Genomic DNA, 57,671 nt, shown 5'->3' on the forward strand with positions numbered 1-57,671 from the left:
CTTACCAACCCTTTGCAAACTCCGAATACCACTAAGTACTATCCGGGAGACACACGGCGGGTGCTAACGTCCGTCGTGGAAAGGGAAACAACCCAGACCGTCAGCTAAGGTCCCAAAGTCATAGCTAAGTGGGAAACGATGTGGGAAGGCTTAGACAGCCAGGATGTTGGCTTAGAAGCAGCCATCATTTAAAGAAAGCGTAATAGCTCACTGGTCGAGTCGGCCTGCGCGGAAGATGTAACGGGGCTAAGCTATGCACCGAAGCTACGGGTACTTAACTTTGTTAAGTGCGGTAGAGGAGCGTTCTGTAAGCCGTTGAAGGTGATTCGTAAGGGTTGCTGGAGGTATCAGAAGTGCGAATGTTGACATGAGTAACGATAAAGGGGGTGAAAAGCCCCCTCGCCGAAAGACCAAGGTTTCCTGTTCAATGTTAATCAGAGCAGGGTGAGTCGGCCCCTAAGGCGAGACTGAAAAGTGTAGTCGATGGGAAACAGGTTAATATTCCTGTACTTCGTATAATTGCGATGGGAGGACGGAGAAGGCTAGGCCAGCATGGTGATGGTTATCCATGTTTAAGGTTGTAGGCTGGACACTTAGGAAAATCCGGGTGTCTAAGGCTGAGAATTGATGACGAGTGTCTACGGACATGAAGTGGTTGATGCCCTGCTTCCAGGAAAAGTCTCTAAGCTTCAGATTATACGAAACCGTACCCCAAACCGACACAGGTGGTTGGGTAGAGAATACCAAGGCGCTTGAGAGAACTCGGGTGAAGGAACTAGGCAAAATGGTACCGTAACTTCGGGAGAAGGTACGCTCCCGACGGTGATGAGACTTGCTCTCTAAGCTGTTGGGAGTCGCAGATACCAGTTGGCTGCAACTGTTTATTAAAAACACAGCACTGTGCTAAATCGAAAGATGACGTATACGGTGTGACGCCTGCCCGGTGCCGGAAGGTTAATTGATGTGGTTAGCGCAAGCGAAGCTATTGATCGAAGCCCCGGTAAACGGCGGCCGTAACTATAACGGTCCTAAGGTAGCGAAATTCCTTGTCGGGTAAGTTCCGACCTGCACGAATGGCGTAATGATGGCCAAGCTGTCTCCACCCGAGACTCAGTGAAATTGAAATTGCCGTGAAGATGCGGTGTACCCGCGGCTAGACGGAAAGACCCCGTGAACCTTTACTACAGCTTGACACTGAACATTGACCCTACATGTGTAGGATAGGTGGGAGGCTTTGAAGCGTTGTCGCTAGATGATGTGGAGCCGACCTTGAAATACCACCCTTGTAGTGTTGATGTTCTAACGTTGGTCCCTTATCGGGATTGCGGACAGTGTCTGGTGGGTAGTTTGACTGGGGCGGTCTCCTCCCAAAGAGTAACGGAGGAGCACGAAGGTTGGCTAAGTACGGTCGGACATCGTACGGTTAGTGCAATGGCATAAGCCAGCTTAACTGCGAGACAGACACGTCGAGCAGGTACGAAAGTAGGTCATAGTGATCCGGTGGTTCTGTATGGAAGGGCCATCGCTCAACGGATAAAAGGTACTCCGGGGATAACAGGCTGATACCGCCCAAGAGTTCATATCGACGGCGGTGTTTGGCACCTCGATGTCGGCTCATCACATCCTGGGGCTGAAGTCGGTCCCAAGGGTATGGCTGTTCGCCATTTAAAGTGGTACGCGAGCTGGGTTTAGAACGTCGTGAGACAGTTCGGTCCCTATCTGCCGTGGGCGTTTGAGAATTGAAAGGAGCTGCTCCTAGTACGAGAGGACCGGAGTGGACGAACCGCTGGTGTTTGGGTTGTTATGCCAATAGCATTGCCCAGTAGCTACGTTCGGAACTGATAACCGCTGAAAGCATCTAAGCGGGAAGCAGGCCTTGAGATTAATTCTCACTAGGACTTTAAGTCCTCTGAAGGGCCGTTGGAGACTACAACGTTGATAGGCAAGGTGTGTAAGTGCTGTGAGGCATTGAGCTAACTTGTACTAATTACCCGTGAGGCTTAACCATACAACACCCAAGTGGTGTTGCTTATAGATACCTTATTTTTTATGACCAAGAGTACTTGTTATACTCGTGGGATATTGTCAGTTTTTTCGAATGTTAAAGACAACAAGTTTTTGCCCTGGTGGCAATAGCGTTGTGGACCCACCTGAACCCATGCCGAACTCAGAAGTGAAACGCAACTGCGCCGATGATAGTGTGGGGTCTCCCCATGTGAAAGTAGGTCACTGCCAGGCGCCTATTTAGAGAAAGCCTATCCTAACGGATAGGCTTTTTTTATGCCTGATATTTAGTCAGAGGACACCATGCTGAGCTGATAGCCATAGATAGTCGTGGGTAAGCATGCTTTTTCAGGCTGAAGTGAAAGCCGCTATGCTGCGCACCTATTTAGAGAAGGCCTATCCTAAGGGATAGGCTTTTTTTATGCCCGATATTTAGTCACAGGCTACCACGCTGAGCTGATAGCCATAGATAGCCATGGGTAAGCATGTGAACGTCAACAGATACCGCCAGGCACCTATTTAGAGAAGGCCTATCCTAAGGGATAGGCCTTTTTATGCTTGAGGTATCAGAATCAGCCAATGTGGGTTGGCGACCAGAGCGTATTAACTGTGGGTCTAAGGCGCTTTCAACAATTGTTTGATGTCTTGCATTTGCGCTGTAGTCAATGGGCCAAAGGCCATCGCTTCTGCGTTACTGATTACCTGTTCGCTAGTGCGAAACCCTGGGATTGGTAAGGTATGTTCACCTAGACCCCAAATCCAAGCTAGTGCACCTTGTGCAAGGCTTCGGCCTTCACTGCATAGTATTGATTGAATGGCCTCTAGTTTGTTTAATAGCTCTGGACAGGCTTTACCGTTAATAAAGTATTTGAGCCACTCCGGATTTACTCGGCGTATGTCATCTTGGTCTAATACCTTATTTTTCTGATACTTTCCTGACAATAGCCCCATTGCTAAAGGGCCTCTATTTATTGCTGTTTGTTTATGCGTCGCGCAAAAGTCCAACATGTCTGAGTTGCTATCTAGAACATTATTTTGAAATTGAAATGCTATACAGTGTTCAGCCAGACTAAATGTTTGAGCTCGATTTAAGTAATCTGTACTCCAACCGTAGCTGCGTATTTTTCCCGCTTCAACTAGTAGGTTTAAACTCGTGATCACTGGGGCAATGTTTTCAGCCGGAAAATCATTAAGGTGCAGTTGATATAAATCGATATAGTCGGTGTTTAAACGCTTAAGGCTGGCTTCACAATGTTTGAATATAGCAGCCTGATCATGAAATTCGCCGCAGATGGTTTTGCTAATGGGGTCGAAGTCTACACCGAACTTAGTCGCTATGATAAGGTCTTGGCGTTTACCTTTTAAGGCGCGTCCTAGTACCTTCTCACTATGCCCAGCCCCATATACGGCGGCAGTATCAAAAAAGTTAATACCCACATCAAGCCCCGCGTGGATCGCTTTAATTGACTCATTATCATCGACGACTCCCCAACCACAGGGTTTGTGGTCAGGGTCATAAAACGGTCCGCCAATTGCCCAGCAACCTAGACCCATTGGACTGACTGCCCAAGGCCCTAATTGTCTCTTATTCATAAGTGGCTCCTCATTAGGCTTATCGGTTACCTCGTACCCAAGGGCTGACTTGCTGCTGATAGAAATCAGCCAGACGGTCATGAAAAACCCGTGGGAGTGGAGGGTGGCCGGCATAGGCTGCATTTTTCTGAATTTGTTGCGGCTTGCTGGCCCCGGTAATCACACTGGTGATTTGTGGCTGATCTAACAACCAGCGAATAGCACACTCGGCCAAAGCTAAGTTATTCGGCAAAAACGGAGTAAGTTGCTCAACTAAACATAAGGCTTTTTCAAGAGGTAGCCCGGCAAAGGTCTCTCCAACATGAAATGCTGCGCCATCACGGTTGTAATTACGGTGGTCTGTTTCAGCAAATTGGCGTTGGGCGGTAACGGCCCCACTTAATAAACCGCTGGCGTAGGGAAGGCGAGCAATGATGCCTACCTGATTTATGGCGGCTAGCGGTAATACTTCTGCTAAGGCCTCTTGCCTAAACAGATTAATAATTAACTGTAAGCTGGTTAGTTGAGGATCGTTTAAACAAAGCTTAGCTTCACCCATCGATTCTACACTTGCACCATAATGCTCTATCAGCCCTTGCTGCTTAAAGTCTTGCAGCCATGTAAATATCTCACCATCTTGCATCACTTCAAAAGGGATGCAGTGTAACTGAATTAATGTAACCGAGTCACAGCCTAAGCGTTGTAAGCTGGCTTCTATTCCTTGTTGTAGGCCTTTCTTGGTATAGCTGTTTGGATATAGGCTGCCATCTCTGCCGATCTTCGTGGCTATTGTGATGTCTTGGTGTTGTTGATAAAACTTACCCAATACTGATTCACTTAAACCCGCGCCGTAAACGTCAGCCGTATCGTAGAAGCGCACACCACTTTGGTAGGCTTGTTCAAGGATCGCTAGTGAGTCTTGTTCACTAATTGGTCCAAAGTCACCGCCTAATTGCCAACAACCTAAACCGATCTCGGATAAGGCTAGGCCGCTTTTACCTAATATTCTGCTTTGCATGCTTACATTCCAGTTTTTTGTTGTCATTAGTTTAGTGTACGCGTTTCAAGCCGTTTTATAATTCGCTATTATTAAGAATGATTGTTCAGAAAATTGGATTAATATGTTTAGTGGCGTGGTCGATTTTGTCACCGTGGTTGAAATGGGCAGTTTTACCGCTGCGGCTGACAAGCTACTCAGCTCAAAAGCCAGTGTTAGTCAAAGAGTCAGTGATTTAGAAACTCGCCTAGGCGTACAATTGTTATATCGCTCGACCAGAAAGCTGCGTTTAACTGAGGCCGGAGAAAGTTATTATCAAAGTTGTCGCCAAGGCCTTGAACACCTAGAGCATGGTGCTTTAGCCGCCCAACAGCTTCAACATCATTTACAAGGTAAAGTGACAATCAATTCGCTGGGGGGGATATTTGCCGAGCAATGGTTAGCTCCTGCATTATTGGCCTTTCGCCAAGAGCACCCGAATATTGAAATCGATGTCGATTTATCTTCTCAGCGAGAGGATTTATTGGCGTCTTCTTTCGATATCGTATTTCGTATGGGGGCGTTACCTGATTCAAGTTTGCAGGTACGGGTGCTTACGCAGTTAAATACCCATGTGGTAGCCAGCCCTGCCTATTTGGCTACTCACGGGCGACCTTTGCACCCCGAAGAGCTTAAACAGCACCAATGTGTATGTGGCACCGTTTCACAATGGCCTTTTTATAAAGGTAATCAAAAGATCTTGATTCCAGTCAATGGATCGTTTTCTTGCCCTAACGGGCATATTTTGATGCAAGCCGCATTACGGGGTGTAGGTTTAATCCGTACTCATGATATGTATTTACGTGAAGCATTGAGTGATGGTCGCCTAGAAGCAGTGCTTGAAGACTGGCAAGTGGTGAGCCAGCCCTTATGGATGGTATTCCCGCCAGCGAAATTTCGCGCTAGGCGAGTAACGATGTTGGCCGATTGGTTAGCAAATTATACCAAACAACACCCGATTTAATGTTTTGCCATTAAGCCATGCTGCTAGGCTATTATAGTGGATAGAATGAAATTGGTCGTTCGGCTAGTAAAACATACACAGGAAATAAGATGGCAGAATCAGCCTTAAACGAAAGTGATTACCAGCAACATACTCAACAATGGGTAAAAGACTTCGTGGTGGAATACAATATTTGTCCTTTCGCTAAGCGTGAGTTAGAACGCGGCACGATTCGTTACCATGTAGCCACTAGTGATGATGTGGAGGTATTACTGCAGCAGCTGATCAGTGAGTGTCAGTTACTTGATGACCAAGCCGATATTGAAACAACACTATTTATTGTGCCCGCTTTAAAAGATTTTCATGATTATCTGGATATGTTGTATTGGGCTGAAAAGTTAGTCAGTAAACAGGGGTACGATGGCATTTATCAATTAGCGAGCTTTCATCCAGACTATTGTTTTGGTGGGGCCGAGCAAGATGATCCTAGCAACTATACTAACCGTTCGCCTTACCCAACCTTGCACTTAATTCGCGAGCAAACTATTAGTCGCTTGGCAAAACTACATCCCGATCCCGAAGGGATCCCTGAGCGAAATATTCAGCTGACTGAAGAAATGGGCAACACATCACTAAAACAGTTATTGGCGAGCTGTAAAGTGTAGTCTAGATTTAAAAAAGTAATTTATCCTTTTGAAATTAATAGAAAAATTAACTATTCTGTGCGACCAATCTTACAGGAGGTGATATGTCTTTAACAATAACTGCGGCCGAGAAGGCAATTTTAGAGGATTTAAGCATTCCTCCGCGGCCTCAGGTGTTATTAACTATCACTCAAGAAACAAAGAAAGCGGAACCCGATGTATCGGTGATTGCAGAGGCCATTGCGAGTGATGTAGGGATTTCTGGGGCGGTACTGCAAATTGTAAATTCTGCCGCATTTCGCCGTTTAAATGAAATTAAATCGATTCATCAAGCGGTCATGACCTTGGGCATTAACCGGGTGTTTCCTATTGTGAAAGCTGTCGCTTTGAAGGGGGCTATGCCGGCGTCCAAAACGCTAGATGCATTTTGGCTGGAGGCCAATTTACTCGCCAGTTGTGCTGCCGCTACTGCAGAAGAGTTGGGCTTTGAGTCGGCTAAAGATAACGCCTATATGCTGGGTTTGTTTCATCAGGCTGGGGTTCCCGCGTTGCTGCAATCCTTTCCTGAATATGAAAGTTTACTGGTTGAAGCGAATAGTATCGGCTGGGCTAACTTGGCTGATCAAGAGCGGATCCGTTACGGCACGACTCACGCTACCGTCGCCGCTCTAATTGCTCAGCAATGGAGCCTGCCAAAAGTAATGGTAGAAGCGATTTATTACCAACATGATAGTGATGGTTTATTTAATTCAGAAGAGTTGGCTAAGCCATCTTTGTTGATGTTGGCTATTCTTAAGATTGCCCGAATAGTAGCTTATCGTAAACTTGGCGTAGACAGTGAAGAGCAAGTTTGGCAGGACAGTTACGATAGTCTGTTAAACTTTTTAAATATAGAAGACCAACAGTTAGAAGATATATTGGCAGGGGTAAATAGTACGTTGTCTGAAGCATAAAAATACGCTACAGCGATTGCTGTAGCGTAGAGTTTTTCGCTTAGAACTTGTAAGCCAAATCTACCCCCCAGTTTCTGCCTGGTTGAGTGTAACGATCTAAACCTTGATAATCTGATTCTTTGCCATCTAAATCGGTATAGCTCCAGTATTTCTGGTCTAAAGCGTTAAACAGTCCGGCCCGTAATACTAAGTCGTTAACTGGCTGATAGTATGCGGTTAAGTCTAATAGCGCATGACCCGGTGAGTGGGCATTATCCTCTGATGACCAGTCTCCTGATTTTTTAGCGGCTACCATTGTTAGGTTAAGAGCGCTTCCCCATAACTGCTCGGCGTGGTCATAACCTAATCCCCAAACCGCCGTCAGCGGAGCCACTGAGTCTAAGGCGCTACCATCTTCTTTGTTTTTACCTTGAGCGTAGGCCACGCTTAATCTGCTGTAGGTGCCTTCTGGCGCACCAATGGCATCGTCTAACCAGTAGTTACCTTTAAACTCCACACCGTAAATTTCAGCTTCACCAATGTTCTCATTAATGGTGATGCCCGCTGGATAGCTAGGGTCGCTGTAATCGGTGATGGATTGAATAAAGTTTGTATAGTCATTGAGAAAACCCACCAATTCCATGCTTGATACTGCAGTATTCGCGCGTAAGCCTAGCTCATAGCTTTGGCTTTCTTCAGGTTTAAGGTTGGGGTTAGACAGCGTTGCGTAACCGTGACCACTATTGTCGAAGGCGTAATACAATTCCTCAAGGGTAGGGGCGCGGAAGCCTTCACTATATTGAGCAAAAGTACTGAATTGTTGATTCCAGTGATAAACCGCTCCTAAACGTTTGGTAAAGGCGTCACTGTTGTGTTCTTGAAAACCACTACTCGCATCTGGCGTGGCTTTGTAGTCATCGTAGCGCAGGCCGGCGGTGACCACTAAACGTTCATCAAGTAAGTACATGTGGTCTTGAATGAATATACCGCGCTTTTCTGCTTCAGCTTTAGGCACTTCTGGGGCACCAGGGTCCACGGTGCCGCTGTCGTAGTAGTGAGTGCGGTAGTCTAGTTCAAAGTCGCTATTAATCGCGGTTAAGCCGTAACTGATTTCGTGACTACTGTGATCAAATTCAAGTAGTTTATTGAATTGAGCATCAAACTGCAGCGAGCTGTCTTTCCCATTACGCTCGCGGTTACGGTTACCGTATAAATCGGTTGTATCATAATTGTTATGCTCTGATTGACTTTGTTGATGGCTAAGTTGCCAGAACAAGTCATCGAATGCAGTATTATTGGCTTGCCAAGCGTGGTTAATACCAACACGGCTACGCGTGTCTTTGTCTTCGCCAGTCACGTTTGTGTAAGTAAAGCCTGGAAATATACTGTAGCCTTCGTTGCTTAGTATATTTGAGTGAGTTTCACGCTGGAATAACTCGGCAACTAAGCCGAAGGCATGCTCAGCATTTAGGGCATAGTTGGTTTTAAGTAGTAGGTTATGAGAATCAAAGTCATAGGGGTTTGCCTGGCCGCGATCTCGACCATTTATGTCGGCGCCAGAAGAGTGCGCCGTTGTTTCGCTGCCATCACGATACGTATAAATCGCCAAGCCTTCCCATTTTTGATAGCGCTTGGCTAGCTCAATGGTGGCTTTGTAAGCTTCATTTGCGCTGGCGTAGCCAGTTTTTAGTGCAACATGATGGCTGTCGCCTTCTTCTAATAGATCTTCTGGGTTTTTGGTTCGCAGCAATACTGCACCGCCTAAGGCATCACTTCCGTAAAGGCTAGATGCAGGCCCTTTATTAATTTCAATGGCGCTTAAGGTGTCAATTTCGTATGAGTTTGGCCCCTTATTCATTACGTCGCCACCAGGGTTATAGGCTGTGGGTTGTTCAATACCATCCACCATCAACTTAATACGATTACCATCTAAGCCGCGAATATTAAAGCCGCTAGTGCCAAAGCGCCCTTGCCCAGTAGTGCTTACGCCGGGTTCATAGCGGACCGCGTCTTCTAAGCTTGTGGCCATTTGTTGCTCTAGTTGTTCGGCGCTTACTGCGGTGACGCTCGAGGATACATCCTTGATGCTTTGTTCGGTACGAGTAGCCGATACAACGACTTCATCAAACATGGTGCTAGTGGTTTCAGCATAAGCCGATGGGCTTAAGCTAAGAATTACGGCGTTGGCGATGAGTGTGCGATTGAGTGTTTTCATGGTGATCAGGCTTTGTCCTTATCCTGTTAAGATTAACAAAGCCGCATTATACATAATGCAAATGAGAATCAAACTCATTTGCATTAAATATTTCAATTTTTATTTAAATCAGTCGTTAATTCACTGTTAATACTGTGCCAATAGCTACCACTTTTAGGCGCAAGGGCTTGGAGGGCTGCTTCGGTATCAAAGGCGACTGGCTAGCCTCGCGCTTACATGCCAGCCTGTCGGAGGATTAGTGGATTAATAGGTGTCACTAAATTCTTATACAACTTCATACTCAGCCGACAAACAGCCCTTGTGGTTATTTTCTTCGCGTTGCTCTGATTCGGCTCAAGCCTAGCAACACAAGGCCTAAACCAATTAACCACCATGTTTTAGGCTCTGGCACGCTAGCAGGCGCTAAAGAACGACCGGTGATGGCCTCGCGCTGAATGCTGACAGTGTGGTTATCGGTTTCAAAGTTTCGACCAAAAAAGCTAATAGAGGTGATTTTATCTGCTTCTGATTCAGCAAATAGGTTTACATAACCATAGGGTTCTCGTTTATTGCCTTTAACGCTCGTTGGGCTACCGTAGTGTTCTGGCTCGAGTACCGCCGCGTCTAAAATTTGATTGGTCACAAATTGCAAGTTTTCAGATTGGGTCGTAATGCTCAGTTGATTGCCACTATCACCGGCACTCCACCAGAAGCCAAAGTATCCTACTGCAAGATCAAAACTTAGGGTAACAGCGCTGTTATTAGGGATGAATAGGTACTTACCTTCGCCAAACGCACCACCATATACGCCAAATTTTCTGATGCTGGCACTGCCTTTATTGACCGTGTATTTACCAAAATAAGTCTGGTAACCATTGTGTAAATCGCGGGTGGCTAGGCTGTCGAAATTTTCAGTTTGGCTTAGACCGTTAACTTGAGAGCTTTGGATAGCTGGCTTTTCTATCGTATAGATAATACCCGCTTGGCTGGTGAAGGATATCAGTACGCTAGCCAGTAACATAGGGTAAATGATGGTGGTTAACCTGTTTCTAATTATTGGTTTTAGCATAATGAATCCTGGTACTGGATGATGCCTTAATCGGCCTTAATACTGATCCTTATCTATTTTTATGCCAATGTTTTTATCTTATTAAAATTCAGCAAGATACATCCTATTTTTCTGGCTTGAGTCAAAAATATTGCCTCAGTTAGAGGCTCTTTCGCATATTGCAACGCGTCGGTTTTTTCATCAGCGAAGTAGTCTATTAGTGCGTGGCTATTTGTTGAGGATTCGATCCTTCAAAGCTGATTGTCACAATTTTTCAATCCCCCTTAATATCTCTCCCAACAGCGCGACATAACAATTGTTCTTATGTCATTCGCTTTAGGTACAGCTTTAAATTTTTGCTCAAGGCAAATTTAATTCAGCTTAACGGCAGAGTTTAGATGGAGTTAGCTAGGTTACGTTTTGTTGGTTTTCACTAATTATTTTAAATGTAGAGACAACATGAAAACTTATAACGCTTATACAATAACTCAAATATTTCATAAAGTTGCGTGGGCAGCGTTGATCATCGCTGCACCGATAGTGGTTGCACCGGTAATGGCTAACGATAGTGAACACACCGAGTTAGCGGAAACTAACCAGCAGCGCGATGTGTTTAAAACGCTGAATATTCCCGAGAAATTACCGGGTTTCGCATTAAGCTCTTTGGGCCAATCAGCTAACTTTATCGAGCACTTGGATAAAACGTATACGGTGGGCGATAAGGTTAAGAAATCAGAAGTGTTCTTAGTCACTAGCGAAGACGTTAAGGGCAATATTAAACTCAGTATCAAATATGACCCTAGCAAACTGGACGGTAGAAAAAAGGTATTAAAAGACCTAGAAGACCTCGCCTTAACTGAATACAAACTGCGTCAGCATGCCAGTATTTATGACCGAGATTCAGTCAAGCATACCGTCAATAAATTAGGCCAAGATGTGGTGAGTTTTAACTACTCAAAATACGCGCTGCCACAAGATATTGCTTACTTTCGTTTTATGAAAGTAGATATGTTTTTACAGCATGGCCAGGTGCAAAAAATGGTTATTTCTAATACTCAAAGCTTTAAGCACCCCTATGGTAAGGTTGAAAAATACCGGCAAGAAATACAGTTTAATCAATTAGATAATGGTCAGTACGTTATAAAAAAGAAAGAAGTGAAGGCAAGTGGTGTGTGTAAAGGTAAGCCTTGTGAACTGAATATGCTTATCACGCCAGTGGCTTTTTATCATGATGATCTAGGCGCCGTAGTTGAACAAGAACAAATGTTCACAGAGCTTAATCATCCTGATATTCGAGAGTCAGAAGTTAAACTGCATCGGGTATTTCCTATTATGGGAGACTTTGTAAAACGTAAAGGCATTGATACTCCGCTACCTTACGGTATCTCTGTGGCTTACCGTAACCAAGATATGAACGTCGACTTCTCTAGCTTTAGCGTATTTAACATACCGCACGAGATATTAGACTCGATTTTTGACCCTGAAAAGTCGCATGCCGAAGTGAGCACTGAAAGCTATACCCTGCGTGGTGATGTCTATATTTTGCCGTTTTGGAATGTGTTTGGTTTAGTCGGTAAGGTGAACGTAGACGCCGATGTTGATGCCCACTTCAATGGTATCGATCAGTGTTTGGGCGTGGTAATTGGCGACAAATGTTTAGGCGAACAGATTAACGTACCAGAGTTCAACTTTACTGTTCCACTGCACCTCGAGTATGACTTGTACGGTGTCGGTACAACCTTAGCGGTGGGTTATAAGGAATTCTTTGCATCATTAACAGGCACTTACACAGTGACTCAATTAGTAGGTGGTTCAGGCGATAGCGGTAGCTTAGTCACCGCTCAACCTATGTTGGGTTACCAATTACAACAATACCGCACCCAGTTTTTTATTGGCGCAGAATACCAAGGTTATTCAAATAGCATGACCGGTACCGTCATGATTGGTGACACTGAAATGGATTATGACGTGGGAGTTGATATTAACCAGTGGGCTTACCTTATTGGCTTCAATAAAGAAATTGGCAAACACTACAATCTAACCGGCATTATTAGTAAAGGTGAAGACCGTACCGCAGCCACCTTAAATTTTAGTTACCGTTTCTAAGTGAAGGCTTAGTAACGCATCAAACAAACCAAAGTGCGTTAGCACTTAGTTACCTCTTCTGTACTGCGACTGTTCATCTTAACGCTAAGCATACTTGTCTAGCGTTAAGCTAAGTCTAGAGCGCAGTAAAAGCCCCTAGCATTTGAGTTTTCGTCGGTTGGCAACGTTATGTATATCTCCACTTCTTGGTTTTTAACGCATTGTTATAGGCACGCGGTATTGCTGTTAATGGTGATTAGCTGTATTGCTTGCTCATCTGCACCACCACCACGGCCAGTCGATTTTGATAAAACTTGGCAGCCACAAACTGTGTTGTCTGAGGTGTATCTATTGCCCACTGCGCCTGAAGCATTGGCACGGCGGATTGAGGCTGTTCGCCAAGCCAAACATTATATTCAACTCGAGTACTTTACCTGGGACCATGATTTAGTGGGAGCATACCTTTACCGTGAATTACTCAATGCAGCAGATCGCGGCGTTAAAGTGCGCTTAGTATTAGATGACTTAATGGAGTTTGAAGATCGCTGGTTAGTTGAGTTGGCCGAGCACAGTAATATACACATACGAATTTTCAACCCTTTCGATAGCCGCAAATTAGGCTGGTTTAGTCGAGCATTTAACTTCCAAGTGGCTAAGCAACGGCTGAATCACCGACTACACGAAAAGTTCTTTAACGTTGATGGTGAAGTGATGATTCTTGGTGGTCGAAATATTGGAGATAGCTATTTTGGATATAGCAAAAAAGCCAATTTTTTTGACTTAGATGTTATGGTGAAAGGTGAAAGTATCAGAGAGTTTGAACGTAATTTTCAGCGTCTATGGTCAAGTGAGCATGTTAGAGATGTTTGGCGGGTCATCAAAGCTACACCGAAAGCCAACCAAGCCACTTTTTTAGCTGACTATCTGTCTATCATAAAAAAGCGTCAGCCTGAATTACAACACATTGAGCAACAAATCAGGCAGTTAACATCCCCTGACTACAGTACAGCGGAAGTCATGCCGCTGTTCGATTCTTTAGATAAGTTAACAGACTCTCAGCCTTATCTTCGTTCGCGGATGCAATCGGTGCTAGATGCTTGTTTAGCCAGTAGTAGCAGTATATTGATCTCTACTCCCTATTTAGTACCCAGTGAAGACAGTTTTTCCAGCTTGAAGGTTTTATCAGATAATGGCGTAGCACTGACTTTACTGACCAATTCTTCAGCGTCTAATGACTCACCTTTTGTTGGTGCCTATTACGCTAAACATCGAGAAGAGTTGGCTGGTCTCGCTCAGCAACTATTTGAATACGCTAAACAGGCTGAACATCCTGATTACTACCATCAAGTAAAGACCTACTACCACAATAAGGCTTTCATTGTTGATCAGCGGCTAAGTTATATAGGCTCATCCAATTTTGACCCTCGTTCAAACTTTTTGAATATGGAGTTGGGATTGTTGATTAATAGCAGAACCTTTGCCCTACAGTTAAAGGCTTATCTATTAAAAAACCAGCAACAAAGATTTTGGCGGGTATCGCTTAATGAACAACAAGCGTTAGTGTGGCAAAAAGACCAGCAACTCACTAACAAAAACCCAGGGAGTAGTGCATTTAAGCGTTTATCAGAGAGGCTTTACCGTCTGCTCAACATCAAATACGACATATAGTTAGACATGCCGGTAAGGAGACCGGCAAAGTTGTCAAAGCGCTTGTCACTTGGCGTTAACCCTCGCTAAGGGACAGCCTTTAGTGAAAGAGTGAGTAAGAAGGTCGCAACGATGTCTTCACCACTAATTGATGGGCAGGTAGCATTAATTGTCACCGCTTGATTCACGCGCTCGCCACTCGCCATGGTTTGTTCTAACATTTGGTCTATTAACAAGCCATCTGTACAAGTGAAAATCACATCAGCTTCAGGGCGTTTTAAAAATTTACCTTCAACCTCCTTGAAGGCTAACGATACTTTTTTGCCATGTTGTTCAGCTTTGGCAATGGCTAAAAAGCCGCCTGCAACATCAGCGCCCACCGCTAAGGTTCCGAAATACATACTATTTAAGTGGTTTTTTGTTCTTCGTTTTAGAGGTATTTTTACCACCACCTTTTGCTCATCCATTTGCAAAATTTTGGGGCGACAATACCAAATCAATGGCACCTTAAACATGCCAAACAAGCTGAGCATTAAGTTGGCTTTGCGAATACTGGGTAGCATAACTGCTCCTATTTAAAGAGGTCTTACCAGTAGAGCTTGTTGTTAACAAAAAGTCAACAATTGGCTTAAGCTTGCTTAAAAATCAGACCAGCCTGCCCCCACAATAAAGTGTAAGGTGGTATCTTCTGGGCCACGGGCAACGTCGATACCAGTGCGAAGATTAAAGCGTCTTGCCATTAAATAGCGAAAGCCAAGGCCTTTAGCATAACGATTGGGTGTATCTCCGAGGTTTTGTTGTGAATTGAAGGCTTGGCCTACACCTCCGAATACCACAGCCGACCAGCGAGCATCAAAGTCGTAACGCAGTTCACCTTGCAGGGTTGCCATACGTTCACCTTGATAGCGCATGGCGGGTATGCCGCGCATATCGATAAAAGGGAGGGCGTAGTAGGGCGTATCACCATGCGCACTAGCGGCGGATAAACGCATCGAGCCTTGAAAACTGTTACCTAAATAGCTAAAGCCAGAGAACTCACCAGAGGTAATGGCGTAGTCGCTATCCCCGCCAAAGTAGTCGGCATGTTTTGCATAACTAACATTGCCGTATAAACCTTGGTTGGGGCTAAAGGAGTTGTCGCGAGTATCGTAGTTCAATAGCAAGCTTAAACCGCCATCTTTCATGCTTAACTGAGGGCTTAAGTAGTCGGGGAGATCGCCGATAGAAAAGGCACTATCACTATCCAAATAGGTATATTTTGCACCGGCAAACCAGGGGCTATCGCCTAAGCGAAAGCGAATTTGCTGCAGCAAGTAAGTGCCTTTTAAGTTTACTCTAATTGGGATATCGCCAATGATTCCATCGCTGGGTAGGCGAAAACTGTCTATGTTGGCATCTATCCCAGCTATAGCACCTATATAGCGAATGCTATCTTGTTTCCATATCCCCATGTGAAAGGCTCCCGCGCTGCGGGTACCGTTCTCGGTGGCCAAGCCTAACAAGCCAGACACACTAGGCGTAAGCTTTAGCGGTGCGTTAGGGTCTTCGTCTATTTGCTCGCTATTTTCTTGCGCTTCATTCTGATGAAAGAACGCTAAGACTAAACCTCCACCATAACCCACTGCAGGGTCGGTAATAATTATAGGCACGGGTAAAAATCCAACGGCGTTATCCATTAACCACTGACTCGCATCCATTCGACCATCAGTTGGGTCAACAAACTGCTCAAAAAAATCAGCCTGAGCATGTCCCATGGAAAGCAGCAGTGGTATTGATGCAAACAGAGAAGAGAGGCGCATATTTCATTCCTTGAAATCGTGGGCATGGGAAGAACCAATGGTGTTAGGTAGTTTAGCTAGCTGAGCCGTATAGCGATAGCGTAAAGTTATTTTAGTTCTGAAACGAAAAAAGCCTGCATAAATGCAGGCTTTTTAAAGGTGGTGCCCGGAGGCGGAATCGAACCACCGACACGAGGATTTTCAATCCTCTGCTCTACCGACTGAGCTATCCGGGCGACGGGCGCTATTAAACGAATTTTGGCGGTTTAAGTCAACCGAAAATGCTAAAAAAAATGAAATAATCGAGCATCGGCTAATTGCTATACAACAACTGCTAAAAGAATAAACAAAAAGGTGACCTAGGCCACCTTTAGTTAGTTTGGATACATGAGCAATGGGTTATTGCTTTGCTCTTAGTCGACACGGGGTAAATGCCCTTAAGAGTGGAGCTAAGCGTCTTGGTGAGAGCATTAGCGGCAAACAAGAGGATAATCCTGCTGCTGTTCCTGTGTATTTTTCACTAAACATAGTGTATTTAAATATAGAGGGTGAGTGTTTGCTAAAATTGTGCTTTATTATCTTTTATTGGCAATAATTGTTGATGATAGTTTGTTAATGAGGTGAAATAAGCTACGGGTGATGAAAATTTTAAAAAGGTAGTGCAATAATGCGTTTAGATCGAACAGACAAAAAGATATTAGACCTAATGCAAAACAACGGCCGGATCAGTAATTTGGAATTGGCCGAGCAGATTGGTTTGTCTCCTTCACCATGTTCACGACGAGTAAAGGCATTAGAAGATGCCGGCCTTATAGCCAAGCACGTTACCTTGCTCAACGAGAAGAAACTAAACCTAAACCTGACTGCTTATATTCATATCTCCATGGATAGGCATACACCTGAGCGGTTTGAAAATTTTCAAAAGATCATTAGTGCCTATGAAGAAGTGATGGAATGTGTATTGGTCACTGGAACCGATGCTGATTATCAACTAAAAGTAGTGGTTCCAGATATGGAGCATTACCAAGCTTTTTTATTGGGTAAGCTTACTCGAATAGAAGGGGTGACTGGTGTTCGCTCTAGTTTTGTTTTGCAGCAAGTGTTTAACCACACTGCACTGCCTCTGTCGCATATAAAATAACAGCGCCGAAGGCGCTGTTATTGTGTGCCATCATCGATACCAAAGGCTGGTGAAGCTAACATCGGTAGCGCTGCTTAAAACAGCGAATATTATTGAACTTGTTGGCGCTTTATAAAAGCTTGTTTACAGGCATCGTAATTGGCAATGAGCAAGTCGCTTTCAGCTTTTTCATAAGGCAGTAAGCTGCCTAAAATCATACGCTTTTGTCCGCTGCCAATGGCTTCACCATTCTCACTGATGGTAAATTTAAGCAGGGCGATACCGCGTTTCCCATTTGGAATGAACTCTCCCCCAGCAAACTCCAGGTGGGGAGAACTGCTAGGCAGTCGGTCAAAATGCAAACTCATGTTTTCGTAAATCACTAAGGGGCGTTTGCGGTTAAGCATTAAGCCTTGCTCTTCTAGAAGAGGGACTAAAATATGTGGGAAATTACGCCCTGAAAAATACACATAGTCTTTCACTATGTCGCTAATGATAGCTTGGTCTTTTAGGTTGTCACCGCTGCGGGTTAATTGAAGATACTCTTTACCCTGTTGGTCAATCAACTGGCAGCTATCATCGTGTTGCTGAATACTGACGGGAACACCGTCGGTGACCATACCTGCAAAGGTAAATTGCATCTCTTGGCTAATGCCTAATTCACTCAGCATCACGGAAAACAATAAGTCACCTGGAACACAGAATCGTGATGAATCGGCGTCATGAATGGCGTTAAAGTCGTTAGCTACGCCTTTGGCGAAGTCACAGGCTTGTTGTCTACTAAACACAAACTGATTGTTTTCACGACTAAAATACTGGTTTAAATTGATCATTATTTTCACTTGCTAAACTCTGCGACCGGCGATTTTAGCAAAAATCATGCGATGTGTGGTCTTATCAGTATAAAAGTTTTTATTTATTTCTGATTACGATGATTATTCCGAACGAAAAAACACCATTTTTAGTAAGCGCTTCATTTCATTTAACTAATTTTATTTTTCAGTCTTTTCAATTTAAATTAATTGAGCGTTTTATCAAATAAAGGCTTTTAAAGTGGCTTGTTATCTCCTATCTTTATAACAGTAACCAAGGAAATAGGCTCTATTTGTCATTAGACAACATAGCGCTTCGCGAGTGGACGACTGGTTAGATTAAGCAGGGACGGTAATTGATGGTAAACAAACAAAGTTATCTGAAGTCGACTTTTTTCGGAGCGTTCATTCTGTTCGTTGGAGCTGCTATTGTGTGGGTGGCTTTTTTTGAGAAAAGTGCACCGCCATTTCAACTGAGCTTCATTTTCCAGCGTGTTGATGGAACCACTACCCTGAACCTTGATTGTGAAAACCTCCATTATTCACTACGCCAAACTTCCCAAGGTAGCAACACAGCGAGCGAGTCGGTTCAGCAACTGTCTATGTTGGTTTGTTCAGATTTCTATGCGATGTTGCAACAAGTGCCCAAGCAATTTGCTTCCTCTTACCACGCTGAGCAAGGCGCAGGTAAAGCAATTACTTGGACGCTAGGCGAGGAAGTCTGGCAATGGCATTGGCAGAATAAATACGAACCAGCCATGGGGCCTGTGTTTGTTCAGTTAGATGATTTAATTCAACGCATGCCTGATGCTGCACTTGCTGGGGGGACGAATATCAAGTTACGTTAGTGTTTGAACACCCATGGGCAGCTTGATAAACAATCTATTTTAACCTCTCATAATGCTTACATTACTAGTGGCAATGGTATTGCTATTGGGGGCTAGCTCCAATAAATAAGGCAATAGCGCCGCGGTTAATTTCTCTGAGTCGTGCCTTAAAATGGTACTGGTTTCGTCAATAAGATCCGCGTGTATAACTTGATAGCGTTCTTTTAGCTGGGCGATATCGTCTATTTCCACCACTTGGGCGCGTTCGAGGTTGTAGTTTGTGATCATCTCTTGGCTAGGCTCGTGGTTGTTAACCACCACTACATCAAGCGCGCGACCTAAATACTGCTCTAACTCTTCAATAAATTGCTCTAATTGGTAACCATCGGTTTCGCCAAACTTAGTCATGATGTTACTTACATAGACAAGCTTTGCCTGACTATTGATGATAGCTTGCTTAACACCGGGTACCAACAAATTCGGAATGATGCTGGTATACAAGTCACCCGGCCCTAAAATAATGGCTTTGACGCTATCTATGCGCTCGATAACGGGTGGGTAAACCCTTACTTGTTCAGCATGATGAGGAACCAAAAAAACATTGGCTATTTTTTCGCGTTGATCACCGCGTGGCAGGTCAATGGCACTCTCGCCAAAGATCCGCTCGCCACTGGTTAGCTCGGCCACTAACGTGGATTTATCAATGGTGACCGGCAGTATTTCACCTTCAACATCTAACATTTGCGCTAAACCCTGAATGCCTTCTGAAAACGAACCACTGTATTGCGATAGCATCGTTAGTAGCATATTGCCGGCACTATGGCCGGCCAGGCGTTTACCTTTGGTAAAACGTTTTAGTAATAGCTTTCGAGCGAGTTCTCGGTAGGGGGAAAGTGCCAATACACACTTTAAAATATCACCCGGTGGCAAAATACCTAATTCGTCACGTAAACGTCCGGTACTGCCGCCACTGTCGGTCATTGATACAATTGCGCTGATGGTTAGCGCGTCGGCGTCTCTTAAGGCTGATAGCAATACAAAATGGCCGCTTCCGCCACCAATTGTTGCAATAGAAATTGTATTCTTAACCACTATTCTCTCCGTGAGGTTTGCCCAGTGTAGCGGCATTGTTACCAGCCTAAATCAGTGTAGTACACTAAACAAAGTGCGAAGTCTTAGCAATGTTAGCTCTGTCATAGTCTTGCAATCAAACTGTCTCTGTTCGGTAGATAAGTCTTCTTATGAGCGCGTAGTCAAGTAGGTACTGGTATTCGCCAGTAAAAACCATAGCAGTACTAGGATGAGCTAAGCGCATAAGCTCTATAGGTTGGTTGGTATTAATTATTCATCGACGACTAGCATACTGCTTTGTTGTATTTAAGCCATAAAGGATCAAGCAACTGGATATTGAGATGAAGCATGCCATCGCAGCGTTGTTGGCTTATGATTGCAGCGAGCATTATAAAAGCCGCGCTTAAGTTTCAGTGGCTCAAGCGGGCGAATAAAGCAGAGTTTAGTGCTGAAAAAGTAGCTAGCTTGTATATAAAATTAGCACTTAAACAAATTCTACATTTTTTTTTGCCTCTAACGTTGACAAACAAGCCGAAAATCCGTTTAATAGCGCTCGCTCGATACAGCGTATCAGCAGTACCAACAGTGTGCCGATTTAGCTCAGTTGGTAGAGCAACTGACTTGTAATCAGTAGGTCGCCAGTTCGACTCCGGCAATCGGCACCATCCTTTTAAAGCCTCGTCTTATGACGAGGCTTTTTCATTTCTGCTTCCTGATAATAATTATTTCCAGTTGATTTGGCATTTTTCTGCGGCTGGTTTATGCTCGCTTATCTCGATATGTGTAAATAGGAAGGCCAATGCTTAAGGCTCTTAGAGAATTTTTACAAGCAACTGTTGATGGTACCGATAATGATAACGGGCCCAATGTTGAATTAGCCGCTGCCACTTTATTGGTGCAGCTAAGCCAAAGTGATAGCCAGCAAAGCAATGCCGAGAATGCAGTGATCTTGCGTAAAATAAAGCGTCTGTTTGAGCTAAGCGATCAAGAAGCTGAGCATTTGTTTATTCAAGCGCAAGCTGAAGCAAATCAAGCTATCTCAGTATTTGATTTTACGCGCCACGTTAAAGAGCTTGATTACCAGCACCGTTACCAGTTTACCGAAGCCTTATGGAAAGTAGCCTACGCCGACGGTGTTATTGATCCCCAAGAAGAAGCGCTGATTCGCCAAGTGTCTGACCTTATTTATTTAAGCCATAGTGACTTTTTAAAAGCCAAAATGTCTGCGCAAGACTGTTAGCTCCACTTTTGTAAGCCTTAGCTCGTTTACCTAGGCTTCTTGCTGAGCGACGGTTTGATGTAACTGCGCCGCCATATCCTGCAGCTGATTGGCAATGCCGGTTAGCTGCTCGGTATTGTCGAGTAAGGCTGAGCTACTTTGTGAATTATGTTGGCTAAAGTCAGATACCTGAGAGCTCATCCCAATTATGTCAGCCACGGTATTCGCTTGTTGTTGCATCACCTCAGCCATTTGGCCAACACCCTCTGAAATATCCTGCACTAGAGTGATAATGTTATGCAAAATTCGTCCGCTTTGTTCAACCACATGGTGCCCCTGTTGTACGTCGGCTGAACAGGTTTCCAACAAACTACGTATTTGCTGGGTAGATTGACTACTGCGCTGGCTTAGCTCTCTTACTTGGTCTGCCACTACCGAGAAGCCACGACCTTGTTCTCCGGCTCTAGCTGCCTCAATGGCGGCATTTAAGGCCAGTAGGTTGGTTTGATTGGCAATATCACTGATGATCTCGGTAACGCTGTTGATCTGTTGGTTGCTAGTAAGGATTTTTTGCATCGAGTGCTCGGTTTGGCTAATTGCTTGCGCGCTTTGTTCAGCATTTCCGGTGGCTTGTTGGGATAAATCTAGCAATTGCAAAGTGGCTTGATTGGCCCGAGCCAGCACCGAACCCATCTGAGAAAGGTGTTGGTTAATGTGATTTATCGACTGATGTTGGTCAGCTGAACTTTGAGCTATTTGGGCAGCTTTGCTGTTCATTTGCTGCACTGTGCTAGACATATTAGTTGCCGAGCTGACCAATTGAGTAGAGCTATCACTGGCGTGTTCAACCACTTGCTGCAGTTGCTGTTTAGATTGCTCTGAAGCTTGCGCGATATTGTGGTTGGTTAACTGCGCTTGTTTAGCCTGAAGATAGGCCTGATCTTTTAAACGTAGCGCATAGTTTTGGCCTATCCACAGTAATAATAGCGGTAGCATAAAGCCTGAGAATAGCTCTATTGTCATGGCGCGCTCAGGCAGCTGCATTTGTGGAAAGCTAGCACCTTGATAGTCTGCTAGCAGCATCACAAAGCCAATGCTAAACAAAATCCCGGTCCAGATATTTCCCCATAGCCGGTTGGTCGCCAAATAGCTGAGCAGTGACAAGGTGGGTAGCCAATATAAGTGGGGTGAATCAAGCAGGCCACCTGATTGATAAACAATATTCATGGCGTGCAATACCATGCCGCTTAAGGCTAGGTTGCCTACCACTAGATAATGCCAGCCAGAACGCAATAACATACTGGCGAATAAGGTGATTACGATCAGTGCTAATGAGCTGATGATCAGCGCTTGGTGATCATATTTTTGCCATTTAAAGCCACTGTAAATACCTACCAGCAAACCAAAAAATAAATAAAATAGCAGCGTTTTAATCGCTTGTTGCTGGTCTTCTTCAATGATTGCGCGTGGTTTAAAAATATATCCGTATATTTCTACTGGGTTTAACATGTTTAGGCTCGTATTATTGTTAGGGTTTCAGCTACAGGTCTGTCCACTTGAGTGATGTTGTCGCCATTTTAACAAATTAGCAACATGGCGAGCGGGGAAGTGTGCGTTAGTTAAAAAATAAACCGTTGCCAATTTGTTTGATTTTTCAGCGTGAATGCGAGATTTTTAGTCAAATTGCTGGTTCTTTGTTCGCTTAATCAAAAGCGCGATATAAGCGCTTTACCTTTAAACTGGCTTATGTATAATTCGTTTCCGTTGCAGGGGCGTAGTTCCAATGGCAGAACGTCGGATTCCAAATCCGAATGTTGGGAGTTCGAATCTCTCCGCCCCTGCCAAATTTAAAGGCCAGCTTATTAGCTGGCCTTTTTCGTTTCTGGCTTTCTATTTCCGGCTCTCAGGCTACCCTCATCAATTCCTAAACCCTTACTTTGTTAAAGCCTGCGATTCGGTTTATTGTGTAATCAGGTGAAAGTAGTGAAAACCAACACACTTATTCACAGAGCAAACAATGTCTATTGTGTTCACGTAGGGCTTGGTTTTGCTGATGAAGCCTTAGGGAAAGAGGCCGATAGGATTGATATAGTTAAATCAAAAGTGAATTTAATTTAACTCCGCCCCCTTTATTACGCTAAATAAAAACAGAGCATAGAAAATGTGAGCAAGCATACACAACGTAGAGTGCTTACTTTTATTTTATTTTGACTGGCCTATTATGTATTACAATATTGCATAATGGAGACTTAAGGATGATTACAAAACACGTTGTGACAGGTGCTCTACTACTGTCTTTACCTATTGCTACTTTAGCTAACAATGGGGTGTCGTACCCTGTACCTGCAGATAAATTTGATATGCGTAATTGGAAAATTACCATCCCTTCAGACATTAATGAAGACGGCAGAGTGGATGAGATTGAAGGCGTTGCGATGATGAGTTTCTCGCACAATGATTTCTTCTTCTTAGATGCCGATGGCAACATGGTTTTTGAGGTGCATAACAAAGCAATTACCACTAAAAACTCGAAAAATGCGCGTTCTGAACTTCGCCAAATGCCGCGTGGTGCATTGTTTCATATTGATACCGCAGATAAGCTAAATCAATGGGCGCTGACTAGTCACCCTGAAGCAGAAAGCTACAGTGCTGTAGGTGGCACCTTAGAAGCAAGCTTAAAAGTAAATCATGTTTCTTTAAATGCTAAGCATTCAGAAAAAGGGCCTGCTCACTCTGTCGTTGTTGGTCAGATCCACGCCAAGAAGCATAATGAAATCATTAAAGCTAAAACTGGCTTTGGCCATGGTAACGAGCCACTTAAGATCTTCTTTAAAAAACTGCCAGGCCATGAATATGGTTCGGTGTTTTGGAACTACGAGCGTAACTTAGCTAAAAAAGATTCAAACCGTATCGATATCTCACTTCCTGTTTGGGGTAACACTTGGGAAAATCAAAACGACCCTGGTGAAGCTGGTATCGCTCTAGGCGAAGAGTTTAGTTACAAGGTCGTTGTTGAGGGCACTATCATGCACTTAAGCTTTGAAACTGCTCGTCACAAGCCAGTCACTTACGATATTGACCTAAGCAAAGGCTATGATGATAAAGATTTTGCGCGCGGTTATGCTGAAGATGATTTCTACTTCAAAGCAGGCGCTTATGGCCAATGTAGTGTACAAGACTCTCATCCAGTATGGGGAACCGGTTGTGCGGGTACTGGCGATTTCGCAGTTGATAAGAAAAACGGCGACTACAATAGTGTTACATTCTCTAAACTTAAGCTAAACGGTCATTAAAAGGGCTTTGAGCTCGAGGCCCCCAGAACTTATTCAGCCTCATTGTAATGGGGCTGGAAAGCGAGTGTCGTGTCTCTAAAGCTTGCCGCCACCGCTCTTTTATAGACGAATCCCTCCGACCTAGGCAAATTTTAAAGGCCAGCTATTTAGCTGACCTTTTTCGTTTCTGGCTTTCTCTACAAAAATCTTTAGCTTCGCGCAAGGTAAGCGGCTTGAATTTCTCATCGCCATCATCAGTGCTTACATTCTATTTTTTATTTAAGCCCTGGTGTGCCCCTATCATCATTTACGCGCTAGGGCTTACCTAAATGCCAAGAGCAAGGGTGCCTCTGCTTAAAGCACCTCAGAGCAGTATGAGGAATACTTATAATAAAGCGGCTTACCTTAAAGACCGCATGGAGTTAATGCAGGGGGGGGCTGATCAAGTTAGTAAAGCTGCTGAGAGCAGCGAGAGTGTTATTGCTACGTAATAAATAGCGAACTGTAGAGTTGAGTTGTCTATCAGGTTTGGATGTTAGTCCTTTTTATTACTTTCCGATACAGAAAGTGAAGACGCCCATAAACACTGGTGTGGTTACATACTTGGGGGACCGATTGTGGACCATATTGATAAATGTGTTCTCAACCCAAGTGCACTTTCCTAATAGAATATAGTCGTTTGTTCGTGATACTCCCTTAAAAATCAGGTCAAGCTGAGGCTTTAGTTTATGGCTTGTTGGGATATTAGAGCTGGTGTAGCTCCTGAACTTTAGAAAAGACTTGGGTGTCCAATTTTTCTACTTATTTGTTCCCTTGTGATAGCAGATGAAAAGCATAAATGTCAAAGAAACGGCAATGAAGCAATTTACCACAAAAATTAGCGAAGATAACATGAAATACTCTTTACTAAAAACTACTAGTAAAGAGGCCCAACCTAAAAATAGCAATAGGATATCAATCAATATTATTTTACCAGTTGTCGTCCAAGAAATATAAAGCGATAAGCTTTTTATGTAAAACCAAATAGGCCTCTCACTAAGCTCAACTGTTGTGCATGATTTCAAGAACAGTCGTTTTTTAAAAAAATAAAAAATGGTACATGAAATGAAAGCTACGAAGACAACAATTTCAGTTTCATGGGGGTAATATTTAGAAATGACATAGGCACCACCACCAAAGCTCAATAATATCAAGCCAATCTTAACTAATAACCTTCTTATTTTCTCATCTATGATACTGTTAGTTAAATGAGCTTTACGGGACAAATATAAAAAAGAGCACTTAAGTGAATCCATTTTTAAATTATTTTCTAGGTTCGAATGTGCTCTTTGTGCACCTTCTATAATCTCATTAGCGATGGACATATAAATTTTACCTATTCATTTAGATAGTTAGATAAGCTTCTTGTGCTGTCTGTTACGAAGTTATTAACTGTCTCTCCAAAACCGCTCAAACTATAAGTTAGCGTACTGAGAGTATATCCGACACCATAGCCGACGACAAAAGCTGCTGGAGCTAAAGGTCCACTAACCGATGCGGTAGCAATACCAAGGCCTACACCGGTACTATGTGATATACCATGACCAATGAAAAATCACTATCAAAAAGACTTGGGTGTCCTATTTTTCTTATTTTTTGTTTATTTCTGTTTTTGCATATCGACTTTTTCTAAAAACAATTCAACCTCGCGGTAGTACTGTTTATTTTCTTCATCATAGTCTTTTATTTTTATCCTATCCGCATAAAGATGGCCATTCGGGCGTTCTCCGAGAGGTTTAGGTAATTCAAGGTCGGTTTTTTGTAAGCCTAAATAATAAGGTAAAATTGCTAAGTATAGATTCAGCACTCGGTCTACTTCTTGTTGCCCTTTTTCAAGCTCTTCTTTTGTTAAATCTCCCGGAAAACCATTTGGCCCATTGTAATAAACTTGCGGTGAAGGAGGTAAAGGAAATTGAACCCCAAGGGCGGCGAGTTTAGCTAAAATACGCTGTCTGGCAGCTGAAGGATGCCTACTATCTTGGATGAAATAAGCAAAACTATCTCCAAGTTTATTGTACGCTAGCGGGTTGGTACCTTTTTCGAGCATATACTCCACCATTTCATAATCCCTCACGTTAGCTGCTCCGACTAATGCGGTATACTGATAAGGGTCCTCCACTGGGAAACTGATGTTGGCCCCCCTGTCAACCAAATACTTCATCATTTTATAGTCGCTATAAAGAATGGGAATACTGATTAACGTTTTTACTGTTTGTACCTTGGCATTAACATCTCCGCCATAGTTAAAAAGTAAATCAAGCTGCGCGTAGTTTTGTTTTTCTACCGCTACAGCCAACACGCTCTCGGCTTTGTATTTGTCGTTAATGGTATTGGGCGAGGCACCATTTTTGAGTAAAATTTCCATGCCTTTAAGGCTATTGGCTTTCTGCGCAAAATGTAGAGGCGTGAGGTGGTCCCAACTTTCTTCGTTAGGGTTAACACCGTCTTTAATTAAGCGCTCAACACTAGCTTCGTCACCGTTAATGGCAGCAGCAACTAATTCCGCAACTCGGTCGTCTAAAAATTCTCTTTTTAGCTCATCTACGCTCACACTGCACCCCGCTATTAATATAGTAATAAAGGCAATTACACAGTTAAATGTAATCACGTTGCTTTTTATTCCTGTTTTCACATTGCCCACCTAAAAGTCATACAATCTATTTCCTAATTCATACATGCCTTGATTTACATAAATAAATGGGGTCAGAGTCTGAGGGAACCCCACGGATTTATTCATGCCTTCTCAGCTTCGTTTTCAACGGGACTCGTGCTTAGTATTTTAAGCATATCAATAGCTTGCTGCCAGTGTTCTTTCTTCAAGGAATAAATGGGGTCAGAGTCACTTTAATCTAGCTAACACGCTTTCGCCACCCTTTACGCCTACCGCGAGAGCCTTCGGTTACCCGCAGGCCCGTAAGCGTTTCAATGTCCTGTTTAAACTTGTCACTACCCAGCGCCAAGCCTTTAAGGGTAGCTTGGCGTATATCATCGAGAAGCTTTCCTTCGATATGATGAGCAAACAACGCACGATAAGCACTTTGCCTCTTAATAGGTGAGTCGCTTAAACCAGTATAAAGCTGATGCTCAGTTAATAGGCTACTGCGTTTGCCTAAGGCATTGCACTGGTAACTAGACCAAGAGTAATCGGCTGTCGTTAACCATATTGGCACGTACAGGGTTTAGATCTATGTATCTACACACCTGCATGAAGTAAGCTTCATTTTCGATTAAGCAGGATTTGTAACGCCCTTCCCATAAAGTGCCTGAACGTTGGTAGCGGCGATTAAAGTACAACACATACATTCGCCCGAGTGACAGCATCATTTTGGAGATGCCCGTTATAGTTGAAGGTGTACAAAGTAAATGAACATGATTGGTCATTAGCACCCATGCGTGAATAGCCACCTTGTGCTGCTTGGCGTATTGTTTTAACCAAGTGATATAAGCACGCATATCTTCGTCATTGGCAAAAATAACTTGCCGATTATTACCTCGCTGAATGATGTGTTCCGCTACACCAGGATAGGAAACACGAAGCTTTCGAGCCATTTCATCACCTAAAGCAATATGTTTACCTTAGTGTAGGAAATATAAAGTGACTCTGACCCCTTTTATTGGTTTTATTCATTCGGCGGGCATTGCGTTTATTGATTCTGCGAGCGTTAAAGTGTGTCACAACTCGCGGATACCAAGGCACAAGGTATTGAGGGAGCAGCGTCGAGAAGAATAGGCTCATTGGGCTGTATTTATGGCTTTAAACCTCACATTATTATCAGGCACCTTGGCGATATAAAACTATCTTAAGTTAAATATTGTTATGTGTCAGATCAACTATTAAGAAAAAATTTCCTAGTAAGTCACTGACTTTATGTAAAATATTGGTTTTATTAGATTAAAAAGAAAACTTAAAATACAAGGAAGTTATGAAATGAAGTTTTGGAAGTTGTTATCTGTTGTCTCCGTATTTAATTTAGCTGCTTGTGGTGGGGGAGGTGGTGACGGAGGGGGTAGCAACTCTGTTGTTGAAGATTCTACCATTCTTTCTAGTCAGTACCTACCTGCTCAAAGTGGAGCTGTTTGGCGTTATTCTGATGTGGATACCGGCCAGATTTATCAGCTTTCCAGCTCCAGTGTTGCCTCATCTTCAAATAATACAGAGCGCTTTACTTTAAATTGGGAGCACAGTGGCTTTAAGCAATCCTTTAACTACTCACAAGGAGAGCTATTTATTGAGAGCCTCCACGTTGATCAGCTTGTTATTGACGGAAAAAATTACAAACTTAATTTCAACCTTTCCGATAACCTAGTGCTTTTATTACCCGAATTTGCACAGGAAGGTAAGCGCCCAGATCTCGGATACAAAGACTTGGGAGTTACTATTAGCCCAAGTATTGGGGCAACTTATGGTGACTACTTGCAAGAGTGGGAATATCACGGAATTGATACGGTTGTAACCGCCTCGGGTAATTATGAAGCGCTACATATTAGTTACTGGTTGGCGCTTAATGTGTCAGTAGATGTTGATGATTTGGGGGTTACCGTTAGTGAGCAGATACGCCTAGAACAAGAGCTGTGGTTTAGCCCTTCTATTGGTATTGTTAAGTTAGTCGACCGAAGTGAATCAGCAACTCAGCCACTTGAGTTATCTCTTATTAGCTTTAATAAGTACCTAGATGATGCTGGGAATGCTAGCGAGTTACCCGTGAATATTAGCATTGATCAAGAAAGCCCTTGGCGCAACCCTAATGCTGCCTATGGTTTAGATCAATATTACGGCACTTGGGGTAATCAAAGTTACACATGTAATCCTGATCTTTCGAGTACCTCTACATATGAATTAACGGTTGCAGAAGAATTATTAACTTTACGCACTACAAGCTACGATAGCCTTTATTGTATTAATGCAGGCACTGATATCCACAAGACAGAGTCAATAAAATCGGGAACATATAAGTTTGTTGATAATGGAGATGTGGCCTCCAGTATCTCTTTAGTTCTTACTGTAGATAGTCATCAATCTAGAGCTCTAAACGATAGCGGAGAGTGGGGAGAATATGAGGAAATGCTGACAGGCGAAGAGGAAGCTTTAACGCTAGAAATGTTAGGCAATTCACGAATTGCCTTGGGAATTTATGAATACGGCACTCGGTATTCCAATGAATTGAATTTCATTGCTCCTTAGAGCATTGAGGTAAATATTGCTAAGGAAAAGCTTAAGCCAGTTCTTGAGCTTTTTAATAAATGGTAATAAATGGGGTCAAATAAATGGGGTCAGAGTCACTCTTATTGCTCAGCATCAATGAAGAAGTTTCCAGCAGTCCAAATTAAACCTACAGTTAATGTAACTGGTGCACTAATCGCCCGAGCAACCGCGGCCATTCCTCCAATTTATAACACATTATATATTGCATTGCCTTCAGATACGGAGCCCGTTTTATCATATTCTGCTTTAATGTCCACCCCAGCTTTTGTTACAGAAAGTCCTGCATCTGCTTGATAATCGGCAACAGAGCCAACTTAAACTATCTGTCCAACACTTTTTTCGCAAGTAAACACTATCGTTATCAAGCTAATTCGATTAAGTATCGCAACGTTCTCTCTAACCAAGTGATTGGATTAAGAGCTTATCAAGATAGGTGGCTAACGTTTAAGAAAGAATACAGGCGGCAAGCTATTGATATGCTTAAAATACTAAGCAGGAGTCCGGTTGAAAACGAGGCTGATAAGGCATCAATAAATTCGTGGGGAACCCTCAGGCTTGGAGTGTATTTTAAGCCTAGAAGTGCAGGTTTGGATTATCAAAAAGACTTGGGTGTCAAAAAGACTTGGGTGTCCTATTTCTTTTTGCTGTTTGAGATTAAAAAGACTTGGGTGTCCTTTATTTGCGCGAGCTCGGGTCATAACAGCACCTCTAGGGCTTGGGGTGTAGTTAAAGCCTAGAAGTGCTGTTTGGGATTGTCAAAAAGACATGGGTGTCCTTTCTTTTTTGAGAAAAAGTGCCAAAGAAGTCTCCAAGTTTATTTGACCGTTACAGCTCCCAATAAGCTTAATCGGCAATTGATGGCATAGACTTCAGAGCTTGTGAAATTATCTTCATTATCTAGCTTGATATACATTTTAAATAAACTCGCCTCACCGTTTACTGAAGATAGCCATATGTATGTGAATTTGTTAAGCCACAACTTATAATTTTTAATAGTTCCTTTTTTACTTGATTTAGATAAAGGCGACCGGTATTTTTTTAGGCAAATGTAAAAGTTGTCAAGTTTCCCTGAGGATATGGCTACACTACCTTTACCGGAAACTAGTCGATAGCTAGTATTTGGTGAAAAAGCAGCCAGATGGTTCTCTAGTTTTTTTGCGTCTGAGAGATGACTAAAGAACATGATATATGCCCAAAAGGTTAAGCCTACCACTGGAACTATTATCCTTAGGCTAGTTCGTACCGATTTAATCATTTGTCCTGTCCGCCTGTTAGGATAGCCCTGTACCCGCCTTGTAATATAAACCACCGCCTGGAAGAAGGGCGTTTACACCTTTATCCCAAGTAAAAGAAGTTTGTGTTCCCCAGATATTACCTCCAGCAGCTCTTACAATGCCAGTATCGAGAGATTGAACTCCCAAGTCTATTTCTCCCTCCACAATTCTATAATCACCACTTAGTAAAAAGACTTGGATGTCCTTTCTTTTTCTTTCGAATGCAACTCCTACTTGGAAGGGCATTAGACTCAGCTCTTTACTAACTGTTAACCCAATAATCCAGCGGCAACCCATAATAGTACGAAAACAAAAGACGATCTCAATATCAATAACGCCAACGCTCTCTTATCTTCCCTGATCCATAGCTCAACCATATGTTTGTAGTTAAGAGCAATAAACCTGTTTTTCGAAGGTGAGTTTTTCTCCCGATAAAAAATATAGATGATTAAAAAACTCACCCAGCAGGACAAAAAAAGCCAGATGGATATCTGCTGTAAAACTTCTCTCACTATTTACCCCTCAATAAACCATCAGAAATGTGCACCATGTACTTCACTGCGAGCTCGGGTCATAACAGCATTTCTAAGGCTTGGAGTGTAACTAAAGCCTAGAAGTGCTGTTGGGAACTGTCATTTCTGTTTCTGGAAGTGTCGAAAAGACTTGGGTGTCCTTTCTTTTTTTCTTGTTTTTATTTTCTTATCTTATCTTCGTTAAAAAAAACGCAAAACAAACAAAAGTTTGATATACCATGATGTAGTTGATCCGATTCAGTAGACACTTCACTCAAACAAGATGAGGTGTTTATGCCAGCTTATAAAACAGGTAAAAAAACTCAGCAATACACAACTGAATTCAAAGCAACCGCCGTCAAATTAACCCACTTGGCAGGTGCTACAGTTAAAGGAGTTGCAGAGTCACTCGACATTCATCCGTTCATGTTATCTCGGTGGCGAAAGGATTATCGCGAGGGGAAAATCATGTCTGATAGAAGACGGAAAAAACTAAGCAAACCCATGAATCTTTCTGAAAATGAAAAAATTGCTGAACTTCAAAAGAAAGTAAAACAACTTGAACTGGAGAATGATTTGCTAAAAAAGTGGCAACGATTCGTCGCGGAGGAAAGTCGACGAGATTCCGATTCATAAGCCATTATAAGCAACGCTTTCCCATCACCATGATGTGCCGATTTCTTAAGGTGTCTCGCTCTGGTTACTATGCCTTCTGTAAACGAAAAGTGAGCCGCCATAAGCTCATTGATGACCAGTTGGCCTATCGTATTGAGCAGATATTCACCAAGAGTAGAGAGACTTACGGTAGCCCTCGTGTACATGCGGAGTTAAAGTGTAGCGGAATTTACACCAGTCGAAAACGGGTGGCTAGGTTGATGAGAGAGCATGGCTTGAAAGCACGCTGTTCTAGGGTTTACATTAAAATGGCTAAACTACATCGATTCTATCAATCGATTAAAAACATACGTAAAGATATGCCAAAACCTACCGCAGTTAATGAACAATGGGCGGGTGATTTAACCTATATACGACAGGGAAACCGCTGGTTATATCTTGCAGTAGTCATAGACCTATATTCACGAAAAGTGATTGGTTGGTCGATGAATCACCGTAAAACAACAGCAGTAACGATGGCGTCGTTACAAATGGCCTTTAGAAATAGAAAGCCACAGGCTGGATTGGTGTTTCACACTGACAGAGGAGCAGAATATCGCGCTCATGAAGTTCAAGCACTGTTGAGTAAGTACGGCGTAACACCGAGTATGAATCGACCAGGGCATTGTACAGACAACGCAGAAATGGAATCGTTTTTTCATACCTTAAAAGGAGAACTCATTAAATCGAATCACTTTACAAGTGAATGGGATTTGAGAGATAAAGTAGCAGGATATGTACAACATTTTTATAATCGATTTCGACTGCACTCAAGTTTAAAATACTTAAGTCCAGTAGAATACGAAGGCAGAGCAAAGGAAGCGTAACCCGTGTCTACTTTATCGGGGGAAGATCATGACCAATGAAAAATCACTATCAAAAAGACTTGGGTGTCCTATTTTTCTTATTTTTTGTTTATTTCTGTTTTTGCATATCGACTTTTTCTAAAAACAATTCAACCTCGCGGTAGTACTGTTTATTTTCTTCATCATAGTCTTTTATTTTTATCCTATCCGCATAAAGATGGCCATTCGGGCGTTCTCCGAGAGGTTTAGGTAATTCAAGGTCGGTTTTTTGTAAGCCTAAATAATAAGGTAAAATTGCTAAGTATAGATTCAGCACTCGGTCTACTTCTTGTTGCCCTTTTTCAAGCTCTTCTTTTGTTAAATCTCCTGGAAAACCATTTGGCCCATTGTAATAAACTTGCGGCCTTGGAGGTAAAGGAAATTGAACCCCAAGGGCGGTAAGTTTAGCTAAAATACGTTGTCGAGCTTCAGAATTGCTCGGCCTGCTTTGAATTACATAAGCGAAACTTTTTCCATGTTTATTGTACGCTAGCGGGTTGGTACCTTTTTCGAGCATATACTCCACCATTTCATAATCCCTCACGTTAGCTGCTCCGACTAATGCGGTATACTGATAAGGGTCCTCCACTGGGAAACTGATGTTGGCCCCCCTGTCAACCAAATACTTCATCATTTTATAGTCGCTATAAAGAATGGGAATACTGATTAACGTTTTTACTGTTTGTACCTTGGCATTAACATCTCCGCCATAGTTAAAAAGTAAATCAAGCTGCGCGTAGTTTTGTTTTTCTACCGCTACAGCCAACACGCTCTCGGCTTTATATTTGTCGTTAATGGTATTGGGCGAGGCACCATTTTTGAGTAAAATTTCCATGCCTTTAAGGCTATTGGCTTTCTGCGCAAAATGTAGAGGTGTGAGGTGGTCCCAACTTTCTTCGTTAGGGTTTACACCGTCTTTAATTAAGCGTTCAACACTAGCTTCGTCACCGTTAATGGCAGCAGCAACTAATTCCGCAACTCGGTCGTCTAAAAATTCTCTTTTTAGCTCATCTACGCTCACACTGCATCCCGCTATTAATATAGTAATAAAGGCAATTACACAGTTAAATGTAATCACGTTGCTTTTTATTCCTGTTTTCACATTGCCCACCTAAAAGTCATACAATCTATTTCCTAATTCATACATGCCTTGATTTACATAAGAACTGGTATGTTTTAACCCTGATCTTATTCAAAATAAATGGCAAAAATAAATGGGGTCAGTAAATAAATGGGGTCAGAGTCACTTTTATCTAGCTAACACGCTTTCGCCACCCTTTACGCCTACCGCGAGAGCCTTCGGTTACCCGCAGGCCCGTAAGCGTTTCAATGTCCTGTTTAAACTTGTCACTACCCAGCGCCAAGCCTTTATGGGTAGCTTGGCGTATATCATCGAGAAGCTTTCCTTCGATATGATGAGCAAACAACGCACGATAAGCACTTTGCCTCTTAATAGGTGAGTCGCTTAAACCAGTATAAAGCTGATGCTCAGTTAATAGGCTACTGCCTTTGCCTAAGGCATTGCACTGGTAACTAGACCAAGAGTAATCGGCTGGGTCGTTAACCATATTGGCACGTACAGGGTTTAGCTCTATGTATCTACATACCTGCATGAAGTAAGCTTCATTTTCGATTAAGCAGGATTTGTAACGCCCTTCCCATAAAGTGCCTGAACGTTGGTAGCGGCGATTAAAGTACAACACATACATTCGCCCGAGTGACTGCATCATTTTGGAGATGCCCGTTATAGTTGAAGGTGTACAAAGTAAATGAACATGATTGGTCATTAGCACCCATGCGTGAATAGCCACCTTGTGCTGCTTGGCGTATTGTTTTAACCAAGTGATATAAGCACGCATATCTTCGTCATTGGCAAAAATAACTTGCCGATTATTACCTCGCTGAATGATGTGTTCCGCTACACCAGGATAGGAAACACGAAGCTTTCGAGCCATTTCATCACCTAAAGCAATATGTTTACCTTAGTGTAGGAAATATAAAGTGACTCTGACCCCTTTTATTAACGTTGGTAGCGGCGATTAAAGTACAACACATACATTCGCCCGAGTGACTGCATCATTTTGGAGATGCCCGTTATAGTTGAAGGTGTACAAAGTAAATGAACATGATTGGTCATTAGCACCCATGCGTGAATAGCCACCTTGTGCTGCTTGGCGTATTGTTTTAACCAAGTGATATAAGCACGCATATCTTCGTCATTGGCAAAAATAACTTGCCGATTATTACCTCGCTGAATGATGTGTTCTGCTACACCAGGATAGGAAACACGAAGCTTTCGAGCCATTTCATCACCTAAAGCAATATGTTTACCTTAGTGTAGGAAATATAAAGTGACTCTGACCCCTTTTATTGTATTGTGGGTGTCCTTTTTTATCCTATCTCTTTCTATTCCATTTATTGAGCATTTTTCTGCAATAAGCTTAACCGGCAATTGATGGCATAGACTTGAGAGCTGGTGAAATTATCTTCATTATCTAGCTTGGTAAACATTTGAAATAAAATCGCCTCACCGTTTACTGAACTTATCCATATGTATGTGAATTTATTGAGCCACAGCTTATAATGTTGTGTGTTTCCTTTTTTTCCAATTTTAGATAAAGGCGACCTGTACTTTTTTAGACAAGTGTAAAAATTATCAAGTGTCCCAGAGGATATGGCCGTGCTCCCTTTATTGGCCACTAGTCGATAGCTAGTATTTGGTGAAAAAGCAGCCAGATGGTTCTCTAGTTTTTTTGCGTCTGAGAGATGACTAAAGAACATGATATATGCCCAAAAGGTTAAGCCTACCACTGGAACTATTATCCTTAGGCTAGTTCGTACCGATTTAATCATTTGTCCTGTCCGCCTGTTAGGATAGCCCTGTACCCGCCTTGTAATATAAACCACCGCCTGGAAGAAGGGCGTTTACACCTTTATCCCAAGTAAAAGAAGTTTGTGTTCCCCAGATATTACCTCCAGCAGCTCTTACAATGCCAGTATCGAGAGATTGAACTCCCAAGTCTATTTCTCCCTCCACAATTCTATAATCACCACTTAGTAAAAAGACTTGGATGTCCTTTCTTTTTCTACAGCATTTCTAAGGCTTGGAGTGTAACTAAAGCCTAGAAGTGCTGTTGGGAGCTGCCATTTCTGTTCCTGGAAGTGTCGAAAAGACTTGGGTGTCCTTTCTTTTTTTCTTTTGTTGTTGCCTTGCTTTTCTTTACGAGAGGCAAATGTTGAGGGTAAGTCCAATCAAATATAATAAGGACTGCTCTTTTTTTTCGAATGCAACTCCTACTTGGGAAGGTTTATATTTTTTATGTTTCCCCATAGACAGAAAGAAGGCACCTATAAATTCAAGTATTCCTCCAGACTTATATATTGTTGATGAAGCCTCATTATTAACAATGATGGATCCATCGCTAAGGTTTACTCTCAAAATAGAACCATCTATTTTCCACGCTGCCTCGCTTAAGTTAGCCCCCCAAATTCCCTCGATGGTCAAATCATTTGAAACTATACATTTATAAGTTACTATTGCTACTAAAAGACCGTCCGAGTACACATTATATGTTCCATTGGATAAGTAGATAATAGAGTAAGCATGTTCGAAGTTTGTTTCAATTTCAATACTCCCAGTGTTACGGATGTTTTTTAAGTTAATGAAACACCTCATATCAATATCGGAAATCTGCACCAAATTTAACCACCCCTACATTTTCTATTTTAAACACTCGCATAGTCCAGATGGCTGCGCCCCTAGACTCTACTGAATTATTAATTCTTAAGCCAACTTTGAATCTTTTGTGCAACTCCTAGTCACTGTCTTAAACTGTAGTAATAGTCGGTGAATTGGGGAGAACTGACCAATTCTCATATCTGATGTGCGTTGCTGGCGTAGACTTAGTTTCGCCATAGTTGTAGCTTGATATTGCCTCCTAGTTTGGAGCTAAAGCCCAGAGCGATATCCGAGCCACTATTAACTTTACATGCTAATTCTTGCTCGCCATCTAATTTTATCGACGCACCCCCTCTGGCGTCGAAGCTACCACCTAGCTCGAAATTATCAAAATCATTAAGCCCGTCAATTAAAGTGTAGCCAGTATAAGCGCTAACATGAAAGGCATTATTGTTAGGCAATCACAAGCAAACAGAATGCAAGCTACGATAGCTTGAGGGGGCAATTTGACTCTCTTTGCTACGTCACTAAAAACGTTTAAAATGACTTCTGTGCTTGGTTCTTGCTCTCTCTTATTTTTTACTCAAGCGCCAAGAATAACGACACCAAGCATCATAAATTACCCCATCCATTTTATTATCTTTCACTTTCTCTACAAAAATCTTCAGCTTAGCTCGGTGTAAACTGTTTGAATTGTATTTCAATGTCATTGATCGGCAGTTAGAATAATCACGTTATAGTTTTTTTATCTTGCGGATGAAATTTAGTGATACAAACTCACCCAGTGACAGCGAATAATTCAGCTTCGCTTCAGGTCGCCGTAGTAGGTGGTGGAATTGCCGGATCAGCGGCTGCACTTAAATTGGCCGAACTCGGCGCCAATGTTAGCTTGTTTGAGGCTGGCCCCAGTTTAGTTAATGGCCCGCCAGCTTGCCACTTACACGCAGGTGGCAATTTATATCGCGAGATATCTGACGAGCAATGTCTTAAGTTGCTAGAGCAGTCGATTAATACCTTGCGGGTGTTTCCTCACGCGGTCAATCTGCGCCCTACTGTGATTAGTGTGCCATTAAATGATCCTGGCGAGCCAGAAGCGCTCTTGCCTCGCTTGCGAAAAGTGCAGGCGCACTATGCCAATTTGATTCAACAAGACCCTCAAAATCAAAAGCTGGGCCCTGCCAAAGATTACTACCGCTTGTATAGCCGTGAGCAACTTGAAGCACTGGCCAAACGCGAACCGATGCAACAGCCGCAGAGTATGGATGACTGGATGATCCCAGTGGCCAAATACTTGGATTTATCGGCCTTTAAATTTCCATTTGTGCAGGTACAAGAGTACGGCTTAAGTTTGTTACGCATTGCTGCCATGGTGAAACTGGCCAGCGAGGGCTTAGACAATTGCCAAGTGTTTACCCACACTAAGGTTACCCATGTTGAGTTACTTAATGGCGACAAACCGCGTTGGCGAGTAGATTATCAAACAGAGCAGGGCAGCCAAAGTACCGAAGTGGATTACTTGATAAATGCCTGTGGTTACCGCAGTGGTAGTATTGATGACATGGCTAAGCTAAGCCGTCACCGTATGGTAGAGTTTAAAGCGGCCTATTTGGCCAATTGGCCGAGTCAAAATGGCCGTTGGCCTGAGTTAATTGTGCACGGCGAACGGGGCACGCCTAACGGCATGGCGCAATTAACCCCTTATCCGGATGGTTTATTTCAACTGCACGGTATGACCGATACCATCACTTTGTTTAAAGGTGGCTTGGTTAAATCTAGCGAGAATAGTGCTCAACCTGAGCTTAGTCCCTTACTGACTCGCAAGTTAACCCAAGGCTGGCAAAGTGACGAAGTGGCGCAGCGCACTGCTGAGGCGGTAAAGCACATGTCGCGTTATCTGCCTAGCTTTAACGATGCCGCTGTGGCTGGCCGTCCATTATTTGGGGCGCAGCAGATTCCAGGTAGCGATCCTAGTTTACGCGCTGCCAGTGTCTCTTTTGATAAGGCCCATTATGCGCGTACCGAAATTGTTAAGTTTTCTTCGGCCTTAAGTGCCGCAGAGCAAATCATTGAGAACATTGCTGAGTTAGGTTTACTTAATGGTGAAGCCTTAGGTTCAGTGATGAGTGAATTACCAAGTACCCAACAATTGGGCTATTCGCAGGTACTTGAGTTAGCCGAACAATTGGCTGAGCAACGCAATTACCCGTTATCTTTAGCGCGTTAGCGCTATCTACTATTTGCACCAAGGCTAGCACTGCTAGCCTTTTTATTAAGGAGTTAGCATGTCTATCCAACACTTTGAAAGTAAAGCCAGAATGAGCCGAGCGGTGATCCATAATAATACTGTGTATCTTTGTGGTCAGGTTGCTAAAGACACTTCACATGGCATTGCTGAGCAAACACGTACCACGATTGAAAAAGTCGAAGAGCTGCTCGCCAGCGTAGGTTCAGACAAATCTAAGCTGCTAAGCGTAACGATTTATCTGCGCACTATGGATGATTTTGCTGAAATGAATAAAGTGTGGGATGCATGGATTAGTGACGTAACGCCACCGGCTCGGGCGTGTGTGCAAGCGCACATGGCACGAGAAGAAATTTTAGTTGAAATGTCGGTAACAGCAGCGGCTTAACCACACAGATTTCCTTGAGTGGTCAGCGAGTGCGGCTAGTGGGCGTTCACTAACCACTACAAGTTTATGTTACTGAATACTGTCTAATACTTGAGCGAATTTGGCTGGAATATAGCTGCGCTCTTTTAAGTTGTATACACTGTTTAACGAACAATTCGCTTTCATTGCAAATACTGAAGGCGGAATTCCCTTCTTACGTAATACCTTCCAAAACTGTTTTCCATTAAGTGTATTGATACTCATATCTCATCTCTACTGAGTCGTTGAACCAAGTGAACGCGAGCATTTAACAAAATTACTATGACAGCTTAATGACACTAAAAAGGCGTTTTTTTTAACCTTCCTCTGTAAACCTTATTTTTCTTTATTTTTAGAAAATAGGTTTTTTTTGTTTACTTGTTGTAAATAGTAAAGATAATGATAGGTATTCTCATTAGCGTAAATTTAAGGAAGACAATGCGCCTGATTAAAGTGGTATTAAGCTCGACGTTATTATTGGCAAATATTGCCTACGCAGATGTAAAACAAAACCAAGTTGTCGCTCATTATGCTGAGTTAGCTCATGCCGTGTTTAGCGACTCGCACAGCAGCGCTGTTAGCTTACAAAACGCAAGCCAGCAACTAATATCTGCTCCCTCAGCGCAACACTTAGCGGCTGCCAAGGCTGCGTGGAAAGAAGCGCGACGCTTTTACCAGCAAAGTGAAGTGTTCCGTTTTGGTAACCCTATTGTTGATGATTGGGAAGGGCAACTTAATGCCTGGCCATTAGATGAGGGCCTCATCGACTACGTGGCTGCCGATTACCAGTATGAGCTGGGTAATCCTGGCGCAACCGCCAATATTGTGGCTAATACCCATGTGCAAGTGGGCGAAAACACACTTGATTTAAGTGTTATTAACCCCGAATTACTCGCCTCATTAAATGAGCTTGCCGGCTCTGAAGCCAATGTAGCAACCGGTTATCATGCGGTAGAGTTTTTACTATGGGGACAAGATTTACATGGCTCTGATGCTGGCGCGGGTGAGCGAGCTTATACCGATTATGCCTCAGGCAGCGCATGTACCAACGGTAATTGTGATCGACGGGCCGCCTACCTAGCTGCGGTTACCCAATTATTGGTTGATGACTTAGCATGGATGAGTCAGCAATGGGCAAACGGTGGTGATTATCAGCAGCAATTGCTGGCAGAGCCGAGCGAGCAAGCCTTACGCCGTGTGATGTTTGGTATGGGGAGTTTATCTCTGGGTGAGTTAGCTGGCGAACGTATGAAGGTGGCATTAGAAGCCAACTCTACTGAAGATGAGCATGATTGTTTCAGTGACAACACCCATAACTCTCACTATTACAATAACCGTGGTATTAGCAATGTCTATTTCGGTGAGTTTAAGCGCTTAAATGGCTCAATGCTAAACGGCCCTAGCTTGCATGATTTGGTCAAACAAAAGGATCCGGCAATTGCTAAAAGCAACAAAATGATGTTTGAGCTGTCGATGGCCGAAACGGCCAAGTTAGTGGCGAGTGCTGAACAAAATGGGGTGTACTTTGATCAGCTTATCGCGGCCAATAATAGCGATGGCCATGCCTTAATTAACGGCACTATCTTAGCCTTGGTTGAGCAAACTCGCGCCATTGAGGCGAGCGCTAAAGTATTAGGCATTGAAAATTTAAACCCTGACACTGCAGACCACGAATTCTAAAAAACCATCAATATTATAATAGGGAGCTTTTGCTCCCTTTCGTGGATCTTGTTTCAGCATTCTTGGGAGAGAGTGAGTTTGAAAAATAAGTTGATGAGTAAGCTGGTCTTAGTGGCGGCGTTAAGCGCCAATATGGTCGCCTTTGCCAACCCCAATAAGCCGGGCGGCGATACGACGACTATCCGAATTGATCACAATGCGTTTTCTTTGCCTGCGGCTAATTTGAGTTTTGAAGGGCGTTTGAATTTTAGTACTGGCAATAGTTTCTTTCGTAATCCTTGGGTGGTTGCCCCCGCGACGACGATCGCTAGAGATGGCCTAGGGCCACTGTTTAATACTAACGGTTGCCAGAATTGCCACCTCAAAGATGGTCGCGGGCATCCTGCTCCGGTGGGGGCCGATAACGCTGTTTCTATGTTAGTGAGGATCAGTATTCCGGCAGTAACAGATGAGCAAAAATTACTGGAAGCCCAAAATGGTGTGGTGCCAGAACCTACCTACGGCGGCCAAATACAAGACCAAGCTATTCCTGGGGTAGCACCTGAAGCGCGAGTGCGTTTTGCCTATACGAAGCAAGCTTTTACTTATAGTGACGGCAGCCTACTTATGTTACGCAAGCCAGAATTGCTTGTCGATCAGTTAGGCTATGGGCCGCTGCATCCTGATACCTTGTTCTCGCCGCGGATTGCTTCGCCAATGATTGGCTTGGGGTTGTTAGAAAGCATTAGCGAGCAAGACATATTGGCCAATGCAGATCCTAATGATATTAACCAAGATGGTATTCGCGGTGTGGCTAACCGTGTCTGGGACCAACAGCAGCAAGCTTATACTTTAGGGCGTTTTGGCTGGAAGGCGGGGCAACCCAATTTAATGCAACAAAATGCCGCTGCCTTTAATGGTGATATTGGTATTACGAGCTTAATGTTCACGAACGATCACTGCACGGCCGCCCAAAAAGAATGCCAAGTGGCGACTTCTGGCGTCGACCCTGATGGTTCAGAGGTGAGTGATAAGCTACTTGGCTTTGTAGAGTTCTATACCCGCCATTTAGCCGTGCCTAAGCGCCGCATTAATGACAAAGAGTTGGTGCAACAAGGTGACCAGTTATTTAGCCAAGTTAACTGTGATAGCTGTCATAAACGCCGATTTACTACCGCCAAGCGAGCAAACTTGCCAGCTTTAAGCGAGCAAGTTATTTACCCCTACACCGATATGTTGCTACATGATATGGGGCCTGAACTGGCAGATGGTCGGGGCGAATACTTAGCCAATGGACAGCAATGGCGCACTCCACCGTTATGGGGAGTAGGGCTGACTGAAACCGTCAATGGCCACAGTCAGTTATTACACGATGGGCGTGCGCGTAATGTGGCTGAAGCGATTGTTTGGCATGGTGGCGAAGCCGAACCTGCTAAACAAGCCTTTGCCAATTTAAGCTTACAGCAGCGCGATGCGCTGGTGGCTTTTGTTAACTCACTCTAAAAGGCCAACTATGAATAAGTGTTTTTATCGAGCAATCACTCTCGGTGTTTTGGGGCTGGTAGGACTGAGCTCGGCCATTGCTAATACCGTCACTTTACAGCAACAATGGTTACAGCAAGAGCAGCAACATATTGTGAGTTTAAGTGCATACTTAGTATCAGAAGCGCGTGCCTACCAACAACATGTGACGGCTTACTGTGCCAAACCAAGTGATGATGGCTTACTAATAAGCCAAAGCTTGTGGAGACAAAATTATCTTGCGTATCTGCCGCTACAAGCTTCAGCACTTGGCCCTTTGGTTGATTTAAAATTGAACTGGGCCTTAAGTTACTGGCCTGACAAAAAAGATACTACTGGGCGTAAAGTTAAAGCGGCGTTAGCCGGACAGCAGCCTTTAAGCAGTACTCATAGCAATTTACGTAGCCAAGAGTTTCTATTGTTCGAAGCGCTTAGTGATCAGCAGCGTTGCGTATTGCTGCCTGATGTAGTTAATCAATACGTGCAGGCGGCAGAGCAAGTAGCGAACAACCTACCTAGCGATCTGGCGACTATTAGCCCAGAACAGTTAAGCAGTGATGTACTGAACAGTTACCGCCTGCAAACCAGCATTATGCTGCGCAAGCTGCGGGCAATTTACTCAGCTAAGCACCAACGTTTACGCCCCTATCAAGGAGAGGCTTGGCGTGCCAAACTCAGTGCTCAGCTGTTAGCTGAGCAACTCGCTGGCTTAGCGAGACGTTACCAACGGTACCTAGCGATTTACCTAACCAGTATTGATGCCAACTTAGCCAAGCAAACCGCAGCGCAATTTGCTCTTTTAAGTAAGGCCATGCCCACTATTGAGCCCAATGATCAACACGCTCAGTTGAGTGATTGGGCTAAGGCTGAACCGATGTTGGCCAAGTTAGACCGTTTATTTGCAAATCAAATACCGCAGGCTCTGTCGATAGAGTTAGGGTTTAATAATAACGATGGCGACTGAGTTGAACCGTCGTAAATTGTTGCAAAGAATGGCGCAGCTATCGCTAGGCGCCAGTTTGCTTAGTGCACCGGCGGTTGCTCATGCACTTCTTAAGCGCAATGATAGCGCTAGAGCTAATAACTATTTGTTACTTGGCTGCACTAAACAGCAGGATAAATACCAGCTTAGTGCGATGTTTAGCAATGGCGAATTACCTTACCAATTGGCTTTACCGGCCCGCGGTCATCATGTGGCTTTGGCAAAAAAAGACCACGGCCTCGCGGCCTGTGTTGGGCGAAGACCTGGTCATTATATTGTGCTGTTTGAGCCGCGAACCGGGCAACTATTAGGCAATATTACTCCACCCGCCAATATGCATTTTTACGGGCATGCTTGTTTTTCTGATGATGCCAGTAAGTTGTATGTCACGGCTGGGGACAGTGATACCAGCCAAGGGGCAGTGTTGGTGTATCAACAGCAACCCGAGCGGTGGTCGCTTAGCCAGCGTTGGCCGATAGCAGGTTTGGGACCGCATCAGTTATTGATGTTGCCAAAGCAGCGCTTGGTCGTTGCCGTTGGGGGGATCCATACTCAAGGAAGGGAAAAGCTAAACCTAGAAACGATGCGCCCAGCCTTGGTTTATTTGGATAGCGAAACGGGCCAAGCTTTATTAACCAGAGAGTTGCCGGATAACCAACTCAGCATACGCCACCTCTGTTACTCAACACATAGTGATACGGCGTGGTTGGCGTGTCAGGGGCAAAACCCTCAGCGTGAAGTTAGATCTCTTGTCTATTCTCAACATGCGATGGAGCCTTGCATGGCTCTCGATGCCGATGCTGATTATTGGCCTCTGTTTAATCACTATATTGGAAGCATTGAATGTGTAGATGGCACGTTACTCGCCAGTTCGCCCCGTGGCGGTAAACTGGCGGTTTGGTCTGAAACTGAACGAGAATTAGCGCAGTTGATGCAAGTAGATGATGTATGCGGCTTGGCCACCCATGCTAAAGGTTGGGTGGCGTCGACCGGCCAAGGACAGTTGATTCAAAAAGCCCAGCCCATACAACGCCTGCAAACAGCTTTGCAATGGGACAATCACCTTAGCGTGCTAGACATCAGTTAACGCCAAGCATTACAGCTTGGTTTGCTTGTGAACAATAGCGCTAAGAGTTAAAGCGAATCACGTCCGTGTGAGGATCTACATAACTCTCTTGGGGGCTGCTGCTAACATAATTACTCTGTTTACCATGCGCTTCAAATATCTCCTCTAAGGCGTGTTTTTGGTCTGCGTTTGTTTGGTCAAATCGTACATGTATTTGTAGGTTTTGTTTATCATTGGCCCGCTGTTCAATAATATGTCCGGCGATATCAAACTGCTTGTTTTTACCTTTATGCAAATAAGCCAAATTAAGGAGTAGCGGCTGTTTGCTATGCAGCGCCAAATTACCCGGAACAACCACTTTCACCCCGCCCATACTAATATCTTGAGTTAATCCTTGAGCGCGTTTGGTGCCTTGGTTCAGCGTGAAGTGCAAACCGGTGTCTACTCTAGGGTGGCTGCGCTTCTCATTGTTTTGCCTGGTTTCTGCTTTTAACGTGGCATCGAGTGAAAAACGTTGTAGTAGATCGGTAACATTGCTGGACACTCGTGCCAGTTGTCCCGCTACTAAGGCGGACGTTTCAGACTTGTTGTGGCTTTCTTCGATAATAGTTTGTAGTTCTCGCTGAGTTTCTTTGAGGATATCAAGCTGCTGATTCTGATGTTCGACTTGTTCATCAATGCTTTGCTGAGCTTGTGCGACTAACTGTATTTTTTCTGTCACTTCAACAATACCTTGTTCAGTTTGTTGAGAGGTTTCTCGGCTCAGTTCAACTTTGCTGGTGACTTCTCCCATGCTATTCACTACCTGCTGTACACCCTCAGTGAGTTGAGTAATCAGCTTGGCTATCTCATCGGTAGAGCTGCCGGTTCTCGCCGCTAGGCTTCGAACTTCATCGGCGACTACCGCAAAACCACGGCCTTGCTCTCCGGCTCGGGCTGCTTCAATCGCTGCATTTAGTGCGAGCAAATTGGTTTGCTCTGAAATGGCACGAATAGCATCAACAATACCGTATACCTTTTCTGCCGTATTGCTAAGTTCCTGAATAAAACTACTGGCCTTAGTGGTTTCTTCAGAGGTCGTGGTCATCATCGTGATGTTCTCACCCACTAAGTGAGAGGCATTCGTTGATAATTGATTACACTGGGTCACCATGGTGAGGGTTTCAGCGGCAATTTCGCTCAATTTTGAGGTCGATTCTTCTAGAGACATCGAGTTATCGTACATATCTGAGAAGCGTTGTTGTTCGTTACGGTTAGCTTGGCTAATTTGGGTCGATAGCTCTGAAACCTGATTGGATGACAAATTAATACTGCTTGAGGCTTGTTGTATTTCATTCAGCGCTTCCTGCAGCGATTGGCGCATTAACTCGATATGGTGCGCTAACATGCCTAGTTCATTTTTACTAATGATCTGATTTAGCTCAGCAGATGACTTGAGGTCACCTCGACTGATTTTGCGACTTATCGCCACCAGCAAGTTAATTGGACGGGTGGTATCGCGAATCACTATCCAGGCCAGCAGTGAGCTTAATATCACCATGACCACCGCTAAGCTAATACTACTGTTTATTAGCTTGCTGAGTTTGTGTTCAGCATAATCGGCGTAAATTAATACCGCCTTGTTCATGGCGGCCATACTTTTATGATTGGCGGCCAAGAAGGCTTCAGAATTGCTGGCCGAGGGGCTATTTTGCAAGGCTAAGGCCATGCGTAATTGTTCGTTCCAGAGCTTTTCAACCAGCCTGAGCTGATCGATAAAGGGTTGATGAGATGGCGCGGGTAAGTTGATTGCTTTTTTCAAACCTAAGTCTGCATAGGTTTGCCCACCTTGCTGCAAGGCTTGTAAAGAATGTTGGTAGAGTTCTACGGTTTTATCGGCATTAAGAATACTTGGAAATTGCTGCTCCTTGGCGCTGCTTCTATACAGTTCTTCGGCGGAGAATTTTTTAGTTAACATCCGCTGACGCCCGGCGATATTGACAATCAAGGCATCTGCATTATTTTGTTGTAATGAGGACGTTACTAGGACCACTTCCCCTAACATAGCTACCGCAAGAAGCAGTGGCAGTACTAACAGTTTGTAACGAATCGAAATAGAGCTAAGCATGAACGCAATCCCTGCTGACTAATAATTTAGTCAGTATAGCTCATATTATTAATCTTCTTAATTAGACCATAGAATGGTTTTTAACAGGCTTAACGGCCTCGATATTAAGTAGAGAAGGCGTTGAAATCACCGCAAACACGCCGTTTTATACCGGTTTGCGGAAGGGATTAGCTTGAACTCGTGTGTTTGGCTGTCCATCGGCGGAATGGATTGCCTTTAGTAAATACCAGTAAGTTACCGAGCAGTACTGTGGCCACACCGCTTAATGCCAAAGGTGTCCATTGATAGCCTTCAAAAATAGTCGATAAACCTAAAGCCACGACCGGGAACAGCACGGTAGCATAAGCGGCTTTTTGCGGCCCCAAACGGCCAACTAAAATAAGGTAAAAACTAAACCCGAGTACCGAGCCCACAAGGGCTAAGTAGATTAAGCTTCCTAGGTAAAGAGGGGCGCTGCTGAAAGCGAAATTTTCACCACTAAGTAGTCCCCACAACAGTAACAGTGCTGCCCCGTAGGCCATTCCGTAACCGTTTACTGATAAGACCGACAACCCCTGTTTTTGCTGCTTGGCTGACAACATGTTACCCAGTGAGAAACAGTAAGTACCCGCTAGGGCCATCAATAAACCCAATAATTGTTGACCAGCGGTATCACTTTGCCGCATATCAGGATAGAACAGCATTACGATACCGATAATGCCAATCGCTCCGCCACTTAACAAACGTAAACTGGGGCGCTGGCGATGAAACAGCCAGCTGTTTGCCATGTTCATAATGGTAGCGATAGAAAAAATAATAGAGATTAAGCCGCTAGGAATGTACTGTGCAGCATGGTAGAACAGCATAAAATTACAACTAAATAAGCACAGACCGAGCAATAAACAACTGAGATGTTGCTTCAAATTAAGCTGCTGTAAGCGGCCACTTAACTTCAAAAAAATCATTAATACCAGCGATGCCATTGCAAAACGATACATGATGGAGTTGGCAATAGGCACGTCGCCTATTTGATAGGCGATAGCCAACCAAGTTGTTCCCCAAATAAACACTGTGGCGAAATAGATAAAACCGATCATTGGTGAACCCCTCGTGAACGTAAATTTCGAATATGACGAAAAATACAGTGTCTCAAGGCTTGGTAAAAAAATATTTTAGAATGTTGCTGTGAGAGTGGTTTTTTTACAGATAACTGCGTTTATTTACCTAGCTCGGAGGAGCATGCTGCTAAGGCGCTACTATATCTTTAGTTAGTTTTAGACGGTGCTTACCGCGGCTGGCTTTGGTTTGTAGGTAGTAGTGGTTGTCTACCTTACGATATACCCCAGTACTTTCTACTTCGCTAACGGTAATGCCATTTTCTTCTAGCGCGGTTTGTTTACGCGGGTTATTACTGAGTAATTTAAGCTGAGCGACTCCCATGGCTTTGAGCATTTGCGCCGCTTCGCTAAAGTCACGTAAGTCGTCATCAAAGCCTAGCTGGTTATTCGCCGCGTAGGTGTCTATGCCTTTAATCTGTAATTGATAGGCGTCGAGTTTGTTGTATAAACCAATGCCACGGCCCTCTTGGCGCATATAGAGGATAATACCGCCTTGCTCGGCCATCTTTTCAATCGCTTCGTTGAGTTGCTCGCCACAATCACAACGTGAAGAGCCAAAGACGTCACCGGTTAAACACTCAGAGTGAATGCGAACCAATGGCGTAGCTTGTTGGCTATCGGCATTTTTAAAAACTAAAGCCACATGTTCTTTTTCGCTGTTTAGGTCGATAAACGAGAGCATTTCAGCGGGAATATCACTACGTCTGCCCACTTGAAAGGGCACTCGAGTACGAATGCTGCTAGTTTTTGTTGGTTGCGTCATCAATGGGCTCCATTACTACTGCCTATGGCGAGGGCGAAGTGTATAAATTCATTGTACCAAATGCAAAGCATTCCTAAGTGGAAAACTCGACAATCAGTAAGCCGATTTTATCAGAACGCCTCATCAACATTAAAATAGAAGCCACTCTCTCCGTCGCCAAAGCCCATATCTAAGCGTAAATTAACGCGGCTTTTCACTTCAAAGCGGTAACCTAATCCTACATTTGGAAGAATTTCATCACTGCTAAACTGGCTTAGTTGTGGCGCAATGGCTCCCGCTCCTAGCCAAAATACCATGCCATGGCGGCCCGGTAAGTCCCACCGGTATTCAGCTTGGCTCATTACCATTTGTTTATCGCGATAGCGGCCTGTTGTATAGCCGCGTAAAGCCGACCCCCCGCCTACGGTCGATAACATGTGCCACGGGGTGTCGCCATAGGTAAAGCGACTTTTAAATTGCCAAGCTAGCAAGCTGTCTCTGGGGCCAAGTTGTAGGTATTCACTGTAATTAAAACTCAGCGTTTGAAAATTGTCGCTGCTGCCAATGCTGGGGTGATAAAGCCCTAGGTCAAGTTGTAATAGTCGACCTTCATAGGGGTTTCGTACCACGTCGCGAGTATCGAAGTTAGCTTGGAAGCTTGCGCCCACGGCACTGGAACTGTCGTCTAGTAGGGAGCTATCCACCAAGCTTTCGCCATCATCTATATCGCTGGCCTTGGCATAGCTAAGGTCAAAGCCTGCGCCAATAAAGGCTGATTCAGATACTCGCTTTAGCAGCATCGGTCGCAGCGAGAGTTGGCGGTGATCAAAATTGACCCGGTTATCGTCTTGGCGATTTTGTTGGTAACCGATACCGTAATAGACATCGGGCGCATCGGCGATTTCTGCATCCACATAGACACGCCATTGGTCTTCTTTTAGAAAGCTGCGGTTATCGATGACCACACCTACAGAGCCATTCACTGAGGCAAACCCATTAATCACCAAAGACGATGTTTGGCTAACGGTATCTTGCTCGTCAATTTGATATAAACCAATCGCAGAGATCCCCACACCTAAAGACATTTCAGGATTGTAAAAAGGCCCCGGCAACACGCTAAAATCGATAGCTTTAGTATTATCAAAACCGCCATCTGCACCTAGGTTTTCAAGAATATTGTCCACCCAACTAGCTTGGCTGGTATCATCTTGCGGGTTCGATGCTGACTGATTGGCAAAGGTATTCAGGCTGAATAATAAGCTTAAGGCAAGGCCATATTTTTTTGTCATTGATGGCTAGTCTTACCAGAAATATGATTCTGTAGTTCTATTTCATCTTGTTGTTGATTGTACTGGCTAATTTCTATGAATTGCTGATTGCTGAAGCCATTTTGCCATAGCTGAGCAGGGATGTGCTCAAAATTGCCTTGAAAGTTTGGCGCCACCTCTAGCCATTGCTCGCTAACGTCAGCCAATTCAATACCGTGGATAATTGCAGGTAAGCTCAAGCTTAACATTGGAGCTTGCTGCTCATACAATGGCGCCAATAGCGGCCAATTTTCATCCTTGCTAGCCAATGTTTGTGGCACCAGATAAGGGACTTGTTGATAGTTTAAGAGGTAGTGGCGTTTTAACAGCATAAACTTATTAGGCAGAGGTTCTTCAGAGTCCCACCAAAGTCCATCCACAACGTCAAAAAAGGCGGTGGTTTGTTCTTTGGAGACGGGCTCTAGCAGTTCGATAGAGGCTTTCAACCAATGGGTCATGTGTTGGTTATACAACTCTTTATTCATGGTTAAGTTATTAATTACAAGGGCTAAGCCAATTTTTGCCCCCAACATATTAGAGTAAAGATCTTCAGGCGAGTAAGCCGATACCGCTTCCGACCAAGGTTTCCAACTACGATAGCCATGCCACTGGGCTATTTCATGGGCCTTAGCCATTGAAAAGGCCATTCGTGCGGCTAGTTGCGCCGCTAACTCCCAGCGCTGTTGCGGGGCTAAGTGCTCTATATCAAAGGCCTGAAAACGTAACTCTCTGGGGCCGATTTCTGGTGGCAACTCAATGCTAAAGGCTTCACCTAATTGTGGATAAATACGCTGAAATAAAGCAATGGTATTGTCAGCGGTATCGCGCACATGGGCTAAATCAATGAAGCCGCCACGTAGGGTGTAGATTTGACCGTTGTTCTCACTATTGCGGCGAGCATTGGGTTCGCCTCGTTGAAAGCTCCATGTTCCAGCTTCATAGGCATGAGGACCAATATCATCTACCGAGAGGGTGTTGGCGTAACGAAATAAGGGCACTTCTAAGCTACCGACTTTCACTTTTTGGTGATCGCCAAAAGCGCAGCAAGGGCGCACGTCTTCAGGCATACGAGCCAAACTAAATTGTTCGGGTATTTGCTCGGTAAGCAGCGCCATATCAGGCAGTTCATCTAACGCGCTGGCCACTGCCTGTTCGCTAGGGCGGCTGCGGGTCTGCCAATCTTTAGATGAGCACGATGCTAGCAACACGGTGATAAGGATAATGCCACCAATACGGGCTATGGGGCTGCTGTTTGGCTTTCTAATGCCACAATTTGAAATAGTCTTCATCATTGAATAAACAACTCGATTGCTTGGCTAACGGTATCGGGATATTCGTTGCTAATATTATGGGGAGCATCAGGAATAATCACCATCGGGGCATGTAAGTAGCGTGATAATTGCTTGCCTTGTTCAAGTGTAAACACTTGGTCGTTCTCTCCCCACACTAATAAGACTGGAGGCATATCTTCTGGCTTGACTTGTTGGCTTAAGGTATCGCGGTAACTCGGTAAACTATCGATTAACTGGCGTTTTTGCGGCTGCCAAGGGGCAAAGTAACGTTGATAAATTTGCTCATCTATCGCGTGTGGCAGAGGTGGGAAACGGGTAAATACCCCTTCAAATAAGCGGCGCATTTGCAGGCGGTTTTCAGGTACAAAAATATCTGCGGGTTGCTCAACGCTAAAGCGTTGGCTGAGCTCGGCTAAGTCTTGGTCACTAATAAACGTACCGGGGCTGGATAATATCACCGCTTTCTGAATGTTTTGCTGATTAGCCATCATGTCATAGGCGACTAAGCCACCGTATGAAATACCGACTAAATGGTAGTGTTCAACTCTAAGCTGGCTAAGTAGCTGGTTAACGGCCGCTCGCTGGGTGGTGATGTTTGCAGGGCCATGGCTAACGGAATCACCAAACCATGCGAGGTCTGGTGCTATCACCTGGTAATGCTGGCTGAGCGCTAACATCATCGGTAACCACGTGGTGGTGGCTGTGCCGCCAAAACCATGCAGCATGACTAATGGTTGACCCTTTCCACCAATCCAGTAGCGTAATTGACCACCTTCAGATAATTGTATTTCGCTTTGAGTGAAATGCGCGTTGGTCAGTTGCGTATTATCTAACTGTTCTTTTACTGATAGAGCTGAGCAGCCAGTGATACTGAGTACTAATACTAAAGCCGCTGTCCATCGACTGAGCTGCAAACTACTATTCATTAGAATCGATACCCTAAACCAAGCATAAAGCTACTACGTTTACCAAAGCCCACTTCAACTAGGGCATCCATGTGTTCAGTAAGGGATACTTGGCCACCTAGTAAAGCATTCCACTTTTCTTCTAAATGTTGAGTCACTACAAATTTGCCACCAGACGGTAACGGCGGCGGCAAATTAATACCAATGTCATCGAGGTTACCGCTAAAGGTTTGCTCTACATTTTGGTACATGGCACCCGCCCAAATTTGAATATCACGACCTGAATGCTCAAACCTATAGCCAGCGCGGGGCGTAACGACAATCGAGCTTATTTCGCCATCAAGTATGTCAAGAGCGGTGTTGGTGTAGTTTACATCAAGCAAGGTAAACCAATTACCGACACCGCCAACTAAGGTGGTGCCAGCCCCGTAGGTTATACCGCTAAATTCTAAGCTAAAGTCGAACGGTTGGCCAATAGGTTTTCCGGCTAAGGCAAGCTGCACGTTGGCCACGCTGCTGCCCTTTGTTTGACCTAACACGCCATATACGTTCAAAAAAGGCAGCACCCATATATCACCACGTAGGGTGATAGTTTCAGATTCTTGTATGGCGTGACTACCGTTGATTGCTATTAAGTTATCGATGGCACCTAAACCGGAAAACGCCACATTATCGACGATTAATGGTTGTGACATGTTCATATAATTAATGCTAAACCCATAGGGTTTTGGTAGCTTATGTCCTAAGTCGATAGCCTCTTGGGCCCAGATAGGAAAGTACGCGTCGTATTGCTGATTGTTTAAATTAGTTTGTTCGACTTCTTCTGCAAAGCTGAAAAAGGACGTTAATAAAGCGGCAGCAGCAAAGTTTAATATCTTCATTTACAAGCTTGTCTCGGTAAATCGTTAGGTAAATATGTTAAGTCGCAGTCGCCCAAGCACCTTGTATGTAAGCAAGGTATTATCGTCCGTGGTTTGAAGGGGGGATACGTAGCAAAGAAATTTGTGCCTACGTATTACTCATACTCTAAAGGTCGCTAGAGTATTGCTCTTAAATTAATCGAAGCGGGATTATACCGAAAACCGCTGGTTAAATACTAGTAATTACTGAAATTCATATTTGCTCTGTCACTGCCAGTCGCGACTGTGCACGCCTAGTCAGCTAGCAAGGGGCAGCCATAAGGAGGTGGTATGCAATCTAATCATTCAAACCATCCGCTCATCCACAGCAGGCACGTTGTTGAACGCTTGAATCAGGCGCGTGCCGTATTACATAACAGTGTCAATTTGGGGCCGCAATTGGGTTTTGCTCGCTGGTCAAATTGTGACGATCGCACCTCTTACCTTAAACCTGAACACCATACTCTAAGTGTCTATGTCAGCGGAGGGTATAACACTAAGCGGCTGCAGGGTAAGCAACAGATCGCCGGTGGTGCACCGGGTAAGTTGTGCTTAATGCCAGCAGGTCACGAGTCCCACTGGCAAGTTGATGGAGCGCTGGGGTTTGTTCACCTGTATTTTTCTGACGATGATTTAAGCCGCAGTATTGAACATAATTGGGATAAAAATGCAGCAGATTTAAATTTGCGAGACCTCACTTTTATTGATGACCAAGCGGTAAACAGTTTAATTCAGCAGTGGCTCATTAAGCTGAATTGGCAAGATGATGGCGACCGTTTAGCTTTAGATCAAATTAGTCAGCTATTGCTGGGCCATATCGCTAAACAGTACTTAGATAAAAACCTGCCAAGTTTGGCCATTGGTGGTTTAGCACCATTTCAGCTACAACGCTGTAAAGACTATATTGAAGCGCATTTGGCTGACAACATCAGCTTACACCAATTGGCTCAGCTGGTGGACTTGAGTGACTATCATTTTGCTCGAATGTTTAAGCAAAGCAGCGGTTATAGCCCTCATCAGTATTTAAGTATCCGTCGAATAGACTATGCGAAGCAATTGCTAGGCAAACCTGCACTGAGTTTGACTGAGATTGCTTATCACGTGGGCTTTTCTTCACAGGCTCACTTTAGCGCGCGTTTTAAGCAATTAACCGGCTTTAGTCCCAAGGCTTACCGTAATAATGAGCGGGGTTAAGCTTAAAGGCTTAAATAATCACTGGGAAGTCTTGTTCTGGGTGGCGTAAAATTTGTGCGTCATAATCAAAAACATGGTTAATATTAGCTTGCGTGAGTACTTGCTCTGGCTTGCCATCGGCACATATTTCGCCTTGTTTAAGCAGTATAATTCGTTGGCAATAACGCGAGGCCAAATTTAAGTCGTGAACCACACTTATTACTGTAGCGCCCTGTTGGCTTAATTGAGACGCATGTTCCATTAATACTTGCTGGTGGTTTAAATCAAGCGCACTGGTAGGCTCGTCTAACAACAAAATTTGCTGTTCAATGGGCGTTGTGGCCAGTTGTGCCGTCACGCGAGCATAGTGCACCCGTTGTTTCTCGCCCCCCGACAGTTGGGGGTAGGGCGTATCACGGTAATGCCAAATGTCCATCAAGTCTAGTTGCTGCTTAATCACGTGTTGCTGCTGCTGATAGCTCAAACTGCTGTTGATTAAACCCAGCGCCACCACTTCACTAACACTAAAAGCAAAACTTAGCTCTGAACTTTGTGGTAACACTGCTAAGTGGCGACTCAGCGCTGGTTTGTTCCAGGCTTCACGTGGCTGGCCAAGTATGTCTATTACGCCAGCATGTTGCGTTCTGTCACCGCAAATCAGTTTTAATAAAGAGCTTTTCCCCGCACCATTGGCACCCAACAAGGCGGTATGTTGGCCTGCGCTAAAACTGACAGAGAGTTGTTTAAAAAGCCGCTTCATCCCTAGCTGTAGATCAATATTTGTTAGCTGAACACTATTCATTGAATTTGTCATGTTAATCCTTAGGCTATTCGTTGGCGTTGCTGCAGCAGCAAGAAGATGAAAAACGGCGCGCCAACTAGCGCAGTGACAATGCCTACAGGTAGCTCGGCTGGGCTAATAACCAAACGGGAAATAATGTCAGCTAGCAATAATAAAGCGGCGCCAAGCAGAGCGCTGAAAGGAATCAGCCGCTGGTGATTTGGGCCCATTAGCATGCGAACTAAATGGGGGACCACTAAACCCACAAAGCCAATTAAGCCTGATACGGATACGGCAATACCCACTCCTAGTGCAGTGAAAAAAATAAGCTGACTTTTTAATTGCTGAACTTGAATGCCGAGGTGACCTGCTTCGGCTTCTCCAAGCAATAGTGCATTTAAGGCCTTAGCTTTGCGCATAAATACCACACACAGCACCGCTAAGGTGGCAAAAGCCAAAATGATGTTGCTCCAAGTGGCCCCTGCTAATGAGCCCATTTGCCATAGGCTTAAATCGCGTAGCATTTGGTCATTGGCTAAATAACTTAACAGGCCAATGCCTGCGCCTGACAAAGCGCCAACGGCAATACCTGCGAGTAGCATCATGACTACTGATGTGCCATTGGGGGTGGTGCCTAATCGGTATACCAATATGGTAGTGATGAAGCCACCAAGAAAAGCAAATAAAGGCACCGCAAGTGTATTGATCAGCTCTGGAAGTTGAATGTTCAGCATGCTTAATAACACAATGGCTATCGCAGCACCGGCGGCGCTGCCGCTCGATACACCAATGATGCCTGGGTCGGCTAAGGGGTTACGAAACAAGCCCTGCATTACCGCACCGCACATGGCTAAAATAGCGCCTACGGCAATGCACAATAAAGTACGTGGTAAGCGAATACCGGTGACCACGAGTTGGTAATGCGCTGGCGCATCACTGTGCAGCTCAAAGGGCAATAAAGCCGCTAAAGCGTCGCTTACCGGGATACTCATGGGTCCTTGAGTTACCGACAGCAGCGCGGTAGCAAGCAGCAACAGTAACGCCACTGGCATCAGCCAAACTGAAAATGCTGAACCTGGAGAAGAATTTTGAGAAAACAGAGACATCAATACAACCTACTAAAACACTAACATGAGCTTTACTCAGACTAGAGGTAATCTTTATTGAGTAACAATGGCTTGCAGCCATTGTTACTCGTTAAGGGCATCAAGCTGACAAGAGCTATTGTAAACGCTGGGTCAGTCGCACCGCTTCATCTATGCTTGCCAAGCCTAAGCCACCAATTAGTGCATGTCCATCAATAGCATAGATAGCTTTAGATTTTCCAGCGGGCGTTGCAGCTAATACCGGAAAACTCTTTAATACCCCAGCGATGCCACCTAACTTATCTAAGCTGCGTTGGCTGAAAAGCAATAGTTCAGGCTGTAAGGATAAAATCGCTTCCTCGGATAAAGGCTTGTAGCTATTAATGTGAGGCTTGGCTAAGTTTACTGCGCCGGCGAGCTCAATAATACTATTGGCGGTAGTTTGGTCGCCAGCGGCAAGCATTTTCTTTGCATCATGGCTAATAAAAAACAGGGTCTTAACCGCCTTGGCTGAAGCTGCTTGGTGTTCGAGCTGCGTGAGTTGTTCGGCGAGGTTTACTTGCAATGCTTGGCCTTGTTGCGGGTGCCCCATTAAGTTCGCTAACTGATCTATGCGCTGCTTGAGACTAGCAATACTAGATTGGCTATTTAGCTTGTGTACTGCAATACCGGCTTGCTCTAACTGAGCAATACTACTGTCGGGTCCGATATCCTCACTCCCTATGACGGCGTCAGGATTCAGTGCCAATAGTCCTTCGGCGCTGAGTTGGCGGTGGTAGCCTACTACTGGCAGTGCTGAGCCATTAGGTAATTGGCTGGTGGAGTCTACAGCGACTAGCTGCTGCTGGGCATCTAAAGCAATGATGATTTCGGTAATGTTAGCGCCTGCACTGATCACGCGGCTTAAGGGCTTTGCATCTAATGTGCTACTGAACAACAAAGCGAAGCCGACCATAGCGGATCCGAGCGGCGAGAGTAGGGGCTTATTCATGGTTTTTTTCCATTAAAATTTGGGTTGTTTCAATATTGAGTTGGTGCAATAACTCAAGCATTTTTAATAAATGCTCTACCGGTACCTGGCGTTCACTGGCTAAGCTGACACTGGGTTTTTGCTCCTCGGCAGTGCCCGGCTTGTGAACCTGTTGGTTTAGCGCTACCTCAAATTGTTTAAAGCTCTGATAGCGTTGTTCGCCTAGCCCCCAAATAGGGTTCCCTTGAAATAAGCTCAGTTGGATCTGCGCAGGTTCAGTGGCTAAACGGGTTTGGCCCCGCTCAGAAGGGGGTAAGCTCATATCCATTTGATAGACACGATTGTTGGCCGTTAACAATAAAAATACTAATACAATGAAGATGATATCCAGCAAGGCGGTTAAATCAGGCACCATGCTAAAGCTGCCATGCTGTTCTTCTAAGCGAATCATACCGACGCTTGCTCCAGGCTAGGGGTTAGCGCAGCGCTAGGCTGAAAAGCTGACAGAGTGCGAGCGTCGTCAGCTAAGGTATTTACCCCTTCTAGCATCAAGTTAGCTTGGTTAATCATGGTTTCTAGTTCATGAATAATGCGTTCTTTCCATAGGCTTAAACCATGAGCAAAAGCTAAAGCGGGAACTGTCACCAACAGGCCTGCGGCGGTTGTGTACATGGCGGTGCCTAAGCCTTGCGATAGCATGGCAGGGTTTACCGCTTGTTCACTGCTCGCTAAAGCATCAAACATTTCAATCAGTCCTAACACGGTGCCTAGTAAACCAAGCAAGGGGCTAATCAGGGCCAAAATGTGTAGCGCTTTTATCCCACGAGCTAGCTTTTGTTGTTGCTGACGTAACCACACCGCTGCAATCTCTTCGCGTAGTGATTTAGCTTGGTTTTTATGCACCAGCAGTAAGCAAATCGCTTTTCGAGCCAAGCAGCGAGAGCGAGAAAAGCAGGGGGCGTTCTTTGAGCAAGGTGACTGCTTGTTAGCGAGTAAATGGGTGGCTTGGCTTAACCAGTTTCGCTGA

49 protein-coding genes, 3 tRNA genes, 2 rRNA genes and 1 pseudogene (2 of these 55 only partly in view) are annotated in these 57,671 nt (G+C 44.1%); 23 read left to right on the plus strand and 32 right to left on the minus strand.

From position 1 onward, the window contains the following. Both ACVFI8_RS15390 and rrf read left to right on the plus strand, forming a co-directional pair. Positions 1-2,008, plus strand: a 23S ribosomal RNA gene (locus tag ACVFI8_RS15390) (it extends 881 nt beyond the left edge of the window). Positions 2,009-2,122: 114 nt separating this feature from the next. Next, positions 2,123-2,238: ribosomal RNA gene (gene rrf / locus ACVFI8_RS15395) — 5S ribosomal RNA — on the plus strand. A gap of 381 nt (positions 2,239-2,619) precedes the next feature. Here the strand turns inward: rrf and ACVFI8_RS15400 are convergent. Then, the gene (locus tag ACVFI8_RS15400; RefSeq protein WP_457871817.1) at positions 2,620-3,597 is read right to left on the minus strand and encodes an aldo/keto reductase; all 978 of its coding nucleotides are present in this window, start codon (positions 3,595-3,597) and stop codon (positions 2,620-2,622) included. A gap of 19 nt (positions 3,598-3,616) precedes the next feature. After that, a complete protein-coding gene (locus tag ACVFI8_RS15405; protein WP_457871818.1) occupies positions 3,617-4,594 on the minus strand; it encodes an aldo/keto reductase in 978 nt (325 codons plus the stop codon). Positions 4,595-4,697: 103 nt separating this feature from the next. Here ACVFI8_RS15405 and ACVFI8_RS15410 point away from each other — a divergent pair, with 103 nt between their 5' ends. From ACVFI8_RS15410 to ACVFI8_RS15420, 3 genes are all read left to right on the plus strand, one after another. Next, complete coding sequence (locus ACVFI8_RS15410; protein WP_457871819.1) at positions 4,698-5,576, plus strand: LysR family transcriptional regulator; 879 nt, start codon at positions 4,698-4,700, stop codon at positions 5,574-5,576. An 89-nt stretch (positions 5,577-5,665) separates the two neighbouring features. Beyond that, entirely contained in the window at positions 5,666-6,220 is a 555-nt protein-coding gene (locus ACVFI8_RS15415) for a DUF1415 domain-containing protein (protein ID WP_248712694.1), read from the plus strand. Positions 6,221-6,303: 83 nt separating this feature from the next. After that, complete coding sequence (locus ACVFI8_RS15420) at positions 6,304-7,152, plus strand: HDOD domain-containing protein (RefSeq protein ID WP_248712693.1); 849 nt, start codon at positions 6,304-6,306, stop codon at positions 7,150-7,152. Between the two features lie 40 nt (positions 7,153-7,192). On the opposite strand, the gene ACVFI8_RS15425 is transcribed toward ACVFI8_RS15420, so the two are convergent. Both ACVFI8_RS15425 and ACVFI8_RS15430 read right to left on the minus strand, forming a co-directional pair. Further along, positions 7,193-9,346 carry a TonB-dependent hemoglobin/transferrin/lactoferrin family receptor gene (locus ACVFI8_RS15425; RefSeq protein ID WP_457871821.1) on the minus strand — a complete coding sequence of 718 codons (2,154 nt, stop codon included), beginning with the start codon at positions 9,344-9,346 and terminating at the stop codon, positions 7,193-7,195. Positions 9,347-9,650: 304 nt separating this feature from the next. Further along, positions 9,651-10,394 carry an Npun_F0296 family exosortase-dependent surface protein gene (locus ACVFI8_RS15430; RefSeq protein ID WP_457871823.1) on the minus strand — a complete coding sequence of 248 codons (744 nt, stop codon included), beginning with the start codon at positions 10,392-10,394 and terminating at the stop codon, positions 9,651-9,653. A 438-nt stretch (positions 10,395-10,832) separates the two neighbouring features. Here ACVFI8_RS15430 and ACVFI8_RS15435 point away from each other — a divergent pair, with 438 nt between their 5' ends. Further along, a complete protein-coding gene (locus ACVFI8_RS15435; protein WP_457871825.1) occupies positions 10,833-12,479 on the plus strand; it encodes a hypothetical protein in 1,647 nt (548 codons plus the stop codon). Positions 12,480-12,647: 168 nt separating this feature from the next. Beyond that, a complete protein-coding gene (locus ACVFI8_RS15440) occupies positions 12,648-14,126 on the plus strand; it encodes a phospholipase D-like domain-containing protein (protein WP_457871827.1) in 1,479 nt (492 codons plus the stop codon). Positions 14,127-14,191: 65 nt separating this feature from the next. Here ACVFI8_RS15440 and ACVFI8_RS15445 read toward each other — a convergent pair whose 3' ends face one another. From ACVFI8_RS15445 to ACVFI8_RS15455, 3 genes are all read right to left on the minus strand, one after another. Beyond that, on the minus strand, positions 14,192-14,668 hold the full coding sequence (locus tag ACVFI8_RS15445) for a DUF4442 domain-containing protein (protein ID WP_248712688.1): 477 nt from the start codon (positions 14,666-14,668) through the stop codon (positions 14,192-14,194). A gap of 75 nt (positions 14,669-14,743) precedes the next feature. Further along, a complete protein-coding gene (locus ACVFI8_RS15450; RefSeq protein WP_248712687.1) occupies positions 14,744-15,904 on the minus strand; it encodes a BamA/TamA family outer membrane protein in 1,161 nt (386 codons plus the stop codon). Positions 15,905-16,043: 139 nt separating this feature from the next. Then, positions 16,044-16,119, minus strand: a tRNA-Phe gene (locus tag ACVFI8_RS15455). Between the two features lie 431 nt (positions 16,120-16,550). On the opposite strand from ACVFI8_RS15455, the gene ACVFI8_RS15460 reads away from it, so the two are divergent. After that, positions 16,551-17,024 carry an Lrp/AsnC family transcriptional regulator gene (locus ACVFI8_RS15460; RefSeq protein ID WP_455905856.1) on the plus strand — a complete coding sequence of 158 codons (474 nt, stop codon included), beginning with the start codon at positions 16,551-16,553 and terminating at the stop codon, positions 17,022-17,024. An 89-nt stretch (positions 17,025-17,113) separates the two neighbouring features. On the opposite strand, the gene ACVFI8_RS15465 is transcribed toward ACVFI8_RS15460, so the two are convergent. Further along, positions 17,114-17,836, minus strand: a complete 723-nt coding sequence (locus tag ACVFI8_RS15465; protein WP_248712686.1) for a DUF3581 family protein — start codon at positions 17,834-17,836, stop codon at positions 17,114-17,116. Between the two features lie 410 nt (positions 17,837-18,246). Here ACVFI8_RS15465 and ACVFI8_RS15470 point away from each other — a divergent pair, with 410 nt between their 5' ends. Then, entirely contained in the window at positions 18,247-18,663 is a 417-nt protein-coding gene (locus tag ACVFI8_RS15470; RefSeq protein WP_457871829.1) for a hypothetical protein, read from the plus strand. A 39-nt stretch (positions 18,664-18,702) separates the two neighbouring features. Here the strand turns inward: ACVFI8_RS15470 and ACVFI8_RS15475 are convergent, their stop codons facing one another. Further along, a complete protein-coding gene (locus tag ACVFI8_RS15475) occupies positions 18,703-19,734 on the minus strand; it encodes a gluconeogenesis factor YvcK family protein (RefSeq protein ID WP_457871831.1) in 1,032 nt (343 codons plus the stop codon). Between the two features lie 568 nt (positions 19,735-20,302). Here ACVFI8_RS15475 and ACVFI8_RS15480 point away from each other — a divergent pair. After that, positions 20,303-20,378, plus strand: a tRNA-Thr gene (locus tag ACVFI8_RS15480). Between the two features lie 134 nt (positions 20,379-20,512). Then, complete coding sequence (locus ACVFI8_RS15485; RefSeq protein ID WP_248712683.1) at positions 20,513-20,953, plus strand: tellurite resistance TerB family protein; 441 nt, start codon at positions 20,513-20,515, stop codon at positions 20,951-20,953. Between the two features lie 30 nt (positions 20,954-20,983). Here ACVFI8_RS15485 and ACVFI8_RS15490 read toward each other — a convergent pair whose 3' ends face one another. After that, positions 20,984-22,441, minus strand: a complete 1,458-nt coding sequence (locus ACVFI8_RS15490) for a methyl-accepting chemotaxis protein (protein ID WP_457871833.1) — start codon at positions 22,439-22,441, stop codon at positions 20,984-20,986. 259 nt (positions 22,442-22,700) lie between these two features. Here ACVFI8_RS15490 and ACVFI8_RS15495 point away from each other — a divergent pair. Further along, positions 22,701-22,776 (plus strand) — tRNA-Trp (locus ACVFI8_RS15495). Positions 22,777-23,187: 411 nt separating this feature from the next. Beyond that, complete coding sequence (locus tag ACVFI8_RS15500) at positions 23,188-24,225, plus strand: polysaccharide lyase family 7 protein (RefSeq protein WP_457871835.1); 1,038 nt, start codon at positions 23,188-23,190, stop codon at positions 24,223-24,225. A gap of 776 nt (positions 24,226-25,001) precedes the next feature. Here the strand turns inward: ACVFI8_RS15500 and ACVFI8_RS15505 are convergent. From ACVFI8_RS15505 to ACVFI8_RS15520, 4 genes are all read right to left on the minus strand, one after another. Further along, on the minus strand, positions 25,002-25,568 hold the full coding sequence (locus ACVFI8_RS15505) for a hypothetical protein (protein WP_457871836.1): 567 nt from the start codon (positions 25,566-25,568) through the stop codon (positions 25,002-25,004). 275 nt (positions 25,569-25,843) lie between these two features. Next, on the minus strand, positions 25,844-26,875 hold the full coding sequence (locus tag ACVFI8_RS15510) for an ankyrin repeat domain-containing protein (RefSeq protein ID WP_457871837.1): 1,032 nt from the start codon (positions 26,873-26,875) through the stop codon (positions 25,844-25,846). A gap of 217 nt (positions 26,876-27,092) precedes the next feature. Beyond that, on the minus strand, positions 27,093-27,413 hold the full coding sequence (locus ACVFI8_RS15515) for a transposase (RefSeq protein ID WP_457871838.1): 321 nt from the start codon (positions 27,411-27,413) through the stop codon (positions 27,093-27,095). Then, positions 27,373-27,792 (minus strand): transposase, encoded by a 420-nt coding sequence (locus ACVFI8_RS15520; RefSeq protein WP_457871839.1) that lies wholly within the window; start codon positions 27,790-27,792, stop codon positions 27,373-27,375. Before ACVFI8_RS15520 ends, ACVFI8_RS15515 begins: the two co-directional genes overlap by 41 nt. A gap of 85 nt (positions 27,793-27,877) precedes the next feature. On the opposite strand from ACVFI8_RS15520, the pseudogene ACVFI8_RS15525 reads away from it, so the two are divergent. After that, positions 27,878-28,035 (plus strand): annotated as a pseudogene (locus tag ACVFI8_RS15525) (transposase); the annotation flags it as partial. Positions 28,036-28,171: 136 nt separating this feature from the next. Beyond that, on the plus strand, positions 28,172-29,425 hold the full coding sequence (locus tag ACVFI8_RS15530) for a hypothetical protein (protein ID WP_457871840.1): 1,254 nt from the start codon (positions 28,172-28,174) through the stop codon (positions 29,423-29,425). A gap of 1,292 nt (positions 29,426-30,717) precedes the next feature. On the opposite strand, the gene ACVFI8_RS15535 is transcribed toward ACVFI8_RS15530, so the two are convergent. Then, complete coding sequence (locus ACVFI8_RS15535) at positions 30,718-30,966, minus strand: hypothetical protein (protein WP_457871841.1); 249 nt, start codon at positions 30,964-30,966, stop codon at positions 30,718-30,720. A gap of 560 nt (positions 30,967-31,526) precedes the next feature. Between ACVFI8_RS15535 and ACVFI8_RS15540 the strand changes: the two genes are divergently transcribed. Then, positions 31,527-32,713 (plus strand): IS3 family transposase gene (locus ACVFI8_RS15540; protein ID WP_457871352.1). Its coding sequence is split into 2 segments (ribosomal slippage): positions 31,527-31,812 and positions 31,812-32,713, totalling 1,188 coding nucleotides; the frame shifts between segments, so codons are not numbered across the junction. A gap of 88 nt (positions 32,714-32,801) precedes the next feature. On the opposite strand, the gene ACVFI8_RS15545 is transcribed toward ACVFI8_RS15540, so the two are convergent. The 4 genes from ACVFI8_RS15545 to ACVFI8_RS15560 all read right to left on the minus strand — a co-directional run bounded on the left by ACVFI8_RS15545 (position 32,802) and on the right by ACVFI8_RS15560 (position 36,428). Beyond that, positions 32,802-33,833 (minus strand): ankyrin repeat domain-containing protein, encoded by a 1,032-nt coding sequence (locus ACVFI8_RS15545; protein ID WP_457871842.1) that lies wholly within the window; start codon positions 33,831-33,833, stop codon positions 32,802-32,804. A gap of 151 nt (positions 33,834-33,984) precedes the next feature. Continuing rightward, positions 33,985-34,686 carry an REP-associated tyrosine transposase gene (locus ACVFI8_RS15550; RefSeq protein WP_457871843.1) on the minus strand — a complete coding sequence of 234 codons (702 nt, stop codon included), beginning with the start codon at positions 34,684-34,686 and terminating at the stop codon, positions 33,985-33,987. A gap of 65 nt (positions 34,687-34,751) precedes the next feature. Then, positions 34,752-35,036 (minus strand): transposase, encoded by a 285-nt coding sequence (locus ACVFI8_RS15555; RefSeq protein ID WP_457871845.1) that lies wholly within the window; start codon positions 35,034-35,036, stop codon positions 34,752-34,754. 915 nt (positions 35,037-35,951) lie between these two features. Then, positions 35,952-36,428, minus strand: coding sequence for a hypothetical protein (locus tag ACVFI8_RS15560; RefSeq protein WP_457871847.1), 477 nt, complete (start codon positions 36,426-36,428; stop codon positions 35,952-35,954). Positions 36,429-37,176: 748 nt separating this feature from the next. On the opposite strand from ACVFI8_RS15560, the gene ACVFI8_RS15565 reads away from it, so the two are divergent. After that, entirely contained in the window at positions 37,177-38,634 is a 1,458-nt protein-coding gene (locus tag ACVFI8_RS15565; RefSeq protein WP_457871848.1) for an FAD-dependent oxidoreductase, read from the plus strand. Between the two features lie 58 nt (positions 38,635-38,692). After that, complete coding sequence (locus ACVFI8_RS15570; protein WP_248712672.1) at positions 38,693-39,040, plus strand: RidA family protein; 348 nt, start codon at positions 38,693-38,695, stop codon at positions 39,038-39,040. 69 nt (positions 39,041-39,109) lie between these two features. Here ACVFI8_RS15570 and ACVFI8_RS15575 read toward each other — a convergent pair whose 3' ends face one another. After that, entirely contained in the window at positions 39,110-39,283 is a 174-nt protein-coding gene (locus tag ACVFI8_RS15575) for a hypothetical protein (protein ID WP_248712671.1), read from the minus strand. A gap of 213 nt (positions 39,284-39,496) precedes the next feature. On the opposite strand from ACVFI8_RS15575, the gene ACVFI8_RS15580 reads away from it, so the two are divergent. The 4 genes from ACVFI8_RS15580 (at position 39,497) to ACVFI8_RS15595 (ending at position 44,307) form a co-directional block, all read left to right on the plus strand. Beyond that, on the plus strand, positions 39,497-40,738 hold the full coding sequence (locus ACVFI8_RS15580) for an imelysin family protein (RefSeq protein WP_457871849.1): 1,242 nt from the start codon (positions 39,497-39,499) through the stop codon (positions 40,736-40,738). A 78-nt stretch (positions 40,739-40,816) separates the two neighbouring features. Beyond that, positions 40,817-42,220: a di-heme oxidoreductase family protein gene (locus ACVFI8_RS15585; protein WP_457871851.1), complete on the plus strand. Its 1,404-nt coding sequence runs from the start codon at positions 40,817-40,819 to the stop codon at positions 42,218-42,220. Positions 42,221-42,230: 10 nt separating this feature from the next. Further along, positions 42,231-43,202, plus strand: coding sequence for an imelysin family protein (locus tag ACVFI8_RS15590; protein ID WP_457871852.1), 972 nt, complete (start codon positions 42,231-42,233; stop codon positions 43,200-43,202). Continuing rightward, positions 43,192-44,307 carry a DUF1513 domain-containing protein gene (locus ACVFI8_RS15595; protein WP_457871854.1) on the plus strand — a complete coding sequence of 372 codons (1,116 nt, stop codon included), beginning with the start codon at positions 43,192-43,194 and terminating at the stop codon, positions 44,305-44,307. Before ACVFI8_RS15590 ends, ACVFI8_RS15595 begins: the two co-directional genes overlap by 11 nt. A gap of 40 nt (positions 44,308-44,347) precedes the next feature. Here ACVFI8_RS15595 and ACVFI8_RS15600 read toward each other — a convergent pair whose 3' ends face one another. The 7 genes from ACVFI8_RS15600 to ACVFI8_RS15630 all read right to left on the minus strand — a co-directional run bounded on the left by ACVFI8_RS15600 (position 44,348) and on the right by ACVFI8_RS15630 (position 52,617). Further along, positions 44,348-46,393, minus strand: coding sequence for a methyl-accepting chemotaxis protein (locus ACVFI8_RS15600; protein ID WP_457871855.1), 2,046 nt, complete (start codon positions 46,391-46,393; stop codon positions 44,348-44,350). 167 nt (positions 46,394-46,560) lie between these two features. Then, positions 46,561-47,469, minus strand: a complete 909-nt coding sequence (locus ACVFI8_RS15605; protein WP_457871856.1) for a DMT family transporter — start codon at positions 47,467-47,469, stop codon at positions 46,561-46,563. A 148-nt stretch (positions 47,470-47,617) separates the two neighbouring features. Next, positions 47,618-48,253, minus strand: coding sequence for a GTP cyclohydrolase II (locus tag ACVFI8_RS15610; protein WP_248712664.1), 636 nt, complete (start codon positions 48,251-48,253; stop codon positions 47,618-47,620). A 110-nt stretch (positions 48,254-48,363) separates the two neighbouring features. Beyond that, complete coding sequence (locus ACVFI8_RS15615; protein ID WP_457871857.1) at positions 48,364-49,521, minus strand: BamA/TamA family outer membrane protein; 1,158 nt, start codon at positions 49,519-49,521, stop codon at positions 48,364-48,366. Next, entirely contained in the window at positions 49,518-50,831 is a 1,314-nt protein-coding gene (locus tag ACVFI8_RS15620; RefSeq protein WP_248712662.1) for a DUF4056 domain-containing protein, read from the minus strand. The genes ACVFI8_RS15615 and ACVFI8_RS15620 overlap by 4 nt, the downstream gene beginning before the upstream one ends. Continuing rightward, positions 50,828-51,757, minus strand: a complete 930-nt coding sequence (locus ACVFI8_RS15625; RefSeq protein ID WP_457871859.1) for an alpha/beta fold hydrolase — start codon at positions 51,755-51,757, stop codon at positions 50,828-50,830. The genes ACVFI8_RS15620 and ACVFI8_RS15625 overlap by 4 nt, the downstream gene beginning before the upstream one ends. Next, positions 51,757-52,617: a virulence protein gene (locus ACVFI8_RS15630; protein WP_457871860.1), complete on the minus strand. Its 861-nt coding sequence runs from the start codon at positions 52,615-52,617 to the stop codon at positions 51,757-51,759. The genes ACVFI8_RS15625 and ACVFI8_RS15630 overlap by 1 nt, the downstream gene beginning before the upstream one ends. Before the next feature lie 309 nt (positions 52,618-52,926). Here ACVFI8_RS15630 and ACVFI8_RS15635 point away from each other — a divergent pair, with 309 nt between their 5' ends. Further along, complete coding sequence (locus ACVFI8_RS15635) at positions 52,927-53,829, plus strand: helix-turn-helix transcriptional regulator (RefSeq protein ID WP_457871862.1); 903 nt, start codon at positions 52,927-52,929, stop codon at positions 53,827-53,829. A gap of 10 nt (positions 53,830-53,839) precedes the next feature. On the opposite strand, the gene ACVFI8_RS15640 is transcribed toward ACVFI8_RS15635, so the two are convergent. The 5 genes from ACVFI8_RS15640 to ACVFI8_RS15660 form a co-directional block, all read right to left on the minus strand. Further along, positions 53,840-54,622 carry a heme ABC transporter ATP-binding protein gene (locus ACVFI8_RS15640; RefSeq protein WP_457871864.1) on the minus strand — a complete coding sequence of 261 codons (783 nt, stop codon included), beginning with the start codon at positions 54,620-54,622 and terminating at the stop codon, positions 53,840-53,842. Between the two features lie 8 nt (positions 54,623-54,630). After that, on the minus strand, positions 54,631-55,695 hold the full coding sequence (locus ACVFI8_RS15645) for a FecCD family ABC transporter permease (RefSeq protein WP_371923080.1): 1,065 nt from the start codon (positions 55,693-55,695) through the stop codon (positions 54,631-54,633). A 115-nt stretch (positions 55,696-55,810) separates the two neighbouring features. Beyond that, positions 55,811-56,665, minus strand: a complete 855-nt coding sequence (locus tag ACVFI8_RS15650; protein ID WP_457871867.1) for a heme/hemin ABC transporter substrate-binding protein — start codon at positions 56,663-56,665, stop codon at positions 55,811-55,813. Next, positions 56,658-57,095: an ExbD/TolR family protein gene (locus ACVFI8_RS15655; protein WP_457871869.1), complete on the minus strand. Its 438-nt coding sequence runs from the start codon at positions 57,093-57,095 to the stop codon at positions 56,658-56,660. Before ACVFI8_RS15655 ends, ACVFI8_RS15650 begins: the two co-directional genes overlap by 8 nt. After that, a protein-coding gene (locus ACVFI8_RS15660; RefSeq protein ID WP_248712655.1) for a MotA/TolQ/ExbB proton channel family protein crosses the window boundary here: on the minus strand, positions 57,092-57,671 show its 3' portion. The gene runs 161 nt beyond the window's last position; the window shows 580 of its 741 coding nt (coding positions 162-741); its start codon lies beyond the right edge, outside the window — the gene reads right to left on this strand; it ends in the stop codon at positions 57,092-57,094. The genes ACVFI8_RS15655 and ACVFI8_RS15660 overlap by 4 nt, the downstream gene beginning before the upstream one ends.

It is taken from the genome of Agarivorans sp. MS3-6 (genome assembly GCF_054112545.1).

What these genes read in the sequence shown, in the direction of transcription:
- ACVFI8_RS15465 (WP_248712686.1), bottom strand. Translation starts at nt 17,836, where the DNA reads ATGATCAATTTAAACCAGTATTTTAGTCGTGAAAACAATCAGTTTGTG.
- ACVFI8_RS15415 (WP_248712694.1), top strand. Translation starts at nt 5,666, where the DNA reads ATGGCAGAATCAGCCTTAAACGAAAGTGATTACCAGCAACATACTCAA.
- ACVFI8_RS15460 (WP_455905856.1), top strand. Translation starts at nt 16,551, where the DNA reads ATGCGTTTAGATCGAACAGACAAAAAGATATTAGACCTAATGCAAAAC.
- ACVFI8_RS15430 (WP_457871823.1), bottom strand. Translation starts at nt 10,394, where the DNA reads ATGCTAAAACCAATAATTAGAAACAGGTTAACCACCATCATTTACCCT.
- ACVFI8_RS15605 (WP_457871856.1), bottom strand. Translation starts at nt 47,469, where the DNA reads ATGATCGGTTTTATCTATTTCGCCACAGTGTTTATTTGGGGAACAACT.
- ACVFI8_RS15400 (WP_457871817.1), bottom strand. Translation starts at nt 3,597, where the DNA reads ATGAATAAGAGACAATTAGGGCCTTGGGCAGTCAGTCCAATGGGTCTA.
- ACVFI8_RS15595 (WP_457871854.1), top strand. Translation starts at nt 43,192, where the DNA reads ATGGCGACTGAGTTGAACCGTCGTAAATTGTTGCAAAGAATGGCGCAG.
- ACVFI8_RS15615 (WP_457871857.1), bottom strand. Translation starts at nt 49,521, where the DNA reads ATGACAAAAAAATATGGCCTTGCCTTAAGCTTATTATTCAGCCTGAAT.
- ACVFI8_RS15445 (WP_248712688.1), bottom strand. Translation starts at nt 14,668, where the DNA reads ATGCTACCCAGTATTCGCAAAGCCAACTTAATGCTCAGCTTGTTTGGC.
- ACVFI8_RS15490 (WP_457871833.1), bottom strand. Translation starts at nt 22,441, where the DNA reads ATGTTAAACCCAGTAGAAATATACGGATATATTTTTAAACCACGCGCA.
- ACVFI8_RS15485 (WP_248712683.1), top strand. Translation starts at nt 20,513, where the DNA reads ATGCTTAAGGCTCTTAGAGAATTTTTACAAGCAACTGTTGATGGTACC.
- ACVFI8_RS15420 (WP_248712693.1), top strand. Translation starts at nt 6,304, where the DNA reads ATGTCTTTAACAATAACTGCGGCCGAGAAGGCAATTTTAGAGGATTTA.
- ACVFI8_RS15620 (WP_248712662.1), bottom strand. Translation starts at nt 50,831, where the DNA reads ATGATGAAGACTATTTCAAATTGTGGCATTAGAAAGCCAAACAGCAGC.
- ACVFI8_RS15425 (WP_457871821.1), bottom strand. Translation starts at nt 9,346, where the DNA reads ATGAAAACACTCAATCGCACACTCATCGCCAACGCCGTAATTCTTAGC.
- ACVFI8_RS15550 (WP_457871843.1), bottom strand. Translation starts at nt 34,686, where the DNA reads ATGGCTCGAAAGCTTCGTGTTTCCTATCCTGGTGTAGCGGAACACATC.
- ACVFI8_RS15580 (WP_457871849.1), top strand. Translation starts at nt 39,497, where the DNA reads ATGCGCCTGATTAAAGTGGTATTAAGCTCGACGTTATTATTGGCAAAT.
- ACVFI8_RS15630 (WP_457871860.1), bottom strand. Translation starts at nt 52,617, where the DNA reads ATGAAGATATTAAACTTTGCTGCTGCCGCTTTATTAACGTCCTTTTTC.
- ACVFI8_RS15600 (WP_457871855.1), bottom strand. Translation starts at nt 46,393, where the DNA reads ATGCTTAGCTCTATTTCGATTCGTTACAAACTGTTAGTACTGCCACTG.
- ACVFI8_RS15570 (WP_248712672.1), top strand. Translation starts at nt 38,693, where the DNA reads ATGTCTATCCAACACTTTGAAAGTAAAGCCAGAATGAGCCGAGCGGTG.
- ACVFI8_RS15575 (WP_248712671.1), bottom strand. Translation starts at nt 39,283, where the DNA reads ATGAGTATCAATACACTTAATGGAAAACAGTTTTGGAAGGTATTACGT.
- ACVFI8_RS15590 (WP_457871852.1), top strand. Translation starts at nt 42,231, where the DNA reads ATGAATAAGTGTTTTTATCGAGCAATCACTCTCGGTGTTTTGGGGCTG.
- ACVFI8_RS15655 (WP_457871869.1), bottom strand. Translation starts at nt 57,095, where the DNA reads ATGATTCGCTTAGAAGAACAGCATGGCAGCTTTAGCATGGTGCCTGAT.
- ACVFI8_RS15530 (WP_457871840.1), top strand. Translation starts at nt 28,172, where the DNA reads ATGAAGTTTTGGAAGTTGTTATCTGTTGTCTCCGTATTTAATTTAGCT.
- ACVFI8_RS15435 (WP_457871825.1), top strand. Translation starts at nt 10,833, where the DNA reads ATGAAAACTTATAACGCTTATACAATAACTCAAATATTTCATAAAGTT.
- ACVFI8_RS15500 (WP_457871835.1), top strand. Translation starts at nt 23,188, where the DNA reads ATGATTACAAAACACGTTGTGACAGGTGCTCTACTACTGTCTTTACCT.
- ACVFI8_RS15650 (WP_457871867.1), bottom strand. Translation starts at nt 56,665, where the DNA reads ATGAATAAGCCCCTACTCTCGCCGCTCGGATCCGCTATGGTCGGCTTC.
- ACVFI8_RS15505 (WP_457871836.1), bottom strand. Translation starts at nt 25,568, where the DNA reads ATGTCCATCGCTAATGAGATTATAGAAGGTGCACAAAGAGCACATTCG.
- ACVFI8_RS15555 (WP_457871845.1), bottom strand. Translation starts at nt 35,036, where the DNA reads ATGGCTCGAAAGCTTCGTGTTTCCTATCCTGGTGTAGCAGAACACATC.
- ACVFI8_RS15450 (WP_248712687.1), bottom strand. Translation starts at nt 15,904, where the DNA reads ATGCGCCTCTCTTCTCTGTTTGCATCAATACCACTGCTGCTTTCCATG.
- ACVFI8_RS15635 (WP_457871862.1), top strand. Translation starts at nt 52,927, where the DNA reads ATGCAATCTAATCATTCAAACCATCCGCTCATCCACAGCAGGCACGTT.
- ACVFI8_RS15405 (WP_457871818.1), bottom strand. Translation starts at nt 4,594, where the DNA reads ATGCAAAGCAGAATATTAGGTAAAAGCGGCCTAGCCTTATCCGAGATC.
- ACVFI8_RS15640 (WP_457871864.1), bottom strand. Translation starts at nt 54,622, where the DNA reads ATGACAAATTCAATGAATAGTGTTCAGCTAACAAATATTGATCTACAG.
- ACVFI8_RS15610 (WP_248712664.1), bottom strand. Translation starts at nt 48,253, where the DNA reads ATGACGCAACCAACAAAAACTAGCAGCATTCGTACTCGAGTGCCCTTT.
- ACVFI8_RS15410 (WP_457871819.1), top strand. Translation starts at nt 4,698, where the DNA reads ATGTTTAGTGGCGTGGTCGATTTTGTCACCGTGGTTGAAATGGGCAGT.
- ACVFI8_RS15440 (WP_457871827.1), top strand. Translation starts at nt 12,648, where the DNA reads ATGTATATCTCCACTTCTTGGTTTTTAACGCATTGTTATAGGCACGCG.
- ACVFI8_RS15625 (WP_457871859.1), bottom strand. Translation starts at nt 51,757, where the DNA reads ATGAATAGTAGTTTGCAGCTCAGTCGATGGACAGCGGCTTTAGTATTA.
- ACVFI8_RS15520 (WP_457871839.1), bottom strand. Translation starts at nt 27,792, where the DNA reads ATGGCTCGAAAGCTTCGTGTTTCCTATCCTGGTGTAGCGGAACACATC.
- ACVFI8_RS15645 (WP_371923080.1), bottom strand. Translation starts at nt 55,695, where the DNA reads ATGTCTCTGTTTTCTCAAAATTCTTCTCCAGGTTCAGCATTTTCAGTT.
- ACVFI8_RS15535 (WP_457871841.1), bottom strand. Translation starts at nt 30,966, where the DNA reads ATGCCCTTCCAAGTAGGAGTTGCATTCGAAAGAAAAAGAAAGGACATC.